Source organism: Sphingopyxis sp. (assembly GCF_965279755.1).
GTDB lineage: Bacteria > Pseudomonadota > Alphaproteobacteria > Sphingomonadales > Sphingomonadaceae > Sphingopyxis.
On the sequence record NZ_OZ257261.1, the window covers coordinates 790045 to 843079 of the forward strand.

66 protein-coding genes (2 of these 66 running past the window's edge) are annotated in these 53035 nt (G+C 64.8%); 38 read left to right on the forward strand and 28 right to left on the reverse strand.

Annotated features, from left to right (window positions below):
• Positions 1-115, reverse strand: partial view of a LysR family transcriptional regulator gene (locus ACQY80_RS03785; protein ID WP_428683783.1) — the 5' portion only. Its footprint begins 821 nt before the window's first position; the window shows 115 of its 936 coding nt (coding positions 1-115); its start codon is at positions 113-115; the stop codon falls past the left edge of the window.
• Between the two features lie 137 nt (positions 116-252).
• Here ACQY80_RS03785 and ACQY80_RS03790 point away from each other — a divergent pair, with 137 nt between their 5' ends.
• The 9 genes from ACQY80_RS03790 (at position 253) to ACQY80_RS03830 (ending at position 6112) form a co-directional block, all read left to right on the forward strand.
• The gene (locus ACQY80_RS03790; protein ID WP_428683785.1) at positions 253-948 is read left to right on the forward strand and encodes a pirin family protein; all 696 of its coding nucleotides are present in this window, start codon (positions 253-255) and stop codon (positions 946-948) included.
• 83 nt (positions 949-1031) lie between these two features.
• Positions 1032-1628, forward strand: coding sequence for an FMN-dependent NADH-azoreductase (locus ACQY80_RS03795; protein ID WP_428683787.1), 597 nt, complete (start codon positions 1032-1034; stop codon positions 1626-1628).
• Between the two features lie 71 nt (positions 1629-1699).
• Positions 1700-2302, forward strand: a complete 603-nt coding sequence (gene wrbA / locus ACQY80_RS03800; protein ID WP_428683789.1) for an NAD(P)H:quinone oxidoreductase — start codon at positions 1700-1702, stop codon at positions 2300-2302.
• A gap of 4 nt (positions 2303-2306) precedes the next feature.
• Positions 2307-3131 (forward strand): DODA-type extradiol aromatic ring-opening family dioxygenase, encoded by an 825-nt coding sequence (locus ACQY80_RS03805; RefSeq protein WP_428683791.1) that lies wholly within the window; start codon positions 2307-2309, stop codon positions 3129-3131.
• A gap of 6 nt (positions 3132-3137) precedes the next feature.
• Entirely contained in the window at positions 3138-3821 is a 684-nt protein-coding gene (locus ACQY80_RS03810; protein WP_428683793.1) for an RluA family pseudouridine synthase, read from the forward strand.
• Positions 3814-4218 carry an alternative ribosome rescue aminoacyl-tRNA hydrolase ArfB gene (gene arfB, locus ACQY80_RS03815; protein ID WP_428683795.1) on the forward strand — a complete coding sequence of 135 codons (405 nt, stop codon included), beginning with the start codon at positions 3814-3816 and terminating at the stop codon, positions 4216-4218. Before ACQY80_RS03810 ends, arfB begins: the two co-directional genes overlap by 8 nt.
• 25 nt (positions 4219-4243) lie before the next feature.
• Positions 4244-4870, forward strand: coding sequence for a hypothetical protein (locus tag ACQY80_RS03820; RefSeq protein ID WP_428683797.1), 627 nt, complete (start codon positions 4244-4246; stop codon positions 4868-4870).
• 254 nt (positions 4871-5124) lie between these two features.
• Positions 5125-5715: an SOS response-associated peptidase family protein gene (locus ACQY80_RS03825; protein WP_428683799.1), complete on the forward strand. Its 591-nt coding sequence runs from the start codon at positions 5125-5127 to the stop codon at positions 5713-5715.
• Between the two features lie 82 nt (positions 5716-5797).
• A complete protein-coding gene (locus ACQY80_RS03830; RefSeq protein WP_428683801.1) occupies positions 5798-6112 on the forward strand; it encodes a PilZ domain-containing protein in 315 nt (104 codons plus the stop codon).
• A gap of 18 nt (positions 6113-6130) precedes the next feature.
• Here ACQY80_RS03830 and ACQY80_RS03835 read toward each other — a convergent pair whose 3' ends face one another.
• Positions 6131-6556 carry an EVE domain-containing protein gene (locus tag ACQY80_RS03835; RefSeq protein WP_428683803.1) on the reverse strand — a complete coding sequence of 142 codons (426 nt, stop codon included), beginning with the start codon at positions 6554-6556 and terminating at the stop codon, positions 6131-6133.
• 133 nt (positions 6557-6689) lie between these two features.
• Here ACQY80_RS03835 and ACQY80_RS03840 point away from each other — a divergent pair, with 133 nt between their 5' ends.
• Complete coding sequence (locus ACQY80_RS03840) at positions 6690-7619, forward strand: isopenicillin N synthase family dioxygenase (protein ID WP_428683805.1); 930 nt, start codon at positions 6690-6692, stop codon at positions 7617-7619.
• A gap of 10 nt (positions 7620-7629) precedes the next feature.
• Positions 7630-8223 (forward strand): hypothetical protein, encoded by a 594-nt coding sequence (locus ACQY80_RS03845; protein WP_428683807.1) that lies wholly within the window; start codon positions 7630-7632, stop codon positions 8221-8223.
• Positions 8224-8229: 6 nt separating this feature from the next.
• Here the strand turns inward: ACQY80_RS03845 and ACQY80_RS03850 are convergent, their stop codons facing one another.
• Genes ACQY80_RS03850 through ACQY80_RS03870 form a run of 5 tightly spaced genes read right to left on the reverse strand, consistent with a single transcriptional unit; the run spans position 8230 to position 11071 of the window.
• Positions 8230-8637, reverse strand: a complete 408-nt coding sequence (locus ACQY80_RS03850) for a DUF1398 domain-containing protein (protein WP_428683809.1) — start codon at positions 8635-8637, stop codon at positions 8230-8232.
• A gap of 24 nt (positions 8638-8661) precedes the next feature.
• Positions 8662-9240, reverse strand: a complete 579-nt coding sequence (locus ACQY80_RS03855; RefSeq protein ID WP_428683811.1) for a site-2 protease family protein — start codon at positions 9238-9240, stop codon at positions 8662-8664.
• 2 nt (positions 9241-9242) lie between these two features.
• Positions 9243-9647 (reverse strand): ribose-phosphate pyrophosphokinase, encoded by a 405-nt coding sequence (locus tag ACQY80_RS03860; protein WP_428683813.1) that lies wholly within the window; start codon positions 9645-9647, stop codon positions 9243-9245.
• Entirely contained in the window at positions 9623-10441 is an 819-nt protein-coding gene (locus ACQY80_RS03865; RefSeq protein WP_428683815.1) for a DUF1295 domain-containing protein, read from the reverse strand. The genes ACQY80_RS03860 and ACQY80_RS03865 overlap by 25 nt, the downstream gene beginning before the upstream one ends.
• A gap of 12 nt (positions 10442-10453) precedes the next feature.
• Complete coding sequence (locus tag ACQY80_RS03870; RefSeq protein ID WP_428683817.1) at positions 10454-11071, reverse strand: lysophospholipid acyltransferase family protein; 618 nt, start codon at positions 11069-11071, stop codon at positions 10454-10456.
• A gap of 113 nt (positions 11072-11184) precedes the next feature.
• Here ACQY80_RS03870 and ACQY80_RS03875 point away from each other — a divergent pair, with 113 nt between their 5' ends.
• Positions 11185-12594, forward strand: coding sequence for a M20/M25/M40 family metallo-hydrolase (locus tag ACQY80_RS03875; protein ID WP_428683819.1), 1410 nt, complete (start codon positions 11185-11187; stop codon positions 12592-12594).
• A gap of 27 nt (positions 12595-12621) precedes the next feature.
• On the opposite strand, the gene ACQY80_RS03880 is transcribed toward ACQY80_RS03875, so the two are convergent.
• Both ACQY80_RS03880 and ACQY80_RS03885 read right to left on the reverse strand, forming a co-directional pair.
• Complete coding sequence (locus tag ACQY80_RS03880) at positions 12622-13440, reverse strand: ferredoxin--NADP reductase (protein ID WP_428683821.1); 819 nt, start codon at positions 13438-13440, stop codon at positions 12622-12624.
• Positions 13440-13898, reverse strand: coding sequence for a hypothetical protein (locus tag ACQY80_RS03885; RefSeq protein ID WP_428683823.1), 459 nt, complete (start codon positions 13896-13898; stop codon positions 13440-13442). Before ACQY80_RS03885 ends, ACQY80_RS03880 begins: the two co-directional genes overlap by 1 nt.
• Positions 13899-14098: 200 nt before the next feature.
• On the opposite strand from ACQY80_RS03885, the gene ACQY80_RS03890 reads away from it, so the two are divergent.
• The 4 genes from ACQY80_RS03890 to ACQY80_RS03905 all read left to right on the forward strand — a co-directional run bounded on the left by ACQY80_RS03890 (position 14099) and on the right by ACQY80_RS03905 (position 19646).
• The gene (locus tag ACQY80_RS03890; RefSeq protein ID WP_428683825.1) at positions 14099-14515 is read left to right on the forward strand and encodes a hypothetical protein; all 417 of its coding nucleotides are present in this window, start codon (positions 14099-14101) and stop codon (positions 14513-14515) included.
• On the forward strand, positions 14502-15503 hold the full coding sequence (locus tag ACQY80_RS03895; protein WP_428683827.1) for a pyridoxamine 5'-phosphate oxidase family protein: 1002 nt from the start codon (positions 14502-14504) through the stop codon (positions 15501-15503). The genes ACQY80_RS03890 and ACQY80_RS03895 overlap by 14 nt, the downstream gene beginning before the upstream one ends.
• A gap of 61 nt (positions 15504-15564) precedes the next feature.
• Positions 15565-17877, forward strand: coding sequence for a DNA topoisomerase IV subunit A (parC, locus tag ACQY80_RS03900; protein WP_428683829.1), 2313 nt, complete (start codon positions 15565-15567; stop codon positions 17875-17877).
• Positions 17878-17966: 89 nt separating this feature from the next.
• Positions 17967-19646 (forward strand): putative bifunctional diguanylate cyclase/phosphodiesterase, encoded by a 1680-nt coding sequence (locus ACQY80_RS03905; RefSeq protein WP_428683831.1) that lies wholly within the window; start codon positions 17967-17969, stop codon positions 19644-19646.
• Here the strand turns inward: ACQY80_RS03905 and ACQY80_RS03910 are convergent.
• From ACQY80_RS03910 to ACQY80_RS03925, 4 genes are read right to left on the reverse strand one after another with little or no spacing between them, the layout of a single operon-like run.
• Complete coding sequence (locus ACQY80_RS03910; RefSeq protein WP_428683833.1) at positions 19619-20830, reverse strand: CCA tRNA nucleotidyltransferase; 1212 nt, start codon at positions 20828-20830, stop codon at positions 19619-19621. The two genes, ACQY80_RS03905 and ACQY80_RS03910, sit on opposite strands and share 28 nt — an antisense overlap.
• A 1-nt stretch (position 20831) precedes the next feature.
• Complete coding sequence (locus ACQY80_RS03915) at positions 20832-21419, reverse strand: CoA pyrophosphatase (protein WP_428683835.1); 588 nt, start codon at positions 21417-21419, stop codon at positions 20832-20834.
• Complete coding sequence (locus tag ACQY80_RS03920; protein ID WP_428683837.1) at positions 21419-22003, reverse strand: DUF1285 domain-containing protein; 585 nt, start codon at positions 22001-22003, stop codon at positions 21419-21421. Before ACQY80_RS03920 ends, ACQY80_RS03915 begins: the two co-directional genes overlap by 1 nt.
• A gap of 46 nt (positions 22004-22049) precedes the next feature.
• Positions 22050-22553 (reverse strand): GNAT family N-acetyltransferase, encoded by a 504-nt coding sequence (locus ACQY80_RS03925; protein WP_428683839.1) that lies wholly within the window; start codon positions 22551-22553, stop codon positions 22050-22052.
• A 79-nt stretch (positions 22554-22632) separates the two neighbouring features.
• Here ACQY80_RS03925 and ACQY80_RS03930 point away from each other — a divergent pair, with 79 nt between their 5' ends.
• Positions 22633-23004 carry a dihydroneopterin aldolase gene (locus ACQY80_RS03930; protein WP_428683841.1) on the forward strand — a complete coding sequence of 124 codons (372 nt, stop codon included), beginning with the start codon at positions 22633-22635 and terminating at the stop codon, positions 23002-23004.
• Positions 23001-23762 carry an SDR family oxidoreductase gene (locus ACQY80_RS03935; protein ID WP_428683843.1) on the forward strand — a complete coding sequence of 254 codons (762 nt, stop codon included), beginning with the start codon at positions 23001-23003 and terminating at the stop codon, positions 23760-23762. Before ACQY80_RS03930 ends, ACQY80_RS03935 begins: the two co-directional genes overlap by 4 nt.
• Before the next feature lies 1 nt (position 23763).
• Here the strand turns inward: ACQY80_RS03935 and ACQY80_RS03940 are convergent, their stop codons facing one another.
• Both ACQY80_RS03940 and ACQY80_RS03945 read right to left on the reverse strand, forming a co-directional pair.
• Entirely contained in the window at positions 23764-25197 is a 1434-nt protein-coding gene (locus ACQY80_RS03940; RefSeq protein ID WP_428683845.1) for an NAD-dependent succinate-semialdehyde dehydrogenase, read from the reverse strand.
• 48 nt (positions 25198-25245) lie between these two features.
• Positions 25246-25845: a TIGR02466 family protein gene (locus ACQY80_RS03945; RefSeq protein ID WP_428683847.1), complete on the reverse strand. Its 600-nt coding sequence runs from the start codon at positions 25843-25845 to the stop codon at positions 25246-25248.
• A gap of 45 nt (positions 25846-25890) precedes the next feature.
• Here ACQY80_RS03945 and ACQY80_RS03950 point away from each other — a divergent pair, with 45 nt between their 5' ends.
• Together ACQY80_RS03950 and ACQY80_RS03955 are read left to right on the forward strand one after the other, a co-directional pair.
• Positions 25891-26811, forward strand: coding sequence for an SMP-30/gluconolactonase/LRE family protein (locus ACQY80_RS03950; protein ID WP_428683849.1), 921 nt, complete (start codon positions 25891-25893; stop codon positions 26809-26811).
• 7 nt (positions 26812-26818) lie between these two features.
• Positions 26819-27505 carry a VIT1/CCC1 transporter family protein gene (locus tag ACQY80_RS03955; RefSeq protein WP_428683851.1) on the forward strand — a complete coding sequence of 229 codons (687 nt, stop codon included), beginning with the start codon at positions 26819-26821 and terminating at the stop codon, positions 27503-27505.
• A 39-nt stretch (positions 27506-27544) separates the two neighbouring features.
• On the opposite strand, the gene ACQY80_RS03960 is transcribed toward ACQY80_RS03955, so the two are convergent.
• Positions 27545-27934 carry a DUF488 domain-containing protein gene (locus ACQY80_RS03960; protein ID WP_428683853.1) on the reverse strand — a complete coding sequence of 130 codons (390 nt, stop codon included), beginning with the start codon at positions 27932-27934 and terminating at the stop codon, positions 27545-27547.
• A gap of 58 nt (positions 27935-27992) precedes the next feature.
• Between ACQY80_RS03960 and ACQY80_RS03965 the strand changes: the two genes are divergently transcribed.
• The 3 genes from ACQY80_RS03965 (at position 27993) to ACQY80_RS03975 (ending at position 30494) form a co-directional block, all read left to right on the forward strand.
• Positions 27993-29090, forward strand: coding sequence for a DUF2855 family protein (locus ACQY80_RS03965; protein WP_428683855.1), 1098 nt, complete (start codon positions 27993-27995; stop codon positions 29088-29090).
• Positions 29091-29134: 44 nt separating this feature from the next.
• Entirely contained in the window at positions 29135-29797 is a 663-nt protein-coding gene (locus ACQY80_RS03970) for an HAD-IA family hydrolase (RefSeq protein WP_428683857.1), read from the forward strand.
• A gap of 121 nt (positions 29798-29918) precedes the next feature.
• Entirely contained in the window at positions 29919-30494 is a 576-nt protein-coding gene (locus ACQY80_RS03975; RefSeq protein WP_428683859.1) for a hypothetical protein, read from the forward strand.
• Between the two features lie 109 nt (positions 30495-30603).
• On the opposite strand, the gene ACQY80_RS03980 is transcribed toward ACQY80_RS03975, so the two are convergent.
• Entirely contained in the window at positions 30604-31500 is an 897-nt protein-coding gene (locus ACQY80_RS03980; RefSeq protein WP_428683861.1) for a LysR family transcriptional regulator, read from the reverse strand.
• 91 nt (positions 31501-31591) lie between these two features.
• Here ACQY80_RS03980 and ACQY80_RS03985 point away from each other — a divergent pair, with 91 nt between their 5' ends.
• The 6 genes from ACQY80_RS03985 to ACQY80_RS04010 all read left to right on the forward strand — a co-directional run bounded on the left by ACQY80_RS03985 (position 31592) and on the right by ACQY80_RS04010 (position 36862).
• A complete protein-coding gene (locus tag ACQY80_RS03985) occupies positions 31592-32302 on the forward strand; it encodes a CoA transferase subunit A (protein ID WP_428683863.1) in 711 nt (236 codons plus the stop codon).
• The gene (locus tag ACQY80_RS03990; protein WP_428683865.1) at positions 32302-33198 is read left to right on the forward strand and encodes an HAD family acid phosphatase; all 897 of its coding nucleotides are present in this window, start codon (positions 32302-32304) and stop codon (positions 33196-33198) included. Before ACQY80_RS03985 ends, ACQY80_RS03990 begins: the two co-directional genes overlap by 1 nt.
• The gene (locus ACQY80_RS03995; protein WP_428683867.1) at positions 33199-33840 is read left to right on the forward strand and encodes a CoA transferase subunit B; all 642 of its coding nucleotides are present in this window, start codon (positions 33199-33201) and stop codon (positions 33838-33840) included.
• A 10-nt stretch (positions 33841-33850) separates the two neighbouring features.
• Positions 33851-35137 carry a serine hydrolase domain-containing protein gene (locus ACQY80_RS04000; RefSeq protein WP_428683869.1) on the forward strand — a complete coding sequence of 429 codons (1287 nt, stop codon included), beginning with the start codon at positions 33851-33853 and terminating at the stop codon, positions 35135-35137.
• Between the two features lie 79 nt (positions 35138-35216).
• Positions 35217-36194: an NAD-dependent epimerase/dehydratase family protein gene (locus ACQY80_RS04005; protein ID WP_428683871.1), complete on the forward strand. Its 978-nt coding sequence runs from the start codon at positions 35217-35219 to the stop codon at positions 36192-36194.
• Positions 36182-36862, forward strand: a complete 681-nt coding sequence (locus ACQY80_RS04010) for a glutathione S-transferase family protein (RefSeq protein ID WP_428683873.1) — start codon at positions 36182-36184, stop codon at positions 36860-36862. The genes ACQY80_RS04005 and ACQY80_RS04010 overlap by 13 nt, the downstream gene beginning before the upstream one ends.
• Here ACQY80_RS04010 and ACQY80_RS04015 read toward each other — a convergent pair.
• A complete protein-coding gene (locus ACQY80_RS04015; RefSeq protein ID WP_428683875.1) occupies positions 36859-37377 on the reverse strand; it encodes a sterol desaturase family protein in 519 nt (172 codons plus the stop codon). The two genes, ACQY80_RS04010 and ACQY80_RS04015, sit on opposite strands and share 4 nt — an antisense overlap.
• A gap of 216 nt (positions 37378-37593) precedes the next feature.
• Between ACQY80_RS04015 and leuC the strand changes: the two genes are divergently transcribed.
• The 5 genes from leuC to ACQY80_RS04040 all read left to right on the forward strand — a co-directional run bounded on the left by leuC (position 37594) and on the right by ACQY80_RS04040 (position 41290).
• Positions 37594-39024, forward strand: a complete 1431-nt coding sequence (leuC, locus tag ACQY80_RS04020; protein ID WP_428683877.1) for a 3-isopropylmalate dehydratase large subunit — start codon at positions 37594-37596, stop codon at positions 39022-39024.
• Positions 39021-39614, forward strand: a complete 594-nt coding sequence (leuD, locus tag ACQY80_RS04025; protein WP_428683879.1) for a 3-isopropylmalate dehydratase small subunit — start codon at positions 39021-39023, stop codon at positions 39612-39614. Before leuC ends, leuD begins: the two co-directional genes overlap by 4 nt.
• A 22-nt stretch (positions 39615-39636) precedes the next feature.
• Positions 39637-40632 carry an NADPH:quinone oxidoreductase family protein gene (locus ACQY80_RS04030; RefSeq protein ID WP_428685738.1) on the forward strand — a complete coding sequence of 332 codons (996 nt, stop codon included), beginning with the start codon at positions 39637-39639 and terminating at the stop codon, positions 40630-40632.
• A 98-nt stretch (positions 40633-40730) separates the two neighbouring features.
• Entirely contained in the window at positions 40731-40907 is a 177-nt protein-coding gene (locus ACQY80_RS04035) for a DUF167 domain-containing protein (RefSeq protein WP_428683881.1), read from the forward strand.
• A gap of 86 nt (positions 40908-40993) precedes the next feature.
• Positions 40994-41290 carry a hypothetical protein gene (locus ACQY80_RS04040; protein ID WP_428683883.1) on the forward strand — a complete coding sequence of 99 codons (297 nt, stop codon included), beginning with the start codon at positions 40994-40996 and terminating at the stop codon, positions 41288-41290.
• A gap of 6 nt (positions 41291-41296) precedes the next feature.
• On the opposite strand, the gene ACQY80_RS04045 is transcribed toward ACQY80_RS04040, so the two are convergent.
• From ACQY80_RS04045 to ald, 7 genes are all read right to left on the reverse strand, one after another.
• The gene (locus tag ACQY80_RS04045) at positions 41297-41953 is read right to left on the reverse strand and encodes a hypothetical protein (RefSeq protein WP_428683885.1); all 657 of its coding nucleotides are present in this window, start codon (positions 41951-41953) and stop codon (positions 41297-41299) included.
• Positions 41950-43752, reverse strand: a complete 1803-nt coding sequence (gene sdhA / locus ACQY80_RS04050) for a succinate dehydrogenase flavoprotein subunit (protein WP_428683887.1) — start codon at positions 43750-43752, stop codon at positions 41950-41952. Before sdhA ends, ACQY80_RS04045 begins: the two co-directional genes overlap by 4 nt.
• 1 nt (position 43753) lies before the next feature.
• The gene (gene sdhD, locus ACQY80_RS04055) at positions 43754-44158 is read right to left on the reverse strand and encodes a succinate dehydrogenase, hydrophobic membrane anchor protein (protein ID WP_428683889.1); all 405 of its coding nucleotides are present in this window, start codon (positions 44156-44158) and stop codon (positions 43754-43756) included.
• Positions 44151-44600, reverse strand: a complete 450-nt coding sequence (gene sdhC, locus ACQY80_RS04060; protein WP_428683891.1) for a succinate dehydrogenase, cytochrome b556 subunit — start codon at positions 44598-44600, stop codon at positions 44151-44153. Before sdhC ends, sdhD begins: the two co-directional genes overlap by 8 nt.
• 177 nt (positions 44601-44777) lie before the next feature.
• Positions 44778-45308 (reverse strand): DUF3617 domain-containing protein, encoded by a 531-nt coding sequence (locus tag ACQY80_RS04065; RefSeq protein WP_428683893.1) that lies wholly within the window; start codon positions 45306-45308, stop codon positions 44778-44780.
• Between the two features lie 248 nt (positions 45309-45556).
• Positions 45557-45799: a hypothetical protein gene (locus ACQY80_RS04070; RefSeq protein WP_428683895.1), complete on the reverse strand. Its 243-nt coding sequence runs from the start codon at positions 45797-45799 to the stop codon at positions 45557-45559.
• An 18-nt stretch (positions 45800-45817) separates the two neighbouring features.
• Entirely contained in the window at positions 45818-46936 is a 1119-nt protein-coding gene (ald, locus tag ACQY80_RS04075) for an alanine dehydrogenase (protein ID WP_428683897.1), read from the reverse strand.
• 159 nt (positions 46937-47095) lie between these two features.
• On the opposite strand from ald, the gene ACQY80_RS04080 reads away from it, so the two are divergent.
• From ACQY80_RS04080 to ACQY80_RS04095, 4 genes are all read left to right on the forward strand, one after another.
• Positions 47096-47569 carry an Lrp/AsnC family transcriptional regulator gene (locus tag ACQY80_RS04080; RefSeq protein WP_428683899.1) on the forward strand — a complete coding sequence of 158 codons (474 nt, stop codon included), beginning with the start codon at positions 47096-47098 and terminating at the stop codon, positions 47567-47569.
• A 126-nt stretch (positions 47570-47695) separates the two neighbouring features.
• Entirely contained in the window at positions 47696-49048 is a 1353-nt protein-coding gene (locus tag ACQY80_RS04085; protein ID WP_428683901.1) for a methyl-accepting chemotaxis protein, read from the forward strand.
• 50 nt (positions 49049-49098) lie between these two features.
• Positions 49099-49791 carry an SDR family NAD(P)-dependent oxidoreductase gene (locus ACQY80_RS04090; protein WP_428683903.1) on the forward strand — a complete coding sequence of 231 codons (693 nt, stop codon included), beginning with the start codon at positions 49099-49101 and terminating at the stop codon, positions 49789-49791.
• A complete protein-coding gene (locus ACQY80_RS04095; protein ID WP_428683905.1) occupies positions 49791-50762 on the forward strand; it encodes a 50S ribosomal protein L11 methyltransferase in 972 nt (323 codons plus the stop codon). Before ACQY80_RS04090 ends, ACQY80_RS04095 begins: the two co-directional genes overlap by 1 nt.
• A gap of 3 nt (positions 50763-50765) precedes the next feature.
• Here the strand turns inward: ACQY80_RS04095 and ACQY80_RS04100 are convergent, their stop codons facing one another.
• The 3 genes in view from ACQY80_RS04100 to ACQY80_RS04110 are tightly spaced (at most 54 nt apart) and all read right to left on the reverse strand, a layout consistent with a single transcriptional unit that may run on beyond the window.
• On the reverse strand, positions 50766-51344 hold the full coding sequence (locus ACQY80_RS04100; protein WP_428683907.1) for a DUF6882 domain-containing protein: 579 nt from the start codon (positions 51342-51344) through the stop codon (positions 50766-50768).
• Between the two features lie 54 nt (positions 51345-51398).
• Positions 51399-52271, reverse strand: a complete 873-nt coding sequence (gene phhA / locus ACQY80_RS04105) for a phenylalanine 4-monooxygenase (RefSeq protein ID WP_428683909.1) — start codon at positions 52269-52271, stop codon at positions 51399-51401.
• A 40-nt stretch (positions 52272-52311) separates the two neighbouring features.
• Positions 52312-53035, reverse strand: the 3' portion of a protein-coding gene (locus tag ACQY80_RS04110) for a PepSY-associated TM helix domain-containing protein (RefSeq protein ID WP_428683911.1). Its footprint extends 611 nt past the window's final position; 724 of the gene's 1335 nt are visible here — the last part of the coding sequence; its start codon lies beyond the right edge, outside the window; the stop codon is at positions 52312-52314.

Sequence of the window (53035 nt, forward strand, 5' to 3'; positions counted from 1 at the left end):
CCGCTTTCGACACGCTCGCTTTCGAAAGGCCCAGCGACGCGGCGGCGGCGGTGAAGCTGCCGCCGTCGGCCACGGCGACGAAACAGGCCCAGCCTTCATAATCGGGAAGCGCCACGAATGCCCTCCATATGGAAACGATGATTTTCCATCTACGCTATTTTCGAAACGATCCTAGTCCCTATTTTGTCCTCAACAGATGAGCCGCCCGGCACCGATGCCAAAGGGTGCGGCACCAAGAGAAAGGACTAGCCCATGATCGACATCCGCAAATTCGACACGCTGGGTCACGCCAACCATGGTTGGCTCGACGCCCGTCACCACTTCTCGTTCGCGAACTATTACGAGCCCGATCGCATGGGCTGGGGCGCATTGCGCGTCTGGAACGACGATGCGATCGCATCGCAGTCGGGCTTCCCGCCGCACCCGCACCGCGACATGGAAATCATCACCTATGTCCGCACCGGCGCAATCACGCACCGCGACTCGATGGGCAACACCGGCCGTACCGCGGCGGGCGACGTCCAGGTGATGAGCGCCGGCACCGGCGTGACGCACAGCGAGTTCAACCTCGAGGATGAGGAAACGACGCTCTTCCAGATCTGGATCATGCCCGACCGTGATGGCGGCAATCCCGGTTGGGGCGCGCGCCAGTTCCCGCAGGCCGACCGTTCGGGTCAGTTCGTGACCCTGGCGAGCGGCGTCGAGGGCGACGATGCTCTTCCGATCCGCGCCAACGCTCGTGTGGCGGCGGCAACGGTGAATGCCGGCGAACGCGTCTCCTATGACCTCGAAGGCGGGCGTCACGCCTACCTCGTCGCTGCCAAGGGCCGAATCCGCGTCAATGGCGAGGAAGCCGACCCCCGTGACGGCATTGCGCTCCGCGATGTCGGCACCATCGAAGTCGAAGCCATCGACGACGCCGAACTGGTTCTCGTCGACAGTCTGTAACACCCCCCGGGCCGCCGCTCGTCCCCCTCCCTGTTGGCGGCGGCCCACCCCCCTTCTTCCCTACAAGTCTAAGGAGCAAGATCATGAGCCATATTCTCCGCGTCGATGCCAGCGCCCGCAACGCTGGCTCCACCACCCGCCAGCTGACCGACCAGCTCGTCGCCCGCCTCGTCGAACAGGGCTATGGCGCCGGCGTCACCGTCCGCGACCTCGCCGCGACGCCGCCCGCGCTGCTGACCGAAGCTTGGGTCGGCGCCAATTTCACCGACGACGGCGACCGCAGCGATGATCAGAAAGCCTCGCTCGATGCCTCGGACACGCTGATCGCGGAACTCGAAGCCGCCGACACGATCGTCATCGGCGTGCCGCTCTACAACTTCGGCATTCCCGCCTCGCTGAAAGCCTGGGTCGACCTGATCGCCCGCGCCCGCCGCACCTTCCGCTACACCGAAACCGGCCCCGAAGGCCTGCTGAAGGGCAAGAAGGCCTATCTGGTCGTCGCCTCGGGCGGCGTCCCCGTGGGCAGCGACTATGACTTCGCAACCGGCTACCTCCGCCATGTCCTCGGCTTTGTCGGTATCACCGACGTCACCGTGATCGAGGCGGGCCAGCAGATGATGGACGGCGAAGCGGTAACCCGCGCGACCGCCGCGATCGATGCGCTGAAGCAGGCCGCCTGACACACGAGCCGCCGCCGGCCCTCCCGGCTGGCGGCGGCTTCCCCGTTTGACCACTACGAAAGGACGATATGATGGCTAAGGTACTGGTGCTTTACTATTCAAGCTATGGCCACATCGAGCAGATGGCCGACGCCGTCGCTGAGGGCGCACGCGCAGCGGGCGCCGAGGTCGACATCCGCCGCGTCGCCGAAACCGCGCCGGCTGCCGTCGTGCAGGCCGCAGGTTTCAAGACCGACACCGCGCATCCGCTGTTGAGCGATCCGAACGAACTCGCCAACTATGACGCGATTGTCGTCGGCACCCCGACGCGCTTCGGTCGCATGGCGAGCCAGATGGCAAGCTTCTGGGACACCGCCGGCGGCGTCTGGGCGCAGGGCAAGCTGAACGGCAAGGTCGGCGCAGCGTTCACCTCGACCGGATCGCAGCATGGCGGTCAGGAAACGACGCTCTTCTCGGTCCTCACCAACCTCATTCACTTCGGCATGACGATCGTCGGGCTCGACTATGGCTATGCCGGCCAGATGGGCGTCGACGAAGTCAAGGGCGGTGCGCCTTATGGCGCGACCACCCTTGCCGGCGCGGACGGCTCGCGCCAGCCGAGCGAGGCCGATCTGGGCGGCGCGCGCTATCTTGGCGACCGCGTCGCGAAGACGGCGGCGAAACTGGCGGCCTGATTCGATGCGCCGTCTCCCGAGCCTTTTCGTTTCGCACGGCTCGCCGATGATGGCGCTTGAGCCCAGCCCGGCGCGGGATTTCCTCGCCGGGCTGGGTACCCGCCTATTGCGTCCACGCGCGATCCTCGTCGTATCAGCGCATCATGACGCGGCGTATGAGGGAGGCGCCGCGACAGTCACCGCCTCGCCCGCGCCGCCGACGATCCACGACTTCGGCGGTTTTCCCGACGAACTGTTCGCGATGCGCTATCCCGCGCCGGGCGACCCGGCGCTCGCGCAGCGCATCGTCGAACTCTTCGCGGGCCACGGCCTGACCGTCACCGCGGACCCCGATCGCGGGCTCGACCATGGCGCATGGGTGCCGCTGTCGGTCGCCTACCCCGAGGCCGACATTCCGGTAGTCCAGCTCTCGATCGCCTCGAACGCCCCGCCCGAATGGCATTATGCGCTGGGACAAGCGCTCGCACCGATGCGCGACGAGGGCGTCCTGATCATCGGATCGGGCAGCATCACCCATAATCTGCGCGCTTTCTTCACGACGCGCCCGCCGATCGGTGCCCCCGCACCGGCGTGGGTCAGCGACTTCACCGCATGGGTCGCCGGACGCATGGAAGCGAATGCCGTCGATGATGTGCTCCACGCGGTCGACCGCGCGCCGCACGGCCGCGACAATCATCCGACGCCGGACCATATCCTGCCGCTGTTCGTTGCGATGGGCGCCGGCGCCAATGCCGGCGGCCTGCACGCACGGCGCCTCCACGCCAGCACGACTTACGCCGTGCTCGCGATGGACGTTTACGCTTTCGGCGAGGAGGCGGTCGCCGTATAGCGCGGCATGCTTCTTTCCAACCATGTCCTGTTTCTCGACGGCGAGGCTCTCGTCATCGACAAGCCCGAGGGTCTGCCCGTCGACGCGCCGCGCGACGGCAGCCTCAGCCTCGAAAACCATCTCGACAGCCTCCGCTTCGGCTTCAAGCGCTGGCCGTTGCCCGTCCACCGCCTCGACCGCGACACCTCGGGCTGCCTGCTGCTTGCACGCAACCCCAAGGCGCACGGGCGCTTCACGCGCGCCTTTGAAAGCCGCGAGGTCGAGAAGCAATATCTTGCGATCATCGATGGCGTGCCTGCAGATGACGGCGGCACGATCGACCTGCCGCTCGGCAAGACATCGACGGCCGAGACAGGGTGGCGCATGGTGGTCGATCCGCAGGGCAAGCCGTCGGTTTCGCATTGGGAAAAGCTGGCGGTCGAAAATGGCCGCGCGTTGCTGCGCTTCCGCCCCGAGACCGGCCGCACCCACCAGCTGCGCGTCCATGCGCTCGAAGGACTTGGTTTTCCGATCGTCGGCGACCCCGTCTACGGCAACGGCAGGGCGCGGGACCGCACGATGCTCCATGCCGAACGGCTCGTCGTAAAACGTGACGTCAAGCCGTCCATAATCGCCGAAGCCCCCTTCCCCGACCGCTTTGCCGCGCTCGGCTTTTCGCCGCCCGAAGGCGCATCGCCGACCCGTGGCTGACATCCCCGAAAGCGCGATCAGCGAGAAATTTCTCGCGGGCACGGGGCCGGGCGGACAGAATGTCAACAAGGTCGCGACGGCGTGCCAGCTGCGCGTCGACGTCTTCGCGCTGGGCCTCGCGCCCGACGCCTATCGGCGGCTCAAGACGCTGGCGGGAAGCAAAATGACCGCAGCCGGCGAACTTGTCATTCTGGCCCGAAGCTTCCGCACGCAGGAGGCCAATCGCGCCGACGCACGGGCGCGGCTGAACGAACTGGTCGACGCTGCGCTCGTCCGCCCGGAAAAACGCATCAAGACCAAGCCGAGCAAGGCGGCCAAAGCAAAACGCGTCGATACCAAGAAGGCGCGGAGCGCAGTCAAGGTCGGCCGCGGGCGCGTCGACCCAATCCGCGACTAGCTGATTTCATCAGGCAGGGGGATATATGCAGGCACCCAAAGTCACCTTGGCGATTCTTGCCGGCCTAATAGTGCCTGGCGCCGACTTAGCGGCGGAGCCATCCACCGAAAAATGCGAACTTCACGTATCAGCGACCGGCCAAAGCGGCGCCCAAGTGCAGAGAATGGCGCGCGCGCCGGGTGACCCGGATCTGCCCAACACGATCGCGTCGCGTCTAAAGAAATTTTTAGATGCCGAAAGCCAAATCAATACCTTCAAAAAGGTAGATTTAGAAAAATACTTCCCCATATCTCGATATGATATTAAATATGAACCAGCAATGAGTATAGATAAATATAGGTCACTTATTAAGTCAAATTCTCGCGCATATTTGTCAAATTCATATTGCTACATAGAAATAATTTTTGCCGGAAACGGGTATGTTGACCGAGATTTCGGCAGCAGACGCTTGTACAGTGCAATTACCGTAAGAAAATTTACAGGAAAATCTATAAGAAAAACCGAAAAATCTATGATAGATCCTTTGAACTATGTAGATGATATGTATTTCTCGGGAAATATTGCGGGTATAGACAAAGAAATTTCAGATAGTTTTTTTAACAATGTTTCCGAATTCTCATCCGAAATCCAATCATGGATTAGAAAATATTAAGTAGACGACATCACAGCAAACCCTGTCTTTACTATTTTTAGATGATCCCCCTCATGTCCAGCATGGGGCACCTCCACTGATCGATATCATCCGTTCGACCCTCATGGGTCTCGGTTGCCTCAGCATCCTCGGCTTCGCCGGTTGCGGAATGATGGGCGCCGGCGTCATCGCCCTTGGACAAATAGTCTGCGGCACAGCGCGCGCCCGCACAGGGCATTATTGACACGCCGCCATCGCCCGGCGAGCGTGTCCGCATGAATCTCTATCGCCTCGATGCGCCTGCCGCCGCGATCGCCGCCGCGTTCGACGTCAACGCCGGCCGCGATCCGTGGACGGGCGATTATGTGACCCCCGGCCGACCGGCTCCCGTCATCGCCCCCGACAGCCGCGGCGGTCTGCGCCGTTACCTGCGTCCGAAACTTTGGGGCGTGCCGCCCCCGCCGCAGGGGACGCAGCCCGTCACCAGCGTTCGCAACCTGTCGAGTCCGTTCTGGATCGGGACACTTCGCCACCCCGAGCTGCGCTGCCTGATCCCGGCAACGAGTTTTGCCTTGTGGTCGGGAACGGCCGGAGCCCGACGCCAGCATTGGGCCTCGCTCCCCGGCCGGCCGGTCTTCGCCTTTGCCGGGATCCAGCGTCAGAATGAGGACTGGCCGGGCTTTGCGATCCTGTCGACCGAGCCGAACGGACTGCTCGAACGCTTCAATCCGGGGGCGATGCCGCTGATCCTCGCCCCCGAGGATCATGAGCGCTGGCTGACCGCCGAATGGCGCGAGGCAAGCCGGCTCGTCACCCCCTATCCCGGATATCTGATGGCGATCGGGGACGCCCCGCCGCGCCCCTGAAATTCACCATGTTCCTTCACTTCGGAATAACCAATAGCGCACTAAATTCGCCCGAATCGAAAACGGGGTGGGACGCAAAGACGTGCTTACAAGGACCAATACCAAATCCGCATCGCAGGCGCGGCGCGGCGAACGTGCACCCGTATGCGGCCGCGCACGCTTTCGCGAACCCGGCTTCAATCCGTTCGACGTCGAACTGTTCGACCTGTCGGCGAGCGGCTTTCGCATGGTGACCTTCGCGCGTCCGCAGATCGGCAAGACGATCTGGGTCAGCCTCCCCGGCCTTGAGCCGCTCGAAGCGGTCGTCCGTCGCGGCGAAGGCAATAATTTCGGCTGCGAATTCGTTCGCCCGCTATATCCGTCGGTCGCGCAGCATCTGCAGGTGAAGCTGCGCTGACATACTGACCGCGGGCTATCAACCCCCGGCTTTTTCCGACTTTTTCAGGATATGCTTCCACTCGGCGGGCGTAACGCGCCCGACCGACAGGCGGGACTGGCGGATCAGGTCCATATCGGCCAGCGCCGGGTCGGCCTTGATCGCCGCGAGCGTCACCGGATGCTTCAGCGCGCGCACCGGCGCGACGCGGACGATTACCCAGGGCGCGCCTTCTTCAGCGGTGGGGTCAGGCGAGGATTCTTCGGTGATCGTCATGATCCCCACGCACTCCTTGCCGATATTGCTATGATAGAACAGCGCCTCGTCACCGACCTTCATCGCCATCAGGTTGAGCTTTGCGGTGTGATTGCGCACCCCGTCCCACATCCCGGCCCCGTCCTTGACGAGTTGCTCCCACGCATAGGCGTCGGGTTCGGATTTCATCAGCCAATATTGCTTTGCCATGGCGGCGGGCTTAGCCGAGCCGCCCGCGCGACGGAACCGCCTTTTTCCCTTTAACCGTCGGCGCGCAGCGCCTAAATCGCGACTCATGACGCGCCTGACCGGCGCCGCCCCTTATCAGATGGACTTATCCCGCATGACTGCTGTCGTTCCCGTCATTTCCATGTCGCTCCCCGCCGATCAGTTCGCGAAGGATTTCGGAGCGTCGTTCGAGCGCTTTGGCTTTGCGATGATCACCGACCATGGGATCGACCCGGCGCTGATCGACGATGCCTGGGCGAAGGCGAAGACCTTCTTCGCGCTGCCCGAGGATCAGAAGCGCGCCTATCATATCCCCGGCGGCGGCGGTGCGCGCGGTTATACACCGTTCGGCACCGAAATCGCCAAGGGTGCGAAGGAAGTCGACCTCAAGGAATTCTGGCACGTCGGCCGCGACCTGCCCGCCGGGCACCGGCTCGCCGCGCAGCAGCCGAACAATGTCTGGCCGGCCGAGGTCGAGGGCTTTCGCGCCGTCTATGACAAGCTTTTCGCCGAATTCGACCGCGTCGGCGCGCGCCTGCTGTCGGGGATCGCCCGCTACCTCGGCCTCGCGCCCGATTTCTTCGACGACACGGTCGCCGACGGCAACAGCGTGATGCGCCTGCTCCACTATCCGCCGGTCGCGGCGCCGGCAAAGGGCATCCGCGCCGAAGCGCATGAGGATATCAACACGATCACGCTCCTGCTGGGCGCCGAGGAGGCCGGGCTCGAAATCCTCGACAAGGATGGCAGCTGGCTTCCCGTTTCGCCGCCGCCGGGCGCGATGGCGGTCAATGTCGGCGACATGCTGCAGCGCCTCACCAACAACAAGCTGCCCTCGACAACGCACCGCGTCCGCAACCCCGACGCGGGCCGCGCCAGCGTCGCGCGCTACTCGATGCCCTTCTTCCTCCATTTCCGTTCGGACTATCCGATCGAGACGCTGGAAAGCTGCGTCGATGCGTCGCATCCGAACCTCTATCCCACGCCGATTACCGCCGACGAGTATTTGCAGCAGCGGCTGCGCGAGATCGGGCTGAAGAAGTAACGCGGCGCGCATGACGATCCGGGACAAAGTCGGCGAAGCCGTTGTCGGGGGCCTGACCGGGCTCGCCGTCGTTGTCGTCTATCTGATCGCCCGCGCCGCAATCCATGGCGCGGGCCCTGGCGACTGGCTGGCCTTCGCGGGCGCGATGGTCGGCATCGGCGGCGCGACCGGCACCGCCATCTATGTTGCCGACCGGACGCGGCGGACGGCGCGGCGCGACGACGTCAACCTGCTGAAGGGGGCGCTCGAAGATCTGGATGTCACGCTGAGCAAGATCGCGCGCGGCGATGCGGGCGAACCCGACCGGCACAAGCAGAAAGCAGACATCGTCTCGCTGCTGGAACAGCTTAATCTTGGGCGCGAGGTCTTCGCGCACGCGCGCGCCACGTCGAAGATCGACGATGTCACCTTGTGGCGCCACGTCCGGGTCGTCGAAATGACGATCGAGGACAATGCGAAGATGCTGGAAAAGGAAACCGCGATCGTCGGCGAGCGTGAGCCGACTGACGAGATATTGCGCATCTACCGCGAGCATACGCAGACCTTTGCCGCCGAGCTGCGGCCGCGCCTTCGCGATGCGATCGGGCGGATCGGAAAGCTCTAGGCGCGCTCAATCAGTGTCGGGGAAATGCTCGACATGCGCCTCGGCGGTGCGACCGAGATAGACCGCGCGGTGCCCCGGAAACGAGACGATATAGCCGACGCAGCCCGCGCGCTTCACCTTCGCGCAAAAGCCCGCATAGGTGTAGCCGGGCGCGTTCGCCTGCGCCTCGCGGATCGCGGCCTGCACTGCGGCGACATCGAACGCGGTTCCGATATCGGTATCGTCGCGGTGGATCGGTAGGACAATGCTTTCGCCCGACGGCAGGAAATAGACCGCCTCCCCGCGCCGGAAATCGACCTCATAGCTTTCGAAGCCCGCGTCGATCAGCGCGCCGACGATCGCCGGAAAATCCATCGCGTTGCGCGTCGCGCCGGCCAAGCAACGCTCGGCCGTTTCCCGCTGCCTTTCGTTCATCCTGCTCTCCCATTGTTTATGGCATCATTTTTTATCCGGCTTCTTCGTCCGGGCAAACCGGTTGCGGCCGCGCCACAACGCCAGCAATCCGGCGCCGTCGCTGCCACGATACGGAAGCAGGTTGCCGAGCGAGGAGATAAAGGCGACCACCATCAACATCGACGCCAACGGCGCCTCCGGAGAGGAAGCGGACATCGACAGGGCAGCCGATGCCGCCAGCGCCAGCAAAGCCGCAATGGCGTCTGAAAGCGGCCCCGCAGCCAGCACGATGGCATGTTGCCACCGTGTCCAGCCACCTTCCGGCGGGCGCAACCGGACGAAGCCGCCAAGATCACCGCCTCGCGGTAAAGGCTCGAAGGTCAGGCGCCGCTGTCGGGGTACATAGGTCAGACCGAACACCGAAATGGCGAGCACGGTCCCCCGCTGCCACCAGACCGCCAGGGCGTGGGCGAGTTCGTGAAAGAACGTGACGAGAAAGCTGAGAACGGCAAGCGCGAGGAGTACGGCGAGTCCACCCCATGATCGCGGCGCATACTCATGGAGCCCGGCGAAAAGCATCAGGCTGAGCAGGATACGGACAACGCCGACGACCCATTCGCCCATGCTTATCGCCTCTCCCAATAATCGAACACCGCCTGTTGCTGTTCGCGGATGAAACGCGCCGCCGCCGCGCCTTCCCACGGACCGTCGTAGCCGAGCAGCAGCGCCGTCCCGCCGACCCACCAGCCCTGCCCCGGCAGCCGGTCGCTCTCACGCACCACCAGCACCGCCATATCGGGTTCGCCGTCGAGCGCGCAGAGTCGGTCGACCTCTTCCAACGTGCGACACACGGCGCGCATCTTAGGCCGCGTGAAGCGGAAGCCGAGGTCGCCGAGCAGTTCGGAATAGCTGACGCAGCGCCCCTCGCGCGCGGCAGCGGTCAGGATCGCGCGGATGCGTGGCGCATCGCCCAGCGCCGATACGTTGGCGGGAGTTTCCGCAGTTCCTAGGCCTTGGTCTTTGGCGGCCATGGAAAGAAGCCCGAGGTGCGCTGGACATAATCGGCATAGCCGGGACGGGATTTGTGGAGGCCCTTTTCAAGCAGCGCCTTGCCCGACCAGCGGGTGAGCGTGAAGGTCAGGAAGATGGGTCCGATGACGCTCGCCAGCGCCACCCCGATGCCGATGTCGGCCGCCACCAGCCAGATGCCCCACCAGGTCAGCGTGTCGCCGAAATAATTGGGATGGCGCGTGTAATGCCAGAGGCCGGTGTCGAGCACCTTGCCCTTGTTCGCGGAATTCTTGCGGAAGGCATGGAGCTGCGCATCGCCGATCGTCTCGAACGCGATGCCGGTCAGCGCCGCCGCGATCCCGATCCAGCCAAGGATGCCGACCGCCGATGCCGGGTCGGCGGCGCTCGCCCAGATTCCGATCTGCGCGGGCAGGCAGGTGAGGAAGAGCAAAGGCGCCTGCATCAGGAAGACCATGATCAGGGCCGACAGCGCCCAGCTCCAGCCACGCTGTTTCATCACGCCGCCCAATATCTTCTGATAGCGCGGGTCTTCGCCGGCCGCGCGCCATCGCAGGAACAGATGGATCGCAAGCCTGAGCCCCCACAGCGTCGTGAGGCCGAGCAGCCATTGGCCGTGCGGCGCCGCGATCCCGGCCTGCCGCGCGCTCGCACAGGCGAGCAGCACCATGCCGAACGCCCAGAAGGCGTCGATGAAGGAGACGTCGCGAATGCGGACCGCAATCGCCCACAGGATCAGGATCACCCCGATCAGCCCGGCGAAATTGACCCCGAGCATTGTCAGCACATCGCTCATCCATATGCCTCCCTACGCTTCGTCGGTCCCCAATATATCGTCGATCGAGCGCACCGCCCGCTCGGGAAATTTGGGGATGCAGCCCTTATAGACCTCGAACACCTTCATCATGTCGGCGCGAAAATCGCCCGTCGGCCAGATCAGCGGCCCAAGCCCGCCGGTCTTCGTCCCGTAATCCATCATCCCGACGACCATCGGCACCTTGGCGGCGAGCGCAATCTGGTAGAAGCCCGTGCGCCACCTTTTTGCCTTGCCGCGCGTCCCCTCTGGCGCCACGGTCAGCATGAATTCGGCGCGGCGCGCAAATTCATCGACGATCTGCTGCACGGCGTTGCTGGCATGTCTGCGGTCGACCGGAACCCCGCCCATCTGGCGCATGAAGCCGCCGAGCGGCCATCTGAACAGCGACAGCTTGCCCATGAAATGCGGCCGCACGCCAAGGTCGGCGGTCAGCCCCAGATAATTCACGAAATCCCAGTTGCTGGTGTGCGGCGCCGCGATGATGATGAAGCGGCGCGGTTCGGGCACCTCGCCAACCGCCTTCCAGCCGCGGATGCGGTAAAGCAGTAGCAGGAACCGGCGCACGGCGCGCGCCACGAGCCCCGGCGGGTCGTCTTCGATAGCAGTCAAAATTCTCTCCCTCGCCTGCACTTGCGCGAAAGCGTGCGGACGCGCAAGCGGCTTGCAGCCTGCCCTGCTTTCTGCTCCTTAGCTTCCTCAGCTTTAAAGGGAGAAACGGGGTGATGAGGAAGGCGACCGCGCTGCTGATCTCGGCGTTGCTGGTGACGACGCCGGGTATCGCGCAGGAAGCACCGCGCCCCGATCAGCTCGCCTTTCGCGACCTTTACAAGGAACTCGTCGAAACCAACACGACGCTGTCTTCGGGAAGCTGCACGCTCGCGGCCGAGCGTATGGCGGCGCGGCTGAAAGCCGCGGGTTTCGTCGACGATCAGCTCACGCTTTTCGCGACGCCCGAACATCCCAAGGAAGGCGGCCTCGTTGCCGTCTATCCGGGCACGTCGAAGAGTGCGAAGCCGATCCTGCTGATCGCGCATATCGACGTCGTCGAGGCGAAGCGTGAGGACTGGGAGCGCGACCCGTTCGTGATGGTCGAGGAGAACGGCTATTTTTATGGCCGCGGCACAGCCGACGACAAGGCGCAGGCGGCGGTCTGGATCGACACGCTGATCCGCTTCAAGCAGCAGGCGTACAAACCCAAACGGACGGTGAAAGTCGCACTCACCTGCGGCGAGGAAACGAACGGCGCGTTCAACGGCGCCGAATGGTTGGCGGCGAACAAGCGCGAACTGATCGACGCCGAATTCGCGCTCAACGAAGGCGGCGGCGGTGACAGCGACGGCAAGGGCAAGATACTCGGCCAGTCGGTGCAGGTCGGCGAGAAGACCTTTGCCAACTTCCGCCTCGAAACGCGCAACCCCGGCGGCCACAGCTCGGCCCCCGTCCCCGACAATGCGATCTATCAGCTCGCCAACGCGCTGACGAAGATCGAGGCCTATGATTTTCCGGTCGAGATGACCGACACGACGCGGCGCTTCTTTGCCGAAGCCGGCGCGGCGCGCGATGACGAGACCGGCCGGGCGATGGTCGCGCTCGCGAAGAACCCCGCGGACAAGGCGGCCGAAGTGATCGCCAACAAGGATCCCTTCCTGCACAGCAATTTGCGGACAACCTGCGTCGCGACCCTGCTCGACGGCGGGCACGCACCGAACGCACTGCCGCAGCGCGCCGGGGCGAATATCAATTGCCGCATCTTCCCGGGCCACAGCATCGAATCGATCAGGGACGAGCTTGCGAAGGTGATCGGCGACAGCGGCGTCACGATCACCCAGCTGGCGCCCAAGCGCCCCGCTCCGCCCGCGCCGCCGCTCGCCCCCAAGGTCATTGGCCCGATGCAGAAGCTGGTCAGCAAATATTGGCCCGGGCTGAAGGTCATCCCGTCGATGGCGAACGGCTATACCGACGCAACCTTCCTCGGCGCGGTCGGCATTCCGACTTATGGTATCCCCGGCATGTGGGGCGACCCCGACGGCAATGGCGCGCACGGCCTGAACGAGCGCATGGAAGTGCGGTCAGTCTATGTCGGACGCGACTATATGTTCGACCTGGTCAAGGCCTACGCCGACAAGCCTTGAAGCCTTCCCCGGGGGAAGGCGCGGGGCTCATCCCACGAACGCCCGTTCGATGACGAAGTCGCCGGGTGAGGCGTTCGAGCCTTCCTTGAATCCCAGCGCCTCGAAGCGGTGCTGAAGATCGCGGATCATCGCCATGCTGCCGCACATCATGATGCGGTCGGTCGCGGGGTCGAAATGGTTGGCGCCCGTCAGCGGATGGCCGAACATCCGGCCGTCCTCGATCAGCGCGTCGATGCGCCCTTCGCAACGAAAGGCCTCGCGCGTCACCGTCGGCAGATAATGGAACTGCAGCAGCGCCTGATCTTGCACCAGCGGATCGCCGGCGAGCTGGCTTTCCAGCTCCTCGCGGAAAGCGAGATCGCTCACCTGCCGCACGCAATGGACGATCACGATCTGGTTGAAGCGCTCGTAGATGTCCGGATCGCGCGCGAGGCTGAGGAAAGGCGCGAGCCCGGTGCCGGTCGAGAGCAGGAACAGCCGCCGTCCGGGGGTCAGCGCGTCGGCGACCAGCGTCCCGGTGGGCTTGCGGCCGAGATAGATCGGGTCGCCGGGCTGGATCAGTTGCAGGCGCGAAGTCAGCGGGCCGTCGGGCACCTTGATCGACAGAAATTCGAGCTCGTCCGAATAGGCGGGGCTGGCGATCGAATAGGCGCGCAGCAGCGGACGTCCCTCACCGCCCGGCAGGCCGATCATCACGAACTCGCCCGACCGGAAGCGGAAGCTCGCCGGGCGGCTGATCGAGAAGCTGAACAGATGCTCGTTCCAGTGGCGGACGCGCAGCACCTCCTCGACAGTCAGCGAGGCGGAGGGCGCGAGTTTCGCGGCGGCGGCAATACGGTCACTCATCACTTGGAACTTTCCTGATGCTTCAAGGTGCCGGCCAGCAGGGCCGACGGGTCAAATCCGGCGATAGCCAGCCGCTCGATCGTCGCACCCATCGCCCACGCGGCCGGCCCGGTATCGGGACAGCCGGTCAGCAGGGTCAGGGTAGCATGGGCGGTCGCGCGGTCTTCCAGCGCAACGCCCTGCCAAAGTCCAAGCAGAATTGCTTCATGCTCTGAAACCCGGGGGCATGGCATGGGCGCCAAGGCGAGGATGGGACCTGCCTGCGAGCCGATCAGCGCCATCGCGGTATGGAAGTCGGGCAGCGCGGACAACGCCCCCGTTACAGAGAAACCCTGCCGGAGCACCTGCGGCGGACATGCTCCGTTCGCAGCGGCGTGGACCCAGCCCCGCATCGCCCACAACAGGAAGCGCCCGCTGTTCGACAGGCTTTCGACCGGGCGGTCCACAAAGGCGTACATGCGTTCGATTCTCCACGCTGGATGCTGTGCGTCTATAGTTATTGCGAGTCATTTGCAACTATGTCATCATAATAACTGCCAAGGGAGGATGAGATGACCGACAACAACCGCCGTTCGATGCCGATCAGCCTGCCGTCGATCGCGACGGCCGTGGCCGGGGTTGGCCCTGTTGTTGTTCGCACTTCTTCGCTGGCGCGAAAATGGAATTGCTGCTTTCGGCGATGTTCCTCGCGATGATTTTGCTGCCGCTCGTCCACCTCGCAACGCCGGTGCTCGCCTTTGCCGACGATCGCCTGCCCGACTGGGCAGCCGCCTTCGGCGCCGCCTTTCTCTGGCGATTCTGGCGCAGCCACGCCGATCTGGGCCGCAACTGGAGCCCGGGGCTGGAGGTTCGCGACGGGCCTTCGCTAGTGACGGGCGGCTTATACGGCCGTATCCGTCATCCGAAGTATGCCGCCATGTGGTTTCTCCGCATTCCGCGCGAGGAGCGGATGATGGCCGAACGTTTCGGCGCCGAATGGACCGCCTATCGCGCGGACCGGCCGCCTTTAGCCCGGCCGCGACGCGATCATCGGGCCGCAGCTTTGACGGGAGAGACGATCCATGGCCGCGATTGACAGTATCGATGCGCTCGAAGCCGTCGTCGGCAAGCAGCCGCCGGCGGTCAATCTGAAGGTCATCGACCATATCGATGCCATGGCGCAGCGATGGCTTGCTTCGTCACCGCTGATGTTCACAGGAGTTGGCGAGGGAGAGGCGATTGCCATCACGCTCGCCGGAGGTCCGGCCGGCTTTGCGCGCGCCGACGCAAATATGCTCGCCCTGCCGCTGGACCTGATCGACGATCCGGGCCTTTTGCAGCCGAGCGCGAGCTTCAGCTCACTCTTTCTGCTGCCCGGCGTCGGCGAGACGCTACGCATCAACGGCCGTGTGGCGGGCGCCGAGGACGGGATGGCCGGCATCGCGGTCGACGAATGCTACGGCCATTGCGCGAAAGCGCTGATCCGGTCGGACTTCTGGCACGCCACCCCCGTCGAAACCGCGCCCGATACCATCGGCGATTTCATTGGCGCGACCAGCTTCATCGCGCTGGCAACGGTCGGAGCCGACGGGGGCGCGGATCTCAGTCCGAAAGGCGACCCGGCGGGCGCGATGGCGCGGCTGGACGAAGGCCGACTATGCTTCCCCGACCGGCCCGGCAACCGGCGCACCGACAGTTTCCGCAACATCATCGCGCAGCCGCGCATCGCGGCAGCGCTTTTGCAGCCTGGTTCGTGTCAGGTCGCGATCCTGACCGGGAGCGCGGCGCTGACGAGCGACGAGGATGCGCGGGCGCCCTTCACCGTGCAGGACAAAACACCGCTGCTCGTCACGCGCGTCGACGAACCGCAGATCGCGCTTCGGAAGAGCCCGGCGCTCGAACGCGCGCGGCTCTGGCCTGCCGCCGACGCGCCCGCCGACATCAAGCCGGCGAAGATGTTTGCCGAGCATGTGCGGCTCAACCGCGACAAGGGGCTTGGCGCACGCATCGCGAGCGCCGCGGTCTCGATCCCCGGCCTGATGCAACGCGCGCTCGACAAGGATTATAAGGACAATCTCTATTAGGCGGCACCGGCGATCATCGCCCTTTGCCTTGTGACGCTGCGCTTGCTATCGGCGCCAGACAATGGCGAGTAATTCCGACGATCTTCCTCCTTCCGAGCCCCCCAAATCCCCGGGCGAAGGCATCGACACCCCGTTCGACAGCGCGCTGTCGGAACGGTATCTGGTCTATGCGCTCTCGACGATCACCGCGCGCTCGCTGCCCGACCTTCGCGATGGCCTGAAGCCCGTCCACCGCCGCCTGCTGTGGGCGATGCGCGCGCTTCGGCTCGACCCGTCGCAGGGCTACAAAAAGTCGGCGCGCGTCGTCGGCGATGTCATCGGTAAATTCCACCCGCACGGCGACACCGCGGTCTATGACGCGATGGTCCGCCTCGCGCAGGATTTCTCACTCCGCTATCCGCTCGTCGACGGCCAGGGCAATTTCGGGAATATCGACGGCGATAATGCCGCAGCCTACCGTTACACCGAGGCGCGGCTGACGCGCGTCGCGATCGACCTGATGCAGGGCCTCGACGAAGGCACGGTCGATTTCAAGCCGACCTATAACGGCGAAGACGAAGAGCCCGAAATCATGCCGGGGCTGTTCCCGAACCTGCTCGCGAACGGCGCGAGCGGGATCGCGGTCGGCATGGCGACGAACATCCCGCCGCACAATGCCGCCGAGGTGATCGACGCCGCGCTCGTGCTGCTCGACAATCCGAAGGCGGAGCTTTCCGACCTGCTAGCCTATGTCAAAGGGCCGGACTTCCCGACCGGCGGCATCATCGTCGACAGCCCCGAGACGATCGCCCACGCCTATCAGACCGGCCGCGGCAGCTTCCGGGTCCGCTCACGGTTTTCGACGGGAAAACAGTCCGACGGATCGTGGGAAGAGAGTGGAATCGAAAAGCAGGCGGGCGGCACCTGGCAGCTCGTCATCAGCGAGATTCCGTACGGAGTCGCCAAGGGCAAGCTGATCGAACAGATCGCGCAGCTCATCGCGGACAAGAAGCTCCCGATCCTGGAGGATGTCCGCGACGAAAGCGCCGAGGATCTGCGCATCGTGCTGGTGCCGAAGAGCCGCAACGTCGATGCCGACATCCTGAAGGAAAGCCTCTATCGGCTGACCGAACTCGAAAGCCGCTTCGCGCTCAACCTCAACGTCCTCGACGCGACGCGGACGCCAAAGGTGATGGGGCTGCACCAGCTTCTGTCCGAATGGCTGCAGCACCAGATCATTGTCCTCGTCCGCCGCGCCGAGCATCGTATTGGCAAGATCGACGATCGGCTCGAACTGGTCGGCGGCTATCTGATCGCTTTCCTCAACCTCGACCGGATCATCGAGATCATCCGTACCGAGGATGAGCCGAAGGCGATGATGATGGCCGAGTTCGAACTGACCGACAGGCAGGCCGAAGCGATCCTGAACATGCGCCTCCGCTCCCTGCGCAAGCTGGAAGAGATGGAGCTCAAACGCGAGCAGGCCGATCTCATCGCCGAGCGTGAGGATCTGGCAAAGCTGGTGGAGAGTCCGGCGCGCCAGCGCACGCGCCTGAAGCGCGACCTCGGCGCGCTCCGCACCGTCTATGGCCCCGAAACCCCACTCGGCGCGCGCCGCACGACACTGGCCGAAGCTGCGCCGGCGCGCGACATCCCGCTCGACGCGATGATCGAGAAGGAACCGGTGACGGTGATCCTGTCGAAGCGCGGCTGGATCCGCGCGCAGCGCGGCCATGTCGCGGCCGATCAGTGGGCCGAGTTCAAGTTCAAGGAAGGCGACGAACTCGCCTTTGCCGCGCATGCGCAGACGACCGACAAGCTGCTGATCGCGGCGAGCGACGGGCGTTTCTACACCGTCGGCGCCGACAAGCTGCCCGGCGGGCGCGGGTTCGGCGAACCGCTGCGCCTGTTGGTCGATATCGATCCCGAGGCGCGCATCATGGCCATGATCCCGGCAAGCGCCGAAGGCCGCTTGCTCCTCGCCTCGTCCAGCGGGCACGGCTTCATCGCGCAGATGTCCGATGTCGTTGCCGAGACGCGCAAGGGCCGCAACGTCGTCAATCTGAAGCCCAAGGCACATCTGTCTGTCGTCCGGCCGATCGCGCCGACCGACGACAGCATCGCGGTGGTCGGCGAGAACCGCAAACTCGTGATCTTCCCGATCGCCGAAATGCCCGTGATGGCACGCGGCCAAGGGGTAACATTGCAGAAATATCGCGACGGCGGCCTGTCCGACGCGATCAGCTTCATCTTTGCCGAAGGTCTGAGCTGGGCGATGGGCGGCGATACCGGCCGTACACGGACCGAAACCGACGTGGGGCCCTGGCGCGTTGCCCGCAGCGCGTCGGGCCGGATGCCGCCGACGGGCTTTCCAAGGAACAATCGCTTCAACTGATCGTATTTGGATGTAGCCGTAAATCCCTTCTTTACTTCCCACCCCTTAGGCCACTGCCAATGGGGAAAGGTCGCATCAAACCCACTGTTATGCCAATCGATAGAACCGGCGAAGACCGGCCATCCTTGTTTGTCGGCTGGATCGACGCCCTGCCCGTGCCGGCAGCGCTGATACGCCCCCTGTCGCGCGGCAATTTCAGCCTGCACGCGAGCAATGCCGCGTTCGATCGCCTCGATCTTTCGCCCGCCGGGGTGAACGCTCCCATCGAACTGCGCCGCGCGATCGAACGCGCCGCACAGAGTGCCGATGGCCCGCAGGAATTTTCATGCCGGCTGGGCAAAGGTGTCGCCGCGCGCGACCTGCGCGGCTCGATCGGTCCGCTCGCCGACGAGTGCGGCGAAGCCTCGCTCTTCCTGCTGACGTTGATCGATCGCACGCAGGAGATGATGACCGAGCGCAACTTGCGCCGCGAACTCGTCTCCGACAGCCTGACCGGCCTGCCCAATCGCGCCGGCTTCGAGGAGCTGGTCGAGCAGCGCGGCGACACCGAAGGGAGCGGCGACCATGCGATCCTGTTGCTCGACCTCGCGCGCTTCAGCCGCATCAACGAGCATATCGGGCCGATGGCGGGGGACGAGCTGATCATCACCGTCGCTCGCCGGCTGAAATCGAGCCTGCGTAGCGGTGACATTCTCGCGCGCACCGGGGGTGACGAGTTCGCCATCTCCTCGCGGGTTCCGGGCGGCAAGGCCGACGTCCGCGAAATGGCGCGCCGTATCCGCGGCTGCTTCGACCATCCGTTCCGCATCGGCGAACTGAAAGTCAGCGTCGACTGCGCGATCGGCTGCGCGATTCAGCCCACGATTGACACCAATATCGCCGATCAGATCCGCCACGCGCAGATCGCATTGAAGCGCGCCAAGCGCACCGACCGCATCGAAATCTACGAGCCCGAGGCCGCCATTCTTGCCGACAATCGCTTCGGCCTCGAAACCGAACTGCGCAGCGCGATCGAGGAAGACCGGCTGCGTCTGGACTTTCAGCCGCTGATCGAATTTTCGACCGGCACCGTCGCCGGGTTCGAGGCGTTGGCGCGCTGGAACACGAGTGACGGCCAGTCGGTCTCTCCCACCGAATTCATCCCGATCGCCGAAGATTCGGGGCTCATCGTTCCGCTCGGCCAATGGGCGATCAGCAAGGCGGCGGCGACGCTCGCCGACTGGGACCGCCAGAATGGCGGCAAGCCGGTCGACTGCTATATCTCGGTCAACGTCTCGGCGATCCAGCTGGTACGCGACGACATCGCCGCAGTGGTGCGCGATGCCCTCACCGCCAACGCGATCGGCGGTGAGCGGCTGATGATCGAGCTCACCGAAAGCGCGATCATCGGCGATCCAGACCTCGCGCTGTCGGTGTTACGCGAACTGAAGTCGCTCGAGGCGCGCGTCGCGATGGACGATTTCGGCACCGGCTATTCGAACCTTGCCTATCTGCAGCGCCTGCCGCTCGACGTGCTCAAGATCGACCGCAGCTTCGTCGACCATATGGTCGAGGATCGCGACAAGGCCGCGATCGTCCGCACGATCCAGAGCCTTGCCGAGGTGCTGGGCATGCGGACAACCGCCGAGGGCGTCGAGACCGCCGATCAGGCGCGACTGCTGTCGGCGCTCGGCTGCGATTTCGGGCAAGGCTTCCTGTTCGCGCGGCCGATGGAGGCCAATGCGGCGCTCAATTATTGGCGTCAGTCGCTGGCGCGCCCGATCATCTGATCGGCTAGTGCGGCGACGCGCGCCGCATCGGGGTAGTCCTCCGCCACCCACGCGGCCTCGATCTCGCGCAACAGGCGCGCGACTTCCGGGCCCACGGTCACGCCGCGCGCGATGATGTCGCCGCCCTTCATCGGAAGCACCGGCACCGTCCAGTCGGCGAGCGTATCGACGGCACTTTTCGCCGATGCGGCGTCGCCGTTCAGCAACCAGGCGTCGCGGGAACCCTCGACCCCGATCGCGTGGGCGAGCTGGCGCGGCGGGCGCAGATCACCGCGATGCGCCGACAGCGCGGCGAGATGCTTGCGCTGACGCGTCGATAGCCGCAGGCGGCTTGCGACCTGCTCGGCGACGGCAGGGTCGGCAGGCAGCAACGCCGAGAAGCGACGCAGCGCCGCCGGATCGACGCCCGCTGCAGCCTCGTTGGCGAGTAGCCGGTCAAGCGTCGCCGCGAAATCACCCGCCAGTTCGGGCAGGATCACCTCGAAGATCCCGTCGGCCGCCATCTGCCCCACGATCCCGCGCGGATCGGGCAGCGACAAGATCTTCAGCAGTTCATCGGCTACACGCTCGCGCGACAGGCTTTTGAGCGACTGGCGCGCCGCGATCACTGCGGCATGACTGGCGGGCTCCAGATCGCCGTGCCCGAACCGCGCCGCGAAGCGATAGAAGCGCAGGATCCGCAGATGATCCTCGGCAATCCGCGTCGCCGCGTCGCCGATGAAGCGGACGCAGCCGGCCTCCAGATCGGCAAGGCCACCGAAATAATCGTCGACAGCGCCGCTGTCGGGATCAGCATAGAGCGCGTTGATCGTGAAATCGCGCCGCGCCGCATCCTCGCGCCAGTCGTCGGCGAAGGCGATCGTCGCGCGGCGGCCGTCGGTTTCGACGTCGCGGCGCAAGGTCGTGATCTCGTGATGATGGCCGCTCGCGATCGCGGTCACGGTGCCATGCGCGATACCGGTGGGAATGACCTTGATATCGGCCGCCTCCAGCCGTCGCGTCACCTCGTCGGGCAGCAGCGGCGTCGCAAGATCGATGTCGGTCACGCCATGCCCGAGCAGCGTGTCGCGCACCGCGCCGCCGACGACCTTCACCGCGCCGCCATCAGCGCGCAGCGCCGCGACGATGCGCCTCAGGCCGGGCGCCGTCCGCCACTCGGCGTCGGGGAGCGTCGTCACCGCCATCTCAGCGATGCCAGCCCGCGGGCAACCGCCGCGCCAGATTGACGATGATATCCGCTGTCACGCCCCAGATTCGTCGCCCCTGCCAGTCCATGTCGTAATAATGGCGGTCCTGCCCCTGCCAATTGGCATGATGGCGCTGATAATTGCCGGGGTCGAACAGGATGTCGAGCGGCACTTCGAACCAGGCCTCGACCTCGTCAGGGTTCGGATCGAGCGGCAGGTCGGGCGGGATCACGCCGAGCACCGGGGTGATGTGATAGCCGCTGCCCGAACGATAGGGGGTGGTCGTCCCGGCGATCATGACATCGCGGCGGTGTAGTCCGATCTCCTCCTCGGCCTCGCGCAGCGCCGCGTCCACCTCGTCGCGGTCACACGGATCGATCTTGCCCCCGGGAAAGGCGACCTGCCCCGCATGACTGCGCAGCCATTGCGGGCGCTGCGTCAGGATGACGCCCGGATCGGCGCGATCGGTGAAGGCGATCAGCACCGCCGCATCGCGCAGCCGCTCCCCATGGAGCAGATAGCCCTCGTCCGATCCTTCTTCGGGAAGCAGATTGTCGAGCGCGTCGCGCAATTTTTCCGAAAGCATCAGGCGTCCACCAGCGGAAAGCGCGCGCCGTTCGACCAGATCGCGGGCGGTTCGCCCGCGTCGGCCAGCGCCATCTCGACAATCTCGTAATAGAGCGCGCGGTCGATGCGCGCCTCGAGGCCGTTCCCGACGGTGCCGCGCACATGGAGCCGCGGGTCGGGGTTGTCGGGGTCGTTGCCGAAGGTCAGCGGATGATCGGGTCCGGCCATGACCAGATCGTCGGTGTCGAGACGGAAGACGAGCTTGCGCCCCTCCCCCTCGCCTTCGCTCTTCATCTCCACCGCGCGGAACGGCGTGTCCTCGACCGCGATGGCCAACTTCTCGGCGGGCGTGACGAGGACATGGCTGCCATCGGGTTCGCGGCGAAGGATCGTGGAGAAGAGTTTCACCATAGCGGGGCGGTTGATCCGGCCACCTTCATGATACCAGCTTCCATCGGCATGGATTTCCATGAAACTGTCGCCCTCGCGCTCGGGGTGCCAGCTTTCGACCGGCGGCAGTTTGCGCGCCGCGAGCAACTCGGCCGCCTCGGTCAGCGAGAGCTGCGAGAAGTCTTTCGGAAGCGAAGGCGCGGGGGTGACCATCCATCCGACATAGGCGGACGGACGCGCTGCGCAACCCTGCGCAGGATCAACGCGGTCCGATCATCCCCGCATCGGTCGGCAGGCCGTGCCCGTTCACCGCCCGCGCGAGCAGCCGGTGCTTCTCATAGGGGCCGGGCAGATTCCATTTGCCCGTCGCATCGGCGGTGAAGCCGAAGAAGCGGCCGTAATATTCGGGATCGCCGATCATCATCAATGCGCTGTCGGCTTCGGTTTCGGCAGCCTCCAGCATCCGCACCATGAGCGCGCGGCCATGACCGCCGCGCTGGACATCGGGACGCACCGCGACGGGCCCGACCATCACCACCGGGGTCGCAGTGCCGTCCGCCGCATGATGAGCGACCGGCCAGCACTGGATCGTGCCGATCAGCACGCCATCCTCGACCGCCGCGAAGCTCAGCGCCGGCACCGCATCCATGCCCTGACGGATGCGATACGCGGTTCGGCCAAACCGATCCGATCCGAAAGCGGCGTCGAGGAGATCCTCGACCGCCTGCGGCTCGATATCAGACAATGGAAGTAACTCGACCAACGCGCACCCTTTCGCTAATGCGGCGGCGCTTTAGGGACCGGGGGCGCGGTTGCAAACCCCCGACGGACAGGAATTTCTCGTGACCGATACATTGTGGCTGGAAGTGGACGGCCTGACCGTCGACGTGCTCACCGGCATCTATTCCGAAGAAACGCTCCTGCCGCAGCCGCTGCGCATCTCGGTGCGCGCGAAGCTGGCTATGGCCGATCATTATGATCCGACCACGCCGCTCAGTCGTTCGAAAAACTATATGCACCTCAAATTCGCGGCGACCGAGGGCATCCCCAAGGACGTGCATTTCGTGCTGATCGAAAGCGTCGCCGACCATATCATCGACACGCTTTTCCTGCAGGACGAGAAGATCGAAGAGATCGAGGTCAAGATCGTGAAGCTGGCGATCGCCGAGGAGGGCGAGCAGATCGGCATCACGATGCGGCGCGCGCGCAAATGACGCAAAAGCTGGCGCTGGTGACCGGTGGACTCCACCGCGTCGGAGCGGCGATTTCGGCGCGACTGGCACGCGAAGGCTATACGCTGGCAATCCACAAGCGCAGCCCCGGCGAGGCCGATCCGGTGCTCGCTGACGCGCTTGCCGAAACCGGCGCGCCGAGCCACCGCTTCGCCGCCGACCTTGCCGATCCGGCAGCAGTCGACGCGCTAATCCCGGCGGTGACCCGGACATTCGGCCGCGCGCCCGATCTGCTCGTCAACAACGCCGCGCTCTTTGCCGAGGGTGAATGGTCCGACCTGTCGGCCGTAGCGCTCGCTGAGATGATGCAGGTCAATCACCACGCGCCGGTGATGCTCGCCAAGGCGCTGGTTGCCGCGAGCGAGGGCCGGCGCCCCGCGATCGTCAATATCATCGACCAGCGCGTGCTGCATCCGGTGCCCGACCAGATCGCCTATAGCCTTTCGAAATCGGCGCTGTGGCAGGCGACGCAGACGCTGGCGGTCGCATTCGGCGGACGAGCGCGCGTCAATGCCGTTGCGCCGGGGCTGACGATGGCGACCGAGGACTATTCGGACACGCAGGTCGAGCGGCTGGCACAACGCATGCCACTCGGCGCGCTACCGACGCCGGGACAGATCGCCGATGCGGTCGTCTATCTAGCAAAGGCAGAAGCGGTCACCGGGCAGACGATCTTCGTCGACGGCGGCGCCCATCTGGCACCGATGGACCGCGATTTCGTGGCGCTGGAACGCGACTAGCCTAGTAGATGTGCACCGCTTTGGTGGCGAGATACCCGTCGAGGCCTTCGGGGCCGCTCTCGCTGCCGAAGCCCGATTCCTTGATCCCCCCGAACGGCATGTCGTTCGCCGAGATCACGAAGCTGTTGATCCCGACCATGCCGCTTTCGACGCCGTCGGCGATGCGGTTGATGCGGCGACCATTCTCGGTGAAGGCGAACGCGGCGAGGCCATAGGGCAGCCGGTTCGCCTGTTCCAGCGCCTCGTCTTCGGTACCGAACGGACGGATCAGCGCCATCGGGCCAAAGGGCTCATTGTTCATCGCATCGGCCTCGATCGGCACATCGGCCAGCGCGGTCGGCTGGAAGAAATAGCCGTCGCCGGTCGCTTCGCCGCCGGCGATCACGCGCGCGCCCTTGGCTTTCGCATCGGAGACCAAAGCTTCGAGCGCAGGGATACGGCGCGCATTGGCAAGCGGGCCCATCTGGGTGTCGGCGTCGAGACCGCTGCCGATCTTCACCTTGGCGGTGCGTTCGGCGAAGCCCTTCACAAACGCGTCATAGATGCCCTGCTGGACATAGAAGCGCGTCGGCGAGATGCAGACCTGACCCGCGTTGCGGAATTTCTGCGCGACGACGCGGTCGAGCGTCGCTTCAAGGTCGCAATCGTCGAAGATCAGCACCGGCGCATGACCGCCGAGTTCCATCGTGATCCGCTGAACGCGATCGGCAGCAAGCTTCATCAGATGTTTGCCAACGGCGGTGGAACCGGTGAAGCTCACCTTGCGGATCACTTCGCTACCGAGCAGGTGGCGGCTGATCATGTCGGGATTGCCATAGACGAGCTGGACGACATCGCCGGGGATGCCCGCATCGGCAAGGCAGCGCATGATCGCGCTGGTGCAGCCCGGGGTCTCCTCGGGCGCCTTGGCGATCACGACGCAGCCTGCGGCGAGCGCCGGCGCGATCTTCTTGACCATCAGATTGACCGGAAAATTCCACGGGCTGAACGCCGCGACGGGGCCGACGGGCTGTTTCAGCACCATCGCACGCTGGCCTGCGGGGCGCGACGCGACGCGGCCCGAAATGCGCTTCCCTTCCTCGGCGAAATATTCGAGCAACGACGACGCTGACAGCACTTCGCCGCGCGCCTCGGCGATAGGCTTGCCCTGTTCGAGTGTCAGCAGCGTCGCGATATGGTCAACGCGCTCGCGGATGATCCCCGCGGCCTTGCGCATCAGTGCGGCGCGCTCGTCGGGCGTCTTCGCGCGCCACACCGGCCAGCCACGCGCGGCAGCGGCGAGCGCTTCGTCCAGATCGGCCGCCGTCGCGACGGGCAGTTCGGCAATCGTGCCGGCGGTGGCGGGGTTGAACACGGGCCGTTCCTCGCGCCCCTCGCCGCTCCGCCAGGCGCCGTTGATGAAGAGCTGGAGGTCGGCGTCATAGGTCGCGGTCATGAGAAATCCTTGGTCAGGAAACGGGGGATGGCGGCGATATAGGAAGCGTCAGCTATAGTTAAAGCTGATGCTGATGCGATCTTTCTTGCCGGTGTTGGGCATCACCTCGTGCCGCAGCCAGCTTTCCCACAGGAAGACGCGGCCAGCGGCGGGCTCGGCATAGATGAAGGGGCGCTGATGCTCGGGCGCGTCGTCGGTGCGGCCGGGTGCCGCCATCAACATGGCGAGGCGCGGGTCTTCCAGTTTCAACGCGCCCGATCCGGGCGGCACGGAGACATAGAAGGTGCCCGACACGATGCTGTGCGGGTGGATATGGCCGCTATGCGTGCCGCCGGGTTTCAGGACATTGACCCACAGGCTGTCGAGTTTCAGCGGCTTGGCGAGATCGAAGTGGCTCGCCTTGGCGAAGGCCTTGACCTCTTTGTCGAGCAGCTTCTTCAGATCGTAGAACGCGGGGTCGCGCTCGGGCAGATCTCCGAGGCTCGCGTAGCTCGTATAGCCCTTGTAGCCATGCTCACGGCTCCACGCTTTCCCGGCACCATCCTCGTCGGCGAACAGACGGCAGCTGTCCTCCAGCTCTTCGAGCAGGTCGGGGGTGCCGATGTCGGCCTCGTAAAAATTTGTGGCGAAGAGCGTGCGAACGGGCATGATGGCCGCAAAGCACAGCGAATGAACAAGAGCAAGGGAGAGGGTATGGCCGAGTTTGAACTGATCGCCGACGGATTGCGCTTCCCCGAGGCGCCGGTCGTGATGGACGACGGCAGCGTCATCGTCGTCGAGATCGAGCAGGGACGGATCACGCGCTGCTGGCCGGGCGGAAAGAAAGAGGTCATCGCGACCCCCGGCGGCGGCCCCAACGGCCTCGCGATCGGCCCTGATGGCAAGCTCTATTGCTGCAACAACGGCGGCTTCAACTATGTCGAGGCAAACGGCTATCTGGCGCCGCATGGCATCGCGAGCGACTATTCGGGCGGGCGGATCGAACGCATCGACATCGACACTGGCGCGGTCGAAATCCTCTACAAGTCGGGCGACCATGGCGTGACGCTGCGCGGCCCGAACGACATCATGTTCGATACCCACGGCGGCTTCTGGTTCACCGACCATGGCAAGGTCGACTATGCGAAGCGCGCCCACGACATCGTCGGAATCTTCTATGCCAAGGCCGACGGCAGCTTCATCGAGGAGGTGATCTTCCCCTCGAACAACCCCAATGGCGTCGGCCTTTCGCCCGATGGCAACACACTCTATGCGGCCGAAACCTACACCTGCCGCCTGATGAAGTTCAACATCATCGCCCCCGGCAAGGTCGACGACAGCGCGGGCCCCGGAGGCCCCGGCATTCCGCTCTATCGTCCCGCCGGCTATAAATTCTTCGACAGCCTCGCGATGGAAGCCAGCGGCAATATCTGCGTTGCGACGATCGGCGAATGCGGAATCAGTGTCGTCTCGCCGACCGGCGAACTCGTCGAATTCGTCGCGACCGACGATATCTTCACCACCAACATTGCCTTTGGCGGAGCCGATATGCAGGATGCCTATCTGACGCTGTCGGGCAGTGGGCGGCTGGTGAAGACACGCTGGGCGCGGCCTGGCCTGAAACTGCAATATTAGGGGCACCATGCACGAGGAAACCCATGCCGTTACACGCGTCGGCTGGCTGCGCGCCGCGATCCTCGGCGCGAACGACGGGATCGTGTCGACCGCCAGCCTGATCGCGGGCGTCGCCGCAGCGGGGGCGTCGCAGTCCTCAATCCTCGTCACCGGTACCGCGGGGCTCGTCGCCGGCGCGATGTCGATGGCGGCAGGCGAATATGTTTCGGTCAGCTCCCAGCTCGATGCCGAGAAATCGGACGTCGAGCTGGAGAAGCGCCACTTGGCAGCTGATCCCGAATTCGAACTCGAGGAACTGACGGAAATCTATGAGCAGCGCGGGCTCGACCGGGCGCTCGCCGAGCAGGTTGCGGTACAACTGACCGCACACGACGCGCTCGATACGCATCTGCGCGACGAACTGGGGATGACCGAGGCGACGGCGGCCCGACCGATTCAGGCGGCCGCAGCCTCGGCAGCAAGCTTTACTGTCGGCGCGGCGCTACCGCTGGCGACGGTCTTTCTCGACAGCGGCAACTCGCTGCCATGGACCGTATCGGGGGCGTCGCTGGTCTTCCTCGCGCTGCTCGGTGCGGTCGGGGCATGGGTCGGACAGGCCCCGATGCTGCGGCCGGTCGTGCGCGTGACCTTCTGGGGCGCGATGGCGATGGCCGCGACGATCGCGATCGGATCGCTGTTCGGGGCGGTGGGTTAGCGACCAATTTCCTCGTTCCGGCGAAGGCCGGAATGAGACCTAAAAGGTGCGGCGTTCCAGCCATTCGCGGAGCGCGAGTGCATTGTTCCGCGTCTCGCTCTTCGCGGCATAGAGCAGGGCTACCGGACCCACATTCGCCGCGCTGTCGAGGACGAACAGCGCCGCCTTCACCTCGTCACCCCCGGCGTCGAGCTCGGCAAAATAATCGGACCGGAAGGCGTCCCACGCCTCCTCCGACTCCGCGGTCTCTCCATGAAAGCGTTTGCGCAGGGCCTCACTCGGCGACAGCGGCTTCAGCCACGCCGCGAGCGCGGCCATTTCTTTCGACACGCCGCGCGGCCACAGCCGATCGACGAGGAAGCGCGCACCGTCGCCTGCCTCGGGCGTGTCATGGATGCGCTTTACCGCGATTGTCAGGGACTTCACCATCTGCAAGACTATCGGCCATAGCTCGCGTGCGGGCAATAGTATCGGGAGGGGTCCGGACATGAATTGGGCAATCGACATCGATCGCGACGACGTGACGCAGGCCGCACTGGTCAGCGATCCCGCAACGGCCCTCGCCCCCGGGCAGGTCCGCGTCCGGATCGACAGCTATGCGATGACCGCGAACAACATCACTTACGCGGTGTTCGGCAAGCCCGCCGGCCTGTTCGGCAACGATCAGGGCTATTGGGATTTCTTCGCCGAACGCGGCGCGCCGGGACGCCTCCCCGTCTGGGGTTTCGCGACCGTAACCGAAAGCGCTGCCGAGGGTATCGAGGCCGGCGACCGCTTCTATGGCTATTATCCGATGGCGAGCGAGGCGGTGCTGACCGCGGGGCATGTCGGCCCCGGCGGCTTCACCGACGTTACCCCGCGCCGCACGACGCTGCCGCCGATCTATAATCATTATCAGCGGATCGAGGCACTGCACGACTATCGCGGCGCCGACCATGATTATTGGCCGGTGTTCCGCCCGCTGTTCCTGACCGGCTGGCTGATCGCCGACCAGTTCGAGGACGAGGGCGATTATGGCGCCGAGCAGATCCTGATCGCCAGCGCGTCGAGCAAGACGGCGATCGGGCTCGGCTTTTCGCTCGCGCAGAGGCAGGGTCATCGACCGCAAACGATCGGGCTGACGTCGAAGGCGAATGTCGCCGACCTCGACGCCCAGCGCATCTACGACCGCGTCATTGCCTATGAAGACATCATGACGCTGAACGCGGGCACCCCCTCGGCGCTTGTCGACATGGCGGGCAATGGCGCGGTGACGCGCGCTGTGCACAGTCATTTCGGGAACAGCCTCAAGGCCTCGATCATCGTCGGAAAATCGCACTGGGATGCCGACGCAGGCGAAGCCGCGCTGCACGGGCCGGAACGGCAGGGGTTCTTTGCGCCCGGCCGCAGCCAGAAGCGCATCGCCGACTGGGGCGGCCCGGCGTTCGGACAGAAGATTGCTGAAGCCTGGACCGGCTTCATGGATGTCGCGCCGCGCCTCGCGCGCATCGACAAACGCCGCGGCGGAGAGGCTGCGCTGGAAGCCTATAAAGAAATGCTGTCGGGTCGCGCCGATCCCAAGGCGGGGATCGTCATCGAACCCTGAGCAGATTGGTTGACGTTAACGTCAATCTGCGCTCTAGCCGCGCGATGTCTCGCTATACCCATGTCATCTTCGACTTCGGCGGCGTCATCACCGCCTCGCCCTTCGAAGCCTTCAACCGGCTTGAAGAAGAGCGCGGCCTGCCGCGCGATTTCGTCCGCCGCGTCAACGCGACGAACCCCGACAACAATGCCTGGGCAAAGTTCGAGCGCGCCGACATCGACGCTGCAACCTTTGACACATTTTTCGCCGAAGAGGCGCGCGCGCTGGGGCACGAGCTTCAGGGTGAGGCCGTGCTGGCGGTCATCGCCGGCGCCGTCCGCCCCGCGATGGTCGCCGCGCTCGACACGCTGAAGGCGCAGGGCTTCACCATCGCGTGCATCACGAACAATGTTCCCGGCGGCAAGATGGGCATCAAGGGCGCGGGCATGACGCGCAGCGAGGAAGCCGCGGTCGAGGTCGCCGACATCATGGCGCGCTTCACGCATGTCATCGAATCGAGCAAGGCCGGCGTTCGCAAGCCCGACCCCGCCATCTATCTGATGATGTGCGAGAAACTCGGCGTCGAACCCGCCAGCTGCATCTATCTCGACGACCTCGGCATCAACTGCAAACCGGCGAGCCAGCTCGGTATGCACGCGATCAAGGTGACGAGCGGCGAACAGGCGCTTGCCGATCTGTCGGCGGCGCTGGGAATCGCGCTACCCTGACGACCCGATTTCGGTGGCGAGAGGCATATCGGCTTAGGGGTGGGGAGCTGCACGTCCGGTTTTGGTTGCAACGGACCAACAAGCAGACGAACATGAGCCTAGAAAACGGGAAGGCGGGGTCGTGAAAACTACAGTTTTGAAGATCATGTTTGCGGGCGGCGCGATACTTCTGTTTGGTGGTCAGACGCCTCCAGCTTCCAAGCCGGGGATCAAAGTCTATAACGCGATGATTCCGATGATAGACGATCATTTGAAGTTGGTCGACGCCTCTTCCGATACACCCTTGGATATCGATAATCGCATTATGGTCAACATAGTGAGAACGCCTAAATCTCTGGAAAACATCGGTATCCTTGGAGAGAAACGAATCACAAATTTCTATCGGGGCGCCTTGAGCGAAACCTATTTTCAGGCCCCTCGGGTTCCGAAGCCGAAGTTCAGTCCATATGTTTCGCAGTTTCAGATGAAATGCGGCGGCGCATGGTCGCGCTACGACAAGAGGGCAGATATAGCCACCGCGTGCTGGGAAGATCTGGAGGTCGCCGGTACTTCAGCGCTTCCGCCCCCCAGATATCCGCTGAAAATTCAGTTTGAGTTTGCGGACAACGAGCTCATCAGCGTTAATTTGATTACTGAAGATCCCAACATTCTGGCGAACGCAGACAAGATGCAGAGGACTGATACGACCGTAAAGTGACAGCGGTGGATCAGCTTCGCGTCGTGGGACTAAATCGAAAATGGATCACGTCCGCATTTCGTGAAACTCCATCACCAGAGAACGCCCGATATCGGTCGTTTGCTGCCGTTCAGCTTACCACCACCTCGGCAAGGTTGAGCTTCGCCGCGCGGTCGAAGATTTGCACCAGCACCGGCTCGGTGTCGGTGACGCGCATCGCGACGTGGAACTCGACCGACGCGAGCGCGGGCATGCCCGCGATCTCGACCAGCGCACGGCGCGCCACTTCGCCGCGCACCATCGGACGCGGGAAGATGCCGATCCCGCCGTCCGCCTTCGCGATGTCGATCATCGTGCGCGCATTGTTGCAGAGGTTGAGCGATTTCTGCGCGACGCGCGATGCCTCGATCGCCTCGCGCATCCGGCCGTGGATCGGCGAGTGGCTGGCGAGCGACCAGACCGGAATCGCCGCCTCCCCGCCGGCAAAGGCCGCGGCCACCGAGGGGCTCGCAAGCCACACCAGTTCGACCTCGCCAATCGGGCTGGTCTTGAGCGCCGGATGCGCGATCGGCCCTGCGGCGAAGGCCATGTCGGTGCGGCCGGTCAGCAATTGCTGGATCAGATTCGCGGTGAGATCGATTTCGATCTCCAGCCCGACATTCGGCATATCGGCCTTCAGCGCGGCGACGAAGCCGGGCAGACAGCTCGCCGCCGCGATCTCGCCCGCGCCGATCCGTACGACGCCGCTCGCCTCGGCGAAACCGCCGCTGCCGAGCAGCGCGACTTGCATATCGCGGAGCAGCGGATCGCAGTCGCGCACGAGCTTGCGCCCCGCCGCGGTCAGCGACATCGTCCGCCCGTCGCGGCGGAACAGGGTGGTGCCGAGCCGCTGCTCCAGCTCGCGCATCCGCGCCGACACAGCAGGCTGCGTCGTGTTGAGCCGTTCGGCGGCAGCCGAAAAGGTACCGAGCCGGTCGATCCACAGCAAGGTTTCGAGGTGATAGAGCGAGACGCGATTGATAGACATCGCTTATCTATAATCGAAAAATAGAGTAATTAGAATTGATAGATCAAATGCGCCAATGTCGCACCCACTCACCCATCAAGGAGGCTGTTTCATGGGGAACAAGCGCTATTCCGACGCCGCCGCCGCACTCGAAGGTCTGCTCTTCGACGGCATGCAGATTTGCGCGGGCGGCTTCGGCCTTTGCGGCATCCCAGAACGGCTGATCGACGCGATCCGCGATGCGGGCACGAAAGACCTGACCATCGCCAGCAACAACGCCGGCATCGACGGCGAAGGCCTCGGCAAGCTGCTTCGCACCAAACAGGTCAAAAAGATGATCTCGTCCTATGTAGGCGAGAACAAGGAGTTCGAGCGGCAATATCTGGCGGGCGAGCTCGAGGTCGAATTCTGCCCGCAGGGCACGCTGGCCGAGCGCTGCCGCGCGGGCGGCGCGGGCATCCCTGGCTTCTATACCAAGACCGGCGTCGGCACGCTGGTGGCCGAGGGCAAGGAAGTGAAGAATTTCGACGGGCAGGATTATATCCTCGAACGCGGCATCTTTGCCGACCTTGCGATCATCAAGGGGTGGAAGGCCGACGAGAGCGGCAACCTCATCTTCCGCAAGACCGCGCGCAACTTCAACCAGCCGATGGCGACCGCGGCAAAGATCTGCGTCGCCGAAGTCGAGGAAATCGTCCCGACCGGCAGCCTCGACCCCGACAGCATCCACCTGCCCGGCATCTATGTGAAGCGGATGATCGTCGGCGCGCCTTACGACAAGAAGATCGAATTCCGCACGACGCGCCCGCGCGAGACCGCGTGATGCGTAATCTGAGCCTTACCGCCGCGCTGCTCCTAGCAGGCTGTGCTTCGACCACGGCGCAAACCTCACCGAAGCCACTCAGCGCCGATGTTGTCGCTTCGCAGGTCGGGGAGAAGCCAACTTCCGCCTCGCCGCCCGCGGGGCAGCAATGGCTGTATGGCTCGGCGGAAGGCGCGGTCGCGTCGGTGCAGGTCTATCGTTCACTCGCAGCCTATGTTCGCGCGGTCGCCATTTCGGCGGCGCCGCACCGGCAGGTCGTGCTTGCCGAGGGATCGACGCTGGCGTCGCCCCGCTTCGAGGAATGCGGCGAGAAACCGCTCGCGGCGGTTTTCGACGCCGACGAGACGCTCATCTGGAACATCGGCGCGATGCGCTATTTTGCCGAACAGCATAAGGATTTCGATCCCGCGGTCTGGGACCAGTGGGAAAAAACCGGCGCGGGTAAAGCGGTTGCGATGCCCGGCGTGATCGACGCGGTAAACGTGATGCGCGCCGCAGGGGTGACGGTGATCGTCAATACCAACCGTACTGCCGCCAATGCGAAGGGGAGCGAGGACACGCTACGCGCCGCCGGGCTCGGCGAGTTCAAGCATGGCGAGACGCTGTTTCTGATGGGCGACACGCCCGACGGCGCGAGCAAGGACGGCCGCCGCGCGCTGATCGCGTCGCGCTGGTGCGTGATCGCGATGGGCGGCGACCAACTCGGTGATTTCGCGCAGGCGTTCAACGCGCGCGAGCTGTCGGTGGAGGCGCGCAAAACGCTCGCGACGAGCGGGCCGATCGCCGATCTGTGGGGGCATGGCTGGTTCCTGCTCTCCAACCCCGTTTATGGCCCGTCGATACGCGGCGGCTTTGCCGACATCTTCCCCTCCGACAAGCAATGGGAGCCCAAGTAAATGCCCTGGACCCGCGACGACATGGCGGCACGCGCCGCGAAGGAACTGCAGGACGGCTATTACGTCAACCTCGGCATCGGCATCCCGACGCTGGTCGCGAACCATATTCCCGACGGGATGACGGTCACGCTCCAGTCGGAGAATGGCATGCTCGGCATCGGCCCATTTCCCTATGAGGGCGACGAGGATGCCGACCTGATCAACGCGGGGAAGCAGACGATCAGCGAAGTGCCGCAGTCAGCCTATTTCAGTTCGTCGGACAGCTTTGCGATGATCCGCGGCGGCCATATCGACCTGACCGTGCTGGGTGCGATGGAGATTGCCGAGAATGGCGACATCGCCAACTGGATGATCCCCGGCAAGATGATCAAGGGCATGGGCGGCGCGATGGACCTCGTCGCCGGCGTCAAGAAGATCATCGTCGTGATGGAGCATGTTGCCAAGGACGGCAGCCCGAAGTTCATCCCGGCGTGCACGCTGCCGCTGACCGGCCAGAATGTCGTCGACATGATCATCACCGACCTGGCGGTGTTCAGGCGCGACGATCATGCGAGCCCGTTCAAGCTGATCGAGCTCGCGCCGGGGGTGACGGCGGAGGAAGTCGCGGCTATGACGACGGCCAACTATAAGGTCGCCATCTAGTCACGGGTTCATGAAGCGGGTTTTCGTTGTTCTTCTTGCGGTCATCGCGCTTGTGCTGACCGGTTGGTTCGGGTTGCGTGCCTTTGGTGGCGGCGGACAGCCGCTGGCCAGCGTCGCCATTCCGTTTGCGGCGGCTGAAAGCCTGCCCGACACGCCCGACAAGTGGCACGGGCGGATCGACTATCGAACGCTCGACGCTCAGCTCGCGGCGCTGGCGCAGCGTCCCGAAATGGCGGGGCTGGCGGTCGCGGTGATCGAGGACGGCAAGCTGACCTTCGTTCGCACCTATGGCGTTGCCGATGCAGCAACCGGTGCCCCCGTGACTCCGCACACGCTGTTCCGCTGGGCCTCGGTATCGAAGACCGCGACCGGCGCAATCGCTGCCGCGCTGGCCAAGGACGGTGCCCTCGATCTCGACCGGTCGGTCGCCGCGTGGCACACGACGCTGCGCCTGCCGGGCGGCGCCGAGACACGGATTTCGACCGCCGACATATTGTCGCAGCGCAGCGGTCTGACCAAAAATGCCTATGACGAGAAGCTGGAAGGAGGGCAGAGCCCGCAGTTGCTGCGCGCGAGCCTGACCGCCGCGCCGCTGCAGTGCGAGCCCGGCACGTGCCACACTTATCAGAATATCGCCTTTGACACCGCGAGCGAGATCGTCGCCAAGGCAGCGGGCAAGCCCTTTTCCGACGAGGTAGAGGACCGCCTGTTCCTGCCGCTCGGCATGGTCAGCGCGGGCTATGGCATGGAGCATCTGACCGATGCGAAGGATTGGGCGCGACCGCACCGCAACGGACAGGTTCGCCCGCTCAAGGAGGCCTATTGGCGGGTTCCCGCAGCCGCGGGTGTAGAGAGCGATATCGTCGATTTCGCAACCTGGATGCGCGCGATGATGGGTCTGCGCCCCGACGTGCTGCCGAAGCCGGTTCTGGAGATTGCCCACCGACCCCGCGTCCATACCGAACGCCTCTATGGCAGCGGCCTACGTCAGGCGATCAGCGACGCCTCCTATGGGCTTGGCTGGCGCAACTTCAGCTATGACGGGCACCGACTGGCGGGCCATTCGGGTGCGGTGTCCGGATACCGCGCGACGATGATCTTCGAACCCGCGACGCAGACCGGCGTGGTGGCGCTGTGGAACAGCGACTGGGGCTTCCCCTTCCGCATTCCGTTCGCCGCGATCGACAGCTACCACGGGCGCGCCGAGGGCAAGTGGCTCGACCTTAGCGAATTGCCGCCGGCGACCGGCGGTGGCGCCGCGGCGGCCGGCCCCGTGGCTCCCAGCCTGAAGAAGTGAAGGTCGGCACGGCGCGCGCTTGCTCCCCGGCCGGCTGCCTGTGTATCAGGCCGCACCCGCGGCGAGAGGAGAATCATCCATGCGCGTGCTGCTGACCGGATCATCGGGCTGGCTCGGGCGATATCTCGCGCCGCTGCTCGCCGAAAATGGCCACCAGGTTACCGGTCTCGACGTCGTGCCGGGCGCGCATACGCAGGTGATCGGCACCGTCGCCGACCGCGAACTGATCGAGCGGACGATGGGCGAGCACGGGATCGAGGCGATCATTCATGGCGGCGCGCTGCACAAGCCCGACATCGTCCGCTATCCGCGGCAGGCATTCATCGACGTCAACACGACGGGCACGCTGAACCTGATCGAGGCTGCGGTCGCGGCGGGCAACGACCGGTTCCTCTTCACCTCGACCACCTCGCTGATGGTCCGCGCCGATGTCCGCGCGGGCGCGGGCGAAATGGGCGCTTGGTGGATGGACGAGGATTTCGGCCCGATCGAGCCGCGCAACATTTATGGCATCACCAAGCTCGCCGCCGAGCAGGCTTGCCGGCTGGTCCACCGTGAGCACGGCATCAATGTAGCAATTCTGCGCACCGGGCGTTTCTTTCCCGAAGACGACGACACGCATGCGGTTCCGAGCGGCCCGAACCTGAAGGCGAACGAGCTGCTCAACCGCCGCCTGACGGTCGAGGATGCCGCCGCGGCGCATCTCGCCGCGCTGGAGGCCGCGCCGCAGATCGGCTGCGACACCTTCATCCTGTCGGCGTCGCCGCCCTTCGCACGCGAGGAAGCCGGGGAGCTGGCCCGCGATGCCCACGCGGTGATCGCACGCCACTATCCCGACGCCGCCGGACTTTATGCGGCTGCGGGCTGGGTGCTGCCCGACACCATCGATCGCGTCTACGACCCGTCGCGCGCCGAACGCCGCTTCGGCTGGCGCGCGAAAACCGATTTCGGCAGCGTGCTGTCGGCGCTTCGCGACGGCACCGAACTGCCTTTCGCGCATGACCCCGCCTACATCTCCCCCATTATTTCGCAGGAGCGCGAAGCATGTATGTGCTGATCACCGCCAACCGCAATTATTCGAGCTGGTCGCTGCGCCCGTGGGTGCTGATGAGCGCGCTCGGCATCGCGTTCGAGGACCGAATCGAGCCCTTCACCAAGCCCGTGAATTACGACGCCTTCCGCAGCTTCTCCCCGACCGGCCAGGTTCCCGCGCTGCTCCACGAGGGCCGCACGCTCCACGACTCGCTCGGCATCACCCTCTATCTCGCCGATCGGCACACGGGTGTATGGCCCGCAGATCCCGACGCGCGCGCATGGGCTCAATGCGCGGTCGCCGAGATGCACAGCGGCTTTTCCGCGCTGCGCAACGATTGCACGATGAACGTCGGAGTGCGTGTGACGCCGAAGCCTATGTCCGACGCGCTGCGCTCGAACGTCGCGCGCATCCGCGAGCTGTTCGAGGAAGGGCTGGCGAAGTTCGGCGGGCCGTGGCTCGCAGGCGTGGACTTTTCGGCCGCCGATGCGTTTTACGCACCGGTCGCCTTCCGCATCCGCACCTATGGCCTCGACGTCGGCGCCGGACAGGCATGGGTCGACCACATCCTGTCGCACCCCGCGATGGTCGAGTGGGAACGGCAGGCGCTGGTCGAGGAATGGCGCGAGGAAAGCCATGAGGTCGAGCTTGCCGCCGCAGGCGTGATTACAGCGGATTACCGAACGACTTAGTCAGCGAGCGCCTCGCGCACCACCGCGATCCCCGCCTCGCGCTGCGCTTTCAGCTCGGCCTTGAGCTTCGCCGGGTCGCGCGCGAAGACGAAGCCGAAGCTGACCCCGCCCTCTTTGCCGATCGTCGCGTGGTGGAGCTTGTGCGCCTGCACCAGCCGCTTGGCATAGCCGCGTCGCGGCACCCAGCGGAAATAGCGCTGGTGGACCAGCCCGTCGTGCACCAGCGTGTAGATGATCCCGTAGAAAAGCACGCCGAGCCCGATCCACGTCCCCGGCTCCCATGCCGACGCGCCCATGATCATCGGACTGCCGATCACGAACATCGAAATGCTCATTGCCGCGCCGAAGATCGCGAACAGGTCGTTCTTTTCGAGCATATTATCATGCGGCTCATGATGGTCTCGGTGCCAGGCCCAGCCGAAGCCGTGCATGATATATTTGTGGCTCGCCCACGCGACGCCCTCCATCGCCAAGACGGTGGCAAGGACAAGAGCAATGATGGCAAACGTCGACATGGGGGGATTATAGGCCCGTTCAACGGGTGATGCCACACTCCCCGTCATCCCGGAGAAGGCCGGGATCTCATCCTATCGGCATAACGCGACGGCGAGATTCCGGCCGTCGCCGGGACGACGACACAAAAAGGCGAGAGCGCCAGAGCGGCGACCGAAAATTGCGTTTTTGATCGCCACTGGCTTGCAAAGTTATCCGGCAGGCGTAAGTGAACCGGCATGACTCGGCCCCGCACCCTTTACGAGAAAATCTGGGACGCGCATGTCGTCGAACAGCGCCCCGACGGTACCTGCCTGATCTTCATCGACCGCCACCTCGTTCATGAAGTCACCAGCCCGCAGGCGTTTGCAGGGCTACGCGCGAGCGGTCGCACGGTGCGCCGCCCCGACCTGACGCTCGCGGTGCCCGACCACAATTTGCCGACGACCGCGCGCAAGGATGCAGCCGGAAACAAGCTGCCGATCGCCGACGCCGAGAGCGCAGCGCAGCTCGCAGCGCTCGAGAAGAACGCGCCCGAATTCGGCATCCGCTACATCGACGCGGTCGCGCCCGAGCAGGGCATCGTCCATGTCGTCGGCCCCGAGCAGGGCTTTTCGTTGCCCGGCACGACCATCGTTTGCGGCGACAGCCATACGGCGTGCCACGGCGGCATCGGCGCGCTCGCCTTCGGTATCGGGACGAGCGAGGTCGAGCATGTCCTCGCAACGCAGACGCTGCTGCTCCAGCCGTCGAAGACGATGGAAGTGCGCGTCGAGGGCGAAGTCGGCCCCGGCGTCACGGCAAAGGACATCATCCTCCACATCACCGGCACGATCGGCGCTGCGGGCGGAACCGGCCATGTTATCGAATATACCGGCAGCGCAATCCGCGCGCTGTCGGTCGAGGGCCGTCTGACCGTCAGCAACATGGCGATCGAGGGTGGCGCGCGCGCCGGTCTGATCGCGCCCGACGAGACGACCTTTGCATACCTCAAGGGCCGACCCTATGCACCGAAGGGTGCCGACTGGGATGCCGCGGTCGCCTGGTGGAAGAGCCTCGCGACCGATCCCGGCGCGACCTATGACAAGACCGTCGTCATCGACGCCGCCAACATCGCGCCGAGCGTGACCTGGGGCACCAGCCCGGAGGACGTCGTGCCGATCACCGGAACCGTCCCCGATCCCGCGAGCTTCGCCGATCCGTCGAAGCAGGTCGCGGCCGCCAAGTCGCTCGCCTATATGGGCCTCGAGCCCGGCACGCGGATGCAGGACGTCCCGATCGAGAATATCTTCATCGGCAGCTGCACCAACAGCCGGATCGAGGACATGCGCGCGGCCGCCGCGATCGTCAAAGGCCGTCACAAGGCCGACAACGTCAAATGGGCGATCGTCGTCCCGGGTTCGGGCCTCGTGAAAGCGCAGGCCGAGGCCGAGGGGCTCGACCGCATCTTCACCGACGCCGGCCTCGAATGGCGCGAGCCGGGCTGTTCGGCGTGCCTTGCGATGAACCCCGACAAGGTCCCCGCGGGCGAACGCTGTGCCAGCACCAGCAACCGCAATTTCGTCGGCCGTCAGGGACCGGGCAGCCGCACGCATCTGGTCAGCCCCGCGATGGCGGCGGCGGCGGCGGTGACGGGCAAGCTCACCGATGTGCGGGAGCTGATGGCATGACGCCGCTGGAAAAGGTCGAAGGCCGCGCGATTCCGTTCGGGCTGAAGAATATCGACACCGACGTCATCATTCCGGCGCACTGGCTGAAGACCACGACGCGCGAGGGCATGGGCCGCGGCGCATTCGAGGCGATCCGCAAGGATCCCGACAATCTGTTCGACAGCGCCGAATATAAGGGCGCGCCGATCCTGATCGCGGGCGACAATTTCGGCTGCGGGTCGAGCCGCGAGCATGCCGCATGGGCGCTCGGCGACCTTGGCATTCGCGTCGTGATCGCGCCTTCTTACTCCGACATTTTCTCGGGCAATGCGGTCAAGAACGGCATCCTTCCTGTCGTGCTGCCGCAGGCGGCGATCGACCGGCTGATGGAGGTCGCAACGACCGACCCGGTGCATGTCGACCTCGACACGCAAACGGTGACGACGCCCTTTCAGGACCGCTTCACCTTCGAGATCGACCCGTTCCGCAAAATGTGCCTGCTCGAGGGACTCGACGAGATTTCGCTGACTGAAAAAAGCGACGCCGCGATCGGCGCCTATGAAAAGCAGCTCGACGCCGACCGTCCTTGGATGCGGCCGCAAGCAGCATAAGATTTCAAAAGAGGAGAAGATGATGAAGGCTCTCTTGTCGACCGCAACCGGCGGCCCCGAAACGCTGACGCTCGGCGAACTTCCGCGTCCGACCGCAGGCAAGGGCCAGATCGTGATCGATGTGAAGGCCTGCGCGGTCAACTTCCCCGACGTGTTGATCATCGAGGATAAATATCAGTTCCGCCCCGAACGCCCCTTCGCCCCCGGCGGCGAAGTCGCGGGGCTGGTCGCCGAAGTCGGCGAAGGCGTGACCGACTTCAAGGTCGGCGACCGCGTGATCGCAGGCTGCGGCAATGGCGGGATGACCGAAGCCGTCGCGGTTTCGGTGCACAATGTCTATCACCTGCCCGAAGCGCATGATTTCGCCGAGGGCGCCTCGCTGCTGATGACCTATGGCACCAGCATCCACGCGCTCGTTGATCGCGGCCACATCAAGGAAGGCGACACGCTGCTCGTGCTCGGCGCCTCGGGCGGCGTCGGCATCGCGGCGGTCGAGCTGGGCAAGGCCTTTGGCGCGCGCGTCGTCGCGGGCGTATCGAGCGAGGAGAAGGGCGAGATCGCCCGCCAGGCCGGCGCCGACGAGGTCGTCGTCTATGGCCGCCAGCCGTTCGACAAGGACCAGTCGAAAGAACTCGCGAACAAGTTCAAGGAAGCCGTCGGCCCGAATGGTGCCAACGTCATTTATGATGCGGTCGGCGGCGATTATGCCGAACCCGCGCTGCGCTCGATCGCGTGGGAAGGCCGCTACCTCGTCGTCGGCTTCCCCGCCGGCATCCCGCGCCTGCCGCTCAACCTGACCTTGCTCAAGAGCTGCGACGTCGCCGGCGTCTTCTGGGGCGCGTTCGTGGTGCGCGAGCCTCAGCGCAACCGGGCGAACATCGCTCGCCTGTTCCAGCTTTGGGAACAGGGCAAGATTCAGCCGCGTGTGACCGGCTCCTACAGCCTCGCCGACGGCGGCAAGGCGATCGCGAAGCTCGCCGATCGCAGCGCGGTCGGCAAGCTCGTCGTCACCATCTGAAATATCGCCCCGACCCTGCCTTGACCGAGGCGCTGCGAACCCTCGCGGCGTCCGGTCGGCTGGAGGTGCGTGTGACGCCCGGCGCAAGCCGGGACGAGGTGAGGATCGTCGACGGGGCGGTCCAGCTGCGCGTCACCGCTCCGCCCGCCGATGGCGCTGCAAACGACGCGGTGCTGGCGCTGTTCGCCGCCGCACTTGGCCGGCCTCGCCGCGACCTGACCCTGCTACGCGGCGCGACCGGGCGGATAAAATTGATCGGCATCGCGCTCGACTGACCGCATTCCGAGCGGCGGATTAACCCTTTATCAGGGGCTGCCCCCTATGGCCGGATGCAGGACTGTAGGGACCGCAGGTACAGACTATGGCGAATCGCCGTCCGATCAATGATACGCAAGCCGCGAGTCTCGCGAACATTTCGCGCACCCGCCGCGCGCAGCTCGTCGCCGAGTTCGAGGGCGAGCTGGGTATCGATCACAAGGCTCGTGCGGTTGCGGCCTATGAAGCGAAACGCTGGAAGACGATCAAGACGATCATCGTGTGGACGATCGCGATCATGTTCTTCACCATCGCCTGCCATAAGCTCTGGGTGATGGGGCAGGACGTCGACAAGCCCTTCTCCAACCTCGATCCGATGAAGAGCATTTTCGGCGGGGAATAGCCGCAGCTACGGTCTGTGCCCGAAGTCCGGGGGATATTCAGCGGAACGGCCAGCCTGGATATAGATTGGCACAAAACTGGCGCTCAGCGAGTCCGGACTGAACATTTTTTCGCTGGGAGACGTCATTTCCACGCGAATCGCCCAGTTTCTGAGAACCCAGTCATTCGCGCCCGAACCTTTCCGGAATTCGCTCTGGATAATCAGCCCGGCAGGGCTAATCCAATACACCCGATCGAGTTGATCCTTTCGCAGCTTGATGATGTCCAGCGCGCCATAGCCGCTATCCAGGCGACCGGCATAGCCCGGCGCGGCGGCATTCATCATATCGATGCCACACGCCGTTTCAGCCACGTCGCGGCCGGATTTTGTCTCGCCCGTGACAAGCGACAGATGCGTGCCAGTCATGGCGCTGCAGTCAGCGACCAGCCGATCCATCGGCGTCTCGACGCGGTGTAAAGAACCACGATGAAACTCGGCCGCCCAGAAGGAAAATCTGCTGGTGTCGTCCGGGCGAACCTCCGTCCATTGATAGAGCGAATAGTCGCTTAGTGGACTTTTGGTTCGCGCGACGACCGCTTCCGCCGTCGTCGTTTCAGCATCAACCGTCGGCACTGCCGCCGCTGCGGCGACACACAGCAGCGTCGCCGCAGTCGCGCGGATCAATAAACGCGCGCCTTCGGCTTGATATATTCGACGTCGTCCGACAGCGTATATTCGTGGACCGGGCGGTAATCGAGGCGGACGCCGCCGCCCTTGCCGCCCCAGCCGTCGAACCAGCTGATCGTGTGCTTCATCCACGTCTTGTCGTCACGGTTCGGGAAATCCTCGTGCGCGTGAGCGCCGCGGCTTTCCTTGCGATTGTACGCCGAATGCATCGTCACGGTCGCCTGCGCTATCAGATTGTCGAGCTCGAGCGTTTCGATAAGGTCGGTATTCCAGATCAGGCTGCGGTCTGTAACGTGGACGTCGTTCATCCGCTGATAGGTCTTGGCGAGCTTGTCGCGGCCCTCGGCCATCAGCTCGTCGGTGCGGAACACCGCCGCATGCTGCGACATTGCGCGCTGCATCTCGGTGCGGATTTCGGCGGTCGGCGAGCTGCCATTCGCATTGCGGAAATGGTCGAGGCGCGACAACGCGAGGTCGGCGCTGTCCTTCGGCAGCGCAGGCTGCGCGGCGCCCGGAGTGACGATTTCCTTCAGGCGATGCCCGGTCGCACGGCCGAAGACGACAAGATCGATCAGGCTGTTCGAGCCGAGGCGGTTCGCACCATGGACCGACACGCACGCCGCTTCGCCGACCGCGAACAGGCCGGGGACGACAGCGTCGGGATTGCCGTCGCGAAGCGTGACGACTTCACCGTGATAGTTACAGGGAATGCCGCCCATATTGTAATGGACCGTCGGCACGACCGGCAACGGCTGGCGCGTCAGGTCGACGCCCGCGAAAATCTTGCCGCTCTCGGTAATCCCGGGCAGGCGCTCGGCGAGCACCGCGGGATCGATATGGTCGAGGTGCAAATAGATGTGATCCTTGTGCGGACCGACGCCGCGGCCTTCACGGATTTCGAGCGCCATCGAACGCGACACGACGTCGCGCGATGCCAGATCCTTTGCCGAGGGGGCATAGCGTTCCATGAACCGCTCGCCCTCGGAGTTGGTCAGATAGCCGCCCTCGCCGCGCGCACCTTCGGTGATGAGCACACCGGCGCCGTAAATGCCGGTCGGGTGGAACTGGACGAATTCCATGTCCTGCAACGGCAGGCCGGCGCGCAACACCATGCCGCCGCCGTCGCCAGTGCAGGTATGCGCCGACGTGGCGGTGAAATAGCAGCGGCCATAGCCGCCCGTCGCGAGCACGACGGCCTGGCTGCGGAAGCGGTGGATGCTGCCATCCTCCATGCACAGCGCGATCACGCCGCGGCACTCGCCATTTTCCATGATCAGGTCGAGCGCGAAATATTCGATGAAGAAGTCCGCGTCATACTTCAGGCTCTGCTGATAGAGCGCGTGAAGCATCGCGTGACCGGTCCGGTCGGCTGCGGCGCAAGTGCGCTGCACCGGCGGGCCTTCGCCCATATTCTGCATATGGCCGCCGAACGGGCGCTGATAGATGGTGCCGTCCTGGTTGCGCGAGAACGGCACACCGGCATGTTCGAGCTCGTAGACCGCGGCGGGGGCCTCGCGCACCATATATTCGATCGCGTCCTGGTCGCCGAGCCAGTCGGAGCCCTTGACGGTGTCGTACATGTGCCACTGCCAATGGTCGGGGCTGTTGTTGCCGAGCGAGGCGGCGATGCCGCCCTGCGCCGCAACGGTGTGGCTGCGCGTCGGGAACACCTTGGTGATGCAGGCGGTCTTGAGCCCGGCCTCGGCGCTGCCCATGGTGGCGCGCAGGCCCGAGCCACCGGCGCCGACGACGACGGTGTCGTAAACGTGATCGATGATCTTGTAGGCTTCGGTCATCTTACATGCCCCCCGGGCCGATTGCGGCGGGCGCCAGCGCGATGCGGACGATCGCGAAGATGCCATAGGCGGCGCCGCCGATCGCGTAGAAATTCAGAACGACGATCGCGAGCAGTCGCGTCGCTTCGCCATGGACATAGTCCTCGATCATCACCTGAAGGCCGAGGCGGAAGTGCCAGAAGACGCTGACGACGAGCAGGATCAGCGCGAGCGCGACCGTCGGATTCGACGCCCAGCGATGCACCGCGGCATGATCACCGAGCGGCAGGCGCACCATCGAGACGAAGAACCAGGTGACGAGAAAGATGTTGGCGAGCGCGGTCAGGCGCTGCTGCAGCCAGTGACCGCTGCCGTGATGCGACGAGCCGAGCCCGCGCACACGGCCGAGACGCGTTCCGTTACCCATTGAGCGCCTCCTTCATGATGTAGAGCCAGGTCGCGGCGGTCGCGAGGATCGCGCCAACAAAGACCAAGGTCGACCAGAGCCGGTTGGTCTTGAGTTCATAGCCCGCGCCCGCGTCGAGCACGAAGTGGCGAAGGCCCGAGAAAAGATGCTGAAAAAAGGCCCAGGTCAGCCCGATGAGCACGACCTTGCCGAGGATGTTCGTGATCTGATGGAACAGACCGATCTCGGGGCTCGGATCCTTCCACACCACGGCGACGAACGCCGCATAGGCCTCGGGTCCGGCCGCGATGGCGCCGAGCCACCACAGGAACATCAGCGCGCCGACGATCGCAAGACCGTCGCCGGTGACCCGATGAAAGATCGAGACCGCCATCGAAGGCGACCATTTATACACCTGAAGGTGCGGCGAGAGCGGCCGCGCGCTCGGTTCCTTGCCAGCCATATCAGCCCCGTTTCATGACTCTGTCGGTCGATGGGCGCGGGTTAAGCCTTCCCGTCGCGATATGCAATTGCTTAGGGGCTGAGGGATGCAGATTATTGGAGTTGCCGGCCGCCGGACGAAAAAGGGCGCGCGGCCTATCGGCAGCGCGCCCTTCCGGTTTCCAATGAGCCGTTACAGTCAGCTCTTGCAGGGGCCGGTGTTGGTGCTGACGACCTGCAGCTGCATTTCCATGTCGCCGCCGGTCGGCGCCTTGCCCTTGGTCGTGACGAGAATGTCGGTCTTTTTCGCAGCGAGCGTGCCCGCCATGGCGAGTTCGACCTTCTGACCGGCCTGATTGCACGAACCGGCAACGTCGAGCTTGCCGCCGCCGATCTGGTTCTTGGTCCAGGTGCAGGCGTCGCCATAACCCTTCGACAGCGCACCGGCGAGGTCTTCCTTGTCGACCTGTTCCTGCGTGACGCACTGATCGGTCGCGCCTGCGGCGGCGAATTGCTTCGACATCTGGTCCTTCACATTGTCGGGAACGCCCGGCATGTCGAACTTGACCAGCTTGACCTCGGTCTTCCAGTTGCCGGCTTCGCGCTTCACCGGCGCCGACGAGGCGGCGGCGGTGTCGCCGTCCTTGGCGCCCGCGGCGTCATCCGACTTGCCGCAGCCGGCAAGCGCCAGCGCTGCGCCCACAACGGCAACCGTCACGAATTTCTTCATCGCATTCTTCTCCAAATGATATTTTGGGTCCCTGAGAATAGCCCATCCGCCCATATCCACAGCGGGTGCGCGAGGAAGTTTATAGAGACATTTTAACGGGATGCACCCCTTTATCGGCCGGAACAATGCCGATCCGCCAACCATGCGCGTCGCAACAAGCAAAAGGGCGGCACGCGGCCGCCCTTCCCTGGCTTTCGGATCTATCGAAAACGCCGCGCGCCCGCCTGCAGGAAGGACGCGGCTTCCTTCTATTTCAGCTTGTCGCGGTTCGCGTAGAGCAAAGCCGCGAGCACCGCCGCCGACCCGATGCCGATCCCGGCCGCCGCCGCGGTTTTCCAGCCGCGCTTCTTTCCGTCGCTAGCCGCCGCATTCTTGTCAGCCGCCTCGGTCGCCTCGGCGGCTTCCTTTTGCGCCTGCAATTCGCGCGCGGCGCGGATCACTTCATTCTCTTCTTCCTCGTCCTGCGGGGGAGGCGGCACTTGGTCGGTCATCGTCTCTCTGCGTCCTTTTTATAAGGCAAGTGCCTGCTCGACAGGCACATAGTCCGTTCCGACCGCTTCGGCGACGGCTTCGAACGTTACCTTACCATTCCAGACGTTGAGTCCCTGCGCAAGATGCTCGTCGCGCTTCAGGGCGTCTTTCCAGCCCAGATCGGCGATACGCAGCGCGTGCGGCAGCGTGACATTGTTGAGCGCATAGGTGCTGGTGCGCGCGACCGCGCCCGGCATGTTCGCGACCGCATAATGGACGATGCCGTCGACGATGTAGGTCGGGTCGGCGTGAGTCGTCGCATGGCTTGTCTCAAAACAGCCGCCCTGATCGATCGCGACGTCGACCAGCACCGAGCCCGGCCGCATCGTCTTCAGCATGTCGCGGCTGACAAGCTTCGGCGCTTCCGCGCCGGGGATCAGCACCGCGCCGATGACCAGATCGGCCTCGGCAACGCATTCGGCGAGGTTCGCGCGGTTCGAGAACCGCGTCTTGGCGCGCGCCTCGAAGAAAGTGCCGACGCGTTCGAGTACTTCGGGGTCGCGGTCGAGGATCGTGACGTCGGCGCCAAGGCCCGCCGCCATCTGCGCCGCATTGAAGCCGACGACGCCGCCGCCGATCACGCACACCTTGCCGGGCGCGACACCCGGAACGCCGCCGAGCAGCACGCCGCGGCCGCCATGCGCCTTTTCGAGCGCGGTCGCGCCGGCCTGGATCGACATGCGGCCCGCGACCTGGCTCATCGGTTTCAGGAGCGGCAGGCCGCCATGCGGGGAGGTCACGGTTTCATAGGCAATGCACACCGCGCCCGACTTCATCAGGTCGAGCGTCTGTTCGGGATCGGGCGCGAGGTGAAGGTAGGTATAGAGGATCTGGCCGGGGCGCAGCATCGCGCGCTCGACGGCCTGCGGTTCCTTGACCTTCACGACCATCTCGCAGGTCGCGAAAATCTCTTCCGCCGTCTGGACGATCTCCGCGCCCGCCTCGACATAATAACGGTCGTGCGCGCCGATGCCTTCGCCAGCACCGGTCTGCACCAGCACACGGTGACCGTGGACGACGAGTTCGCGAGCGCTTTCGGGGGTCAGGCCGACGCGATATTCGTGATTCTTGATTTCCTTGGGGGTGCCGATGATCATGACGCGCTCTCCGTAAAATGGCGGCCGCAGCGCCCCATTTTCGGGCATCCTTAGCCTTCGGACAAACATAACAGCGAATGGCCGGGATTTGCTTGCATATATCTTTCCTTATCGCTTAATCGCGCAATAATATCGCGCCATTCTGTCAGGACACGCGACATGATTGATCGAATCGACGCGAAGCTGCTCGACCTGCTGCAACGCGATGGCCCCAAGCCCGTCGCCGAACTCGGTGACCGCGTCGGTCTTTCGGCGTCGGCGTGCCATCGCCGTATCCGCGCGCTCGAGGCGGCGGGGATCATCACGGGCTATGCCGCACGCCTGGATCCAGAGGCGATCGGGTTGGGGCTCGACGTCTTCGTCGACATCACCCTCACCTCGCAGAGCGAGGAGGCACTCACCGCCTTTGAAAGCGCAGTCAAAAGCTTCGACGAAATCCTCGAGTGCCAGCTCTTGTCGGGCGCTTCGGACTATCGCCTGCGCGTCGCGGCGCGCAATGTCGCCGACTTCGACCGGCTTCACCGCCATTGCCTGTCACGCCTGCCCGGCGTCGCGGCGATGCACAGCGCCTTCGCGCTCCGGACGATCAAGGCATTCGAGGGTTATCCGGTGCGCAGCGAAGCCAGCCGCTGAGCCTAAAATTCCTCCTGCTGGTTAACACCGCTTTTACCATCATCCCCGCATATCCGGTGACACATATCCCGGATGATCGCGAGCATCAGACTCGCACACCCATCGGTTGGTCAGGGAAGCAGGATCATGGTGAAGGAAAATCCGATTCATAAGCAGCAGATAGATCCGGTGCTGATGGCGGATCGCTTCCCCTTCTATGACCTCGACGGCCACCTCGCCGCCGACGCCGCCGAAATTTACGGCATCGTCGCCGGCCGCGAAGAGCATATCGCGCGCGCCTATTGGGATGCCTTCAATGCGCTGCCCGGTATCGAACGCAAGGTCGAGGGCGAACTGCTCGAATCCTATGTGAAGGGCAGCGCGCGTCACACCGAGACCAAATATCGCGATGCCGCAGGTCAGGACGTCGCCACGATCGCCTGCCAGAACACCCATATGGCGCGCCGCGTGAAACTGCCGCTCGCGTCGGTGATGTCGTGCATCGCCGAAAGCCTGCGCCTGACCATCGAATTCGTCATCGACGCCACGGCGGGCGATACGCAGCGCCAGGCGCGACTGACGAGTGCGATCAACCGGCTCGCCCTGCTCGAGTTCGACATCATGCAGCGCTATGCGACCAAGCTCGACCGCGCGATCATTTCGACCGAGCGCCAGTCGCTCGCAGGCGATTTCGACCGCTCGATCGCCTCGCTGGTGCAGGACACCGACGCAGCACGCCAGCAGCTTTCCAAGCAGGCCGCTTCGGCCGATCAGGCAGCGAAGGGCATGATCGCCAAGACGAGCGAAGTCGCCGCCGCCTCCGAACAGTCCGCGATGGCGATGCGCGAAGCCGCCTCGACCGCCGCCGGCCTGATCCGCGCGATCGAGGATGCGCGCACCGAGGTGGAAGCTTCGGCGAGCATCGCGACCCGCGCTTCCGAACAGGCAGGCGAAGCCGTCGCGATGTCCGAAGCGCTGTCGCGTCATGCCGAATCGATCGAGTCAATTCTGGGCTTGATCCGCGAGATCGCGGGCCAGACCAACCTGCTCGCGCTCAACGCCACGATCGAGGCCGCCCGCGCCGGCGAATCGGGCCGCGGCTTCGCGGTCGTCGCGCAGGAAGTTAAGAGCCTCGCCAACGAAACCGCCCGCGCGACCGACGATATCGCGGGCAAGATCACCGCGATCCAGCAGGCGACGCGCGGATCGGTCAACGCCAACCAGTCGATCCAGCAGACGATCGTCGAGGTGCAGACATCGGCGCAGCGCATCCGCGACGCGATGGACGCGCAGGCGCAGACGGTCACCTCGATTACTGCCGCGGTCGACGAAACCGCGCTGGCCGCCGACTCGATGTCGTCGACGATCGCGAGCATCCGCAACGATTCGGGCATGGTCGCGGGCGAGATCAGCACGCTCAGCCAGGAGTTTGCCAGGATGGGCGACCGACTCCAGTCGCTGGAAAAGGCCGCGAGCGAGTTCAGCCGCCGCGTCGCCTGATATCGGGCGCAAGCTTGGCAAGCGCGGTGCCCCTGCCCTAAGGCGGGAGCATGACAACCCATATCCTGATTACCGGCGCCAGCCGCGGCATCGGCGCCGCGATTGCCGAAGCGCTGACTAGCGACGCGACCAAGGTCGTGGCGCTGTCGAGCGCCGACGGCGATTTGTCGGACCCGGCAGTGCCCGAGGCGCTCTGGCAATCTAGCCTTGCAACGCTGGGCGGCCGCATCGACGTGCTGATCAACAACGCCGGCATCTTCGAGGCGAACTCGCTCGATAGCGACGACGCCGACTGGCTCGCAAGCTGGGACCGCACGATGCAGGTCAATCTGACCGCCAGCGCCCTGCTCTGCCGCCGCGCGGTCCGGCATTGGCAAGCGCGCGGTTCGGCCGGCCGCATCGTCAATGTCGCGAGCCGCGCCGCCTATCGCGGCGACAGCCCGGCGCACTGGCATTATGCGGCGTCGAAGGCCGGGATGGTCGCGATGACCAAGACGATCGCGCGCGGCTATGCGAAGGAGAACATCCTGGCCTTCGCGATCTGCCCCGGCTTCACGATGACCGGCATGGCCGAGGAGTATCTGGAGAGCCGTGGGGGCGACAAATTGCTTGCCGACATTCCGCTCGGCCGCGTCGCCATGCCCGGCGAAGTTGGCGAAATGGCGCGCTGGTGCGCCCTCGACGCGCCCGCGTCGATGACCGGCGCGGTGCTCGACGTCAACGGCGCGAGCTACGTCCGCTGATGAGCTGGATCGTATCGCTCCCCTGCACCCGCGATGAGGCCGAAGCGCTGTCGGGCGAAATCCCCGAACTCGACGCGCTGCCCGAGGCACCCGTCGTCGTGACGCGCGAGATCGACGAGGATGCCGGGCTGTGGCAGCTCGACGCCTATATGGATGAGAAGCCCGGCGCGGCGCTGCTCAAGCTGCTGCCGGCGCTGATCCCGAGCGCGAAGGGCAAGACGCCCATCGTCGAAGAACTGCCCGAAGAGGACTGGGTGACGCTGTCGCAGCAGGGGCTGGAACCCGTGCGGGCAGGCCGCTTTTTCGTCCACACGAGCAGCTATGCCGATCGGGTGCCCGTCGGCACCGTCCCCTTTCTGATCGACGCGAGCCAGGCCTTCGGCACCGGCGGGCACGACACGACCGCGGGCTGCCTCGCGATGCTCGACCGGCTGGCGCGGCAGGGTGCCGCTCCGCGCAATATTGCCGACATCGGAACCGGGACCGGCCTGCTTGCCTTTGCCGCGATGCACCTGTGGCCGGCGGCAAAGATGATCGCGTCGGACATCGACCCCGCGAGCATTTTCGTCACGCGCGACAATGCCGCGATCAATGGCGTGCCGCTGGGCCGTGGCGGCGGCGGCCTTGCGCTTGCCGTTGCGCCGGGGACCGATCACCCCGCGATCCGCCACCGCGCGCCCTATGATCTGGTCATTGCGAATATCCTCGCCGGCCCGCTGATCACCCTTGCCCCCGATATCGGCGCGGCGACCGCACCCGGCGGACATGCCATCCTCGCTGGCCTGATCGCGCGGCAGATGGAGCCGGTGCTCGCGGCCTATCGCGCGCAGGGCTTTCGCCTTGCCGCACGCGGCGGCAGCGCCGAGTGGCCGTGCCTGCTGCTCGTCAAGCGCCGCCGCTATGGCTGGCGTCGCAAGGAACGCGCCTTCCACCGCGCAAGCCCGTCGGACGCCAGTTTTGGAAGCTGGTGAGCCTCAGCCTGCAGAGATCGTCAACGTGCCAAAGGTCATGAAGATCATCGTCGAACCCGACGGTCCACGATAGGCGCCCTGCGACTTGGCCAGATAGGCGGCGAGCGCGGCAAATTGCCAGGCGTCCTCTTCGTTCGCCTCGATATGCCGCGTCACGAATGCCTCCAGCCCGTGCTTTGCGCCAAAATCGCGAACCAGCGCCGCGTCGGCACGCAGCGGCTCGGGCACAGAGGGATGATCCCATCCCCACAGCCACGTCCCGTCAATTGTGTTCAGCGTCCCGATGACCTGTACAGGCGCAACAATCTTCCAGCCGCGATCATTGGTGAAGGTGATCGTGCCGGCGGCGAGATCAGCATCCCAGCTCGCCGTGCCAAGGCGCCACGTCGCGTCATGTGCGTTGGTGAGCGCGCTCAGGTAGTGGAAGGCAGCATCGAGCGATCTGTCGGGCTCATCAGGCGGCAGGTCGCCATCGTCGAGATCGCTTTCGTCGAGCTGAATCGGCTCGATGCGATCAGGCGGGCCGGATTCGCCGCCGCCATCCTTCGCACCGCCCAGCATATCGCGCAACTTCCGGAACATAGGTCCTCCTGCCCCGATCCTAAGCTGGCTCGGCGCGCGCGGACAACCGGAAAGTCAGCCGCTCTTGGCGAGCGCATAATCCTGCGTGCCGCGGGTAATCACCTCATCCTGCGGCAGAAAGTCGGCGATCGGGATCGGCGACAACGCGGCATTGGCGGCATAGAGCGGTGCGAAATCGGTGTTGACCGTCGTATCGAGAAGCTGGTCGAGGCTGTCGATGACGAAATAATTCTGCTGGAAATCGTCGATCCGGTAATCGGTCCGCATCACGCGCGCGAGGTCGAAGCCGATGCGGTTCGGGCTGTCACTGTCGAGCGCGAAGACGCTCTCGGCATAGGAGGACACGATCCCCGCGCCGTATATCCGCAGGCCGCCCGCTTCGCGGATCAGCCCGAACTCGACGGTGTACCAGTAAAGCCGCGCGAGCTGTTTCAGCGCGTCGAACTTCAGGCTGCGCAGTCCGCCCTCGCCATAGGCGACCATATAGTCGGCGAAAACCGGATCGGCGAGCATCGGCACATGGCCGAACACGTCGTGAAAGACGTCGGGTTCCTGCAGATAATCGAGTTGTTCGGGCGTGCGAATGAAATTGCCGGCGGGAAAACGGCGGTTCGCGAGATGGTCGAAGAAGACCTCGTCGGGGACGAGCCCCGGAACCGCAACGACCTGCCACCCCGTCGCCGCCATCAGCCGCGCGTTGAGCTCGCGGTAATCGGGGATGCCGGGCTTTTCGAGCTTGAGCACGTCGATACCGCGCAGAAAGGCCTCCGACGCGCGGCCAGGCAGCATCTCCGACTGACGTGCGAACAGCCGGTCCCACATTGCATGCTCGTCGGGAGTGAAGGCGTCCCAGTTCTGCGAAATCGTCCAGTCGGCCGCAGCGCCGGGCGGCGGGGTTTCGTGGACGTGGGTAAAGCCGTCTTTCATGGGGCGAGGCCTAACATGAAATAGTTGCAGATGAAACCTTCTAAGCGCGTGCGACTCCCAGCCAGCGAGCCGCGCGCGGGAGCCTCGGCACGATGAACCGATCGATGGTCCACAGCAAGATCAGCGAGGCCGCGAGCAAGGGCAGGAAGGCGGCGAGCAGCAGGACGATCGCCGCCACGCCCTTCAGCCGTGCCGGATCACGCGGCAGCGGCGGCGCGCCCAGGGCGTCATCGGGCTTGCGGCGGCGCCACATCAGGAAGCCCGAGATCGCGAGCGTGAAGAGCGCGAGCGCGGTCGCCACGCCAACCAACTGGTTGGCGAGGCCGAACAGCTGGCCCTCGTGCCACGCGATGCCGACATTTACGACACGGTCGATGACATGCTTGTCGGCAAAGCCGCTGCGCGACACCTCGATGCTCGTTTCGGGATCGTAGCTGACCTTGCGGACGAGCGGGCGGTTCTGGGTTTGCGTCGTCAGCGTCCAGACATCGCCGTTCGGCGGCCCGAACATATTCGGCGCGCCGGGCGGCTGGATGATCGCGGGCGCGGGCATATGCTCGCTGCGCGCGCGCATGACGATATAGGCAAGCGACGCGCGCGGCGGCGCAGCGGCTGGCGCGGCCGCGGCCATCGCATGATGATCGTGCGCCGCGTGCGGATCGGCGCCGCCCTTCCAGTCGGGTGTCCCCGCGACCCACCCCATCTCGGCGCGCACGGCGCGAAAACCGCTGGCCCAGACGTCGGTCCACGGCAGCGCGGTGAAC

Excerpts from the sequence above, each read along its gene's own strand:
- ACQY80_RS03790 (WP_428683785.1), top strand. The coding sequence starts at position 253 with ATGATCGACATCCGCAAATTCGACACGCTGGGTCACGCCAACCATGGT.
- ACQY80_RS03795 (WP_428683787.1), top strand. The coding sequence starts at position 1,032 with ATGAGCCATATTCTCCGCGTCGATGCCAGCGCCCGCAACGCTGGCTCC.
- wrbA (WP_428683789.1), top strand. The coding sequence starts at position 1,700 with ATGGCTAAGGTACTGGTGCTTTACTATTCAAGCTATGGCCACATCGAG.
- ACQY80_RS03805 (WP_428683791.1), top strand. The coding sequence starts at position 2,307 with ATGCGCCGTCTCCCGAGCCTTTTCGTTTCGCACGGCTCGCCGATGATG.
- ACQY80_RS03810 (WP_428683793.1), top strand. The coding sequence starts at position 3,138 with ATGCTTCTTTCCAACCATGTCCTGTTTCTCGACGGCGAGGCTCTCGTC.
- ACQY80_RS03820 (WP_428683797.1), top strand. The coding sequence starts at position 4,244 with ATGCAGGCACCCAAAGTCACCTTGGCGATTCTTGCCGGCCTAATAGTG.
- ACQY80_RS03825 (WP_428683799.1), top strand. The coding sequence starts at position 5,125 with ATGAATCTCTATCGCCTCGATGCGCCTGCCGCCGCGATCGCCGCCGCG.
- ACQY80_RS03835 (WP_428683803.1), bottom strand. The coding sequence starts at position 6,556 with ATGGCAAAGCAATATTGGCTGATGAAATCCGAACCCGACGCCTATGCG.
- ACQY80_RS03840 (WP_428683805.1), top strand. The coding sequence starts at position 6,690 with ATGACTGCTGTCGTTCCCGTCATTTCCATGTCGCTCCCCGCCGATCAG.
- ACQY80_RS03845 (WP_428683807.1), top strand. The coding sequence starts at position 7,630 with ATGACGATCCGGGACAAAGTCGGCGAAGCCGTTGTCGGGGGCCTGACC.
- ACQY80_RS03850 (WP_428683809.1), bottom strand. The coding sequence starts at position 8,637 with ATGAACGAAAGGCAGCGGGAAACGGCCGAGCGTTGCTTGGCCGGCGCG.
- ACQY80_RS03855 (WP_428683811.1), bottom strand. The coding sequence starts at position 9,240 with ATGGGCGAATGGGTCGTCGGCGTTGTCCGTATCCTGCTCAGCCTGATG.
- ACQY80_RS03860 (WP_428683813.1), bottom strand. The coding sequence starts at position 9,647 with ATGGCCGCCAAAGACCAAGGCCTAGGAACTGCGGAAACTCCCGCCAAC.
- ACQY80_RS03865 (WP_428683815.1), bottom strand. The coding sequence starts at position 10,441 with ATGAGCGATGTGCTGACAATGCTCGGGGTCAATTTCGCCGGGCTGATC.
- ACQY80_RS03875 (WP_428683819.1), top strand. The coding sequence starts at position 11,185 with ATGAGGAAGGCGACCGCGCTGCTGATCTCGGCGTTGCTGGTGACGACG.
- ACQY80_RS03880 (WP_428683821.1), bottom strand. The coding sequence starts at position 13,440 with ATGAGTGACCGTATTGCCGCCGCCGCGAAACTCGCGCCCTCCGCCTCG.
- ACQY80_RS03885 (WP_428683823.1), bottom strand. The coding sequence starts at position 13,898 with ATGTACGCCTTTGTGGACCGCCCGGTCGAAAGCCTGTCGAACAGCGGG.
- ACQY80_RS03890 (WP_428683825.1), top strand. The coding sequence starts at position 14,099 with ATGGAATTGCTGCTTTCGGCGATGTTCCTCGCGATGATTTTGCTGCCG.
- ACQY80_RS03895 (WP_428683827.1), top strand. The coding sequence starts at position 14,502 with ATGGCCGCGATTGACAGTATCGATGCGCTCGAAGCCGTCGTCGGCAAG.
- parC (WP_428683829.1), top strand. The coding sequence starts at position 15,565 with ATGGCGAGTAATTCCGACGATCTTCCTCCTTCCGAGCCCCCCAAATCC.
- ACQY80_RS03905 (WP_428683831.1), top strand. The coding sequence starts at position 17,967 with ATGCCAATCGATAGAACCGGCGAAGACCGGCCATCCTTGTTTGTCGGC.
- ACQY80_RS03910 (WP_428683833.1), bottom strand. The coding sequence starts at position 20,830 with ATGGCGGTGACGACGCTCCCCGACGCCGAGTGGCGGACGGCGCCCGGC.
- ACQY80_RS03915 (WP_428683835.1), bottom strand. The coding sequence starts at position 21,419 with ATGCTTTCGGAAAAATTGCGCGACGCGCTCGACAATCTGCTTCCCGAA.
- ACQY80_RS03920 (WP_428683837.1), bottom strand. The coding sequence starts at position 22,003 with ATGGTCACCCCCGCGCCTTCGCTTCCGAAAGACTTCTCGCAGCTCTCG.
- ACQY80_RS03935 (WP_428683843.1), top strand. The coding sequence starts at position 23,001 with ATGACGCAAAAGCTGGCGCTGGTGACCGGTGGACTCCACCGCGTCGGA.
- ACQY80_RS03940 (WP_428683845.1), bottom strand. The coding sequence starts at position 25,197 with ATGACCGCGACCTATGACGCCGACCTCCAGCTCTTCATCAACGGCGCC.
- ACQY80_RS03945 (WP_428683847.1), bottom strand. The coding sequence starts at position 25,845 with ATGCCCGTTCGCACGCTCTTCGCCACAAATTTTTACGAGGCCGACATC.
- ACQY80_RS03950 (WP_428683849.1), top strand. The coding sequence starts at position 25,891 with ATGGCCGAGTTTGAACTGATCGCCGACGGATTGCGCTTCCCCGAGGCG.
- ACQY80_RS03955 (WP_428683851.1), top strand. The coding sequence starts at position 26,819 with ATGCACGAGGAAACCCATGCCGTTACACGCGTCGGCTGGCTGCGCGCC.
- ACQY80_RS03960 (WP_428683853.1), bottom strand. The coding sequence starts at position 27,934 with ATGGTGAAGTCCCTGACAATCGCGGTAAAGCGCATCCATGACACGCCC.
- ACQY80_RS03965 (WP_428683855.1), top strand. The coding sequence starts at position 27,993 with ATGAATTGGGCAATCGACATCGATCGCGACGACGTGACGCAGGCCGCA.
- ACQY80_RS03970 (WP_428683857.1), top strand. The coding sequence starts at position 29,135 with ATGTCTCGCTATACCCATGTCATCTTCGACTTCGGCGGCGTCATCACC.
- ACQY80_RS03980 (WP_428683861.1), bottom strand. The coding sequence starts at position 31,500 with ATGTCTATCAATCGCGTCTCGCTCTATCACCTCGAAACCTTGCTGTGG.
- ACQY80_RS03985 (WP_428683863.1), top strand. The coding sequence starts at position 31,592 with ATGGGGAACAAGCGCTATTCCGACGCCGCCGCCGCACTCGAAGGTCTG.
- ACQY80_RS03990 (WP_428683865.1), top strand. The coding sequence starts at position 32,302 with ATGCGTAATCTGAGCCTTACCGCCGCGCTGCTCCTAGCAGGCTGTGCT.
- ACQY80_RS03995 (WP_428683867.1), top strand. The coding sequence starts at position 33,199 with ATGCCCTGGACCCGCGACGACATGGCGGCACGCGCCGCGAAGGAACTG.
- ACQY80_RS04000 (WP_428683869.1), top strand. The coding sequence starts at position 33,851 with ATGAAGCGGGTTTTCGTTGTTCTTCTTGCGGTCATCGCGCTTGTGCTG.
- ACQY80_RS04005 (WP_428683871.1), top strand. The coding sequence starts at position 35,217 with ATGCGCGTGCTGCTGACCGGATCATCGGGCTGGCTCGGGCGATATCTC.
- ACQY80_RS04010 (WP_428683873.1), top strand. The coding sequence starts at position 36,182 with ATGTATGTGCTGATCACCGCCAACCGCAATTATTCGAGCTGGTCGCTG.
- ACQY80_RS04015 (WP_428683875.1), bottom strand. The coding sequence starts at position 37,377 with ATGTCGACGTTTGCCATCATTGCTCTTGTCCTTGCCACCGTCTTGGCG.
- leuC (WP_428683877.1), top strand. The coding sequence starts at position 37,594 with ATGACTCGGCCCCGCACCCTTTACGAGAAAATCTGGGACGCGCATGTC.
- leuD (WP_428683879.1), top strand. The coding sequence starts at position 39,021 with ATGACGCCGCTGGAAAAGGTCGAAGGCCGCGCGATTCCGTTCGGGCTG.
- ACQY80_RS04030 (WP_428685738.1), top strand. The coding sequence starts at position 39,637 with ATGAAGGCTCTCTTGTCGACCGCAACCGGCGGCCCCGAAACGCTGACG.
- ACQY80_RS04040 (WP_428683883.1), top strand. The coding sequence starts at position 40,994 with ATGGCGAATCGCCGTCCGATCAATGATACGCAAGCCGCGAGTCTCGCG.
- sdhA (WP_428683887.1), bottom strand. The coding sequence starts at position 43,752 with ATGACCGAAGCCTACAAGATCATCGATCACGTTTACGACACCGTCGTC.
- sdhD (WP_428683889.1), bottom strand. The coding sequence starts at position 44,158 with ATGGGTAACGGAACGCGTCTCGGCCGTGTGCGCGGGCTCGGCTCGTCG.
- sdhC (WP_428683891.1), bottom strand. The coding sequence starts at position 44,600 with ATGGCTGGCAAGGAACCGAGCGCGCGGCCGCTCTCGCCGCACCTTCAG.
- ACQY80_RS04065 (WP_428683893.1), bottom strand. The coding sequence starts at position 45,308 with ATGAAGAAATTCGTGACGGTTGCCGTTGTGGGCGCAGCGCTGGCGCTT.
- ACQY80_RS04070 (WP_428683895.1), bottom strand. The coding sequence starts at position 45,799 with ATGACCGACCAAGTGCCGCCTCCCCCGCAGGACGAGGAAGAAGAGAAT.
- ald (WP_428683897.1), bottom strand. The coding sequence starts at position 46,936 with ATGATCATCGGCACCCCCAAGGAAATCAAGAATCACGAATATCGCGTC.
- ACQY80_RS04080 (WP_428683899.1), top strand. The coding sequence starts at position 47,096 with ATGATTGATCGAATCGACGCGAAGCTGCTCGACCTGCTGCAACGCGAT.
- ACQY80_RS04085 (WP_428683901.1), top strand. The coding sequence starts at position 47,696 with ATGGTGAAGGAAAATCCGATTCATAAGCAGCAGATAGATCCGGTGCTG.
- ACQY80_RS04090 (WP_428683903.1), top strand. The coding sequence starts at position 49,099 with ATGACAACCCATATCCTGATTACCGGCGCCAGCCGCGGCATCGGCGCC.
- ACQY80_RS04095 (WP_428683905.1), top strand. The coding sequence starts at position 49,791 with ATGAGCTGGATCGTATCGCTCCCCTGCACCCGCGATGAGGCCGAAGCG.
- ACQY80_RS04100 (WP_428683907.1), bottom strand. The coding sequence starts at position 51,344 with ATGTTCCGGAAGTTGCGCGATATGCTGGGCGGTGCGAAGGATGGCGGC.
- phhA (WP_428683909.1), bottom strand. The coding sequence starts at position 52,271 with ATGAAAGACGGCTTTACCCACGTCCACGAAACCCCGCCGCCCGGCGCT.